This window comes from Mycobacterium sp. (genome assembly GCF_044223235.1).
In the GTDB taxonomy this organism is placed as follows: Bacteria; Actinomycetota; Actinomycetes; order Mycobacteriales; family Mycobacteriaceae; genus Mycobacterium.
This window is the reverse complement of the sequence record NZ_JBGAME010000001.1, coordinates 629,247-673,026: the sequence shown is the minus strand read 5'-3', so window position 1 is coordinate 673,026 and position 43,780 is coordinate 629,247. Positions and strand designations below refer to the sequence as shown.

At 67.8% G+C, this 43,780-nt stretch carries 37 protein-coding genes and 2 pseudogenes (1 of these 39 running past the window's edge); 21 read left to right on the top strand and 18 right to left on the bottom strand.

From position 1 onward, the window contains the following. From ADBZ6K_RS03025 to ADBZ6K_RS03010, 4 genes are all read right to left on the bottom strand, one after another. A partial coding sequence (locus tag ADBZ6K_RS03025) for an alcohol dehydrogenase catalytic domain-containing protein (protein WP_526344312.1) occupies positions 1–185 on the bottom strand: 185 nt, incomplete at its 3' end. Positions 186–232: 47 nt separating this feature from the next. Continuing rightward, entirely contained in the window at positions 233–811 is a 579-nt protein-coding gene (locus ADBZ6K_RS03020; RefSeq protein WP_526344311.1) for a Fic/DOC family protein, read from the bottom strand. 3 nt (positions 812–814) lie between these two features. Next, on the bottom strand, positions 815–2,182 hold the full coding sequence (locus ADBZ6K_RS03015) for an NAD(P)/FAD-dependent oxidoreductase (RefSeq protein WP_526344310.1): 1,368 nt from the start codon (positions 2,180–2,182) through the stop codon (positions 815–817). Next, complete coding sequence (locus tag ADBZ6K_RS03010; RefSeq protein ID WP_526344368.1) at positions 2,179–2,493, bottom strand: bifunctional 3-phenylpropionate/cinnamic acid dioxygenase ferredoxin subunit; 315 nt, start codon at positions 2,491–2,493, stop codon at positions 2,179–2,181. Before ADBZ6K_RS03010 ends, ADBZ6K_RS03015 begins: the two co-directional genes overlap by 4 nt. Before the next feature lie 310 nt (positions 2,494–2,803). Between ADBZ6K_RS03010 and ADBZ6K_RS03005 the strand changes: the two are divergent. The 8 genes and pseudogenes from ADBZ6K_RS03005 to ADBZ6K_RS02970 all read left to right on the top strand — a co-directional run. Then, positions 2,804–2,977 (top strand): annotated as a pseudogene (locus tag ADBZ6K_RS03005) (N-methyl-L-tryptophan oxidase); the annotation flags it as partial. Further along, positions 2,974–4,155, top strand: coding sequence for an aromatic ring-hydroxylating oxygenase subunit alpha (locus ADBZ6K_RS03000; RefSeq protein WP_526344309.1), 1,182 nt, complete (start codon positions 2,974–2,976; stop codon positions 4,153–4,155). The pseudogene ADBZ6K_RS03005 and the gene ADBZ6K_RS03000, both read left to right, overlap by 4 nt. After that, on the top strand, positions 4,152–5,672 hold the full coding sequence (locus ADBZ6K_RS02995; protein WP_526344308.1) for an aldehyde dehydrogenase family protein: 1,521 nt from the start codon (positions 4,152–4,154) through the stop codon (positions 5,670–5,672). The genes ADBZ6K_RS03000 and ADBZ6K_RS02995 overlap by 4 nt, the downstream gene beginning before the upstream one ends. A gap of 71 nt (positions 5,673–5,743) precedes the next feature. Beyond that, positions 5,744–7,270, top strand: coding sequence for an amino acid permease (locus tag ADBZ6K_RS02990; protein WP_526344307.1), 1,527 nt, complete (start codon positions 5,744–5,746; stop codon positions 7,268–7,270). Continuing rightward, positions 7,267–8,553, top strand: a complete 1,287-nt coding sequence (locus ADBZ6K_RS02985; RefSeq protein WP_526344306.1) for a haloacid dehalogenase-like hydrolase — start codon at positions 7,267–7,269, stop codon at positions 8,551–8,553. The genes ADBZ6K_RS02990 and ADBZ6K_RS02985 overlap by 4 nt, the downstream gene beginning before the upstream one ends. Positions 8,554–8,597: 44 nt before the next feature. After that, positions 8,598–10,175, top strand: coding sequence for a GMC family oxidoreductase (locus tag ADBZ6K_RS02980; RefSeq protein ID WP_526344305.1), 1,578 nt, complete (start codon positions 8,598–8,600; stop codon positions 10,173–10,175). Between the two features lie 7 nt (positions 10,176–10,182). Beyond that, entirely contained in the window at positions 10,183–12,027 is a 1,845-nt protein-coding gene (locus ADBZ6K_RS02975) for a putative nucleotidyltransferase substrate binding domain-containing protein (protein ID WP_526344304.1), read from the top strand. A gap of 49 nt (positions 12,028–12,076) precedes the next feature. Continuing rightward, entirely contained in the window at positions 12,077–12,874 is a 798-nt protein-coding gene (locus ADBZ6K_RS02970) for an IclR family transcriptional regulator (protein WP_526344303.1), read from the top strand. A gap of 1 nt (position 12,875) precedes the next feature. Here the strand turns inward: ADBZ6K_RS02970 and ADBZ6K_RS02965 are convergent, their stop codons facing one another. Both ADBZ6K_RS02965 and ADBZ6K_RS02960 read right to left on the bottom strand, forming a co-directional pair. After that, the gene (locus ADBZ6K_RS02965; RefSeq protein ID WP_526344302.1) at positions 12,876–13,502 is read right to left on the bottom strand and encodes an MBL fold metallo-hydrolase; all 627 of its coding nucleotides are present in this window, start codon (positions 13,500–13,502) and stop codon (positions 12,876–12,878) included. After that, entirely contained in the window at positions 13,499–14,584 is a 1,086-nt protein-coding gene (locus ADBZ6K_RS02960) for an S-(hydroxymethyl)mycothiol dehydrogenase (RefSeq protein WP_526344301.1), read from the bottom strand. Before ADBZ6K_RS02960 ends, ADBZ6K_RS02965 begins: the two co-directional genes overlap by 4 nt. Positions 14,585–14,680: 96 nt before the next feature. Between ADBZ6K_RS02960 and ADBZ6K_RS02955 the strand changes: the two genes are divergently transcribed. The 4 genes from ADBZ6K_RS02955 to ADBZ6K_RS02940 all read left to right on the top strand — a co-directional run bounded on the left by ADBZ6K_RS02955 (position 14,681) and on the right by ADBZ6K_RS02940 (position 19,035). Then, complete coding sequence (locus ADBZ6K_RS02955; RefSeq protein ID WP_526344300.1) at positions 14,681–16,315, top strand: LuxR C-terminal-related transcriptional regulator; 1,635 nt, start codon at positions 14,681–14,683, stop codon at positions 16,313–16,315. A 108-nt stretch (positions 16,316–16,423) separates the two neighbouring features. Continuing rightward, a complete protein-coding gene (locus tag ADBZ6K_RS02950) occupies positions 16,424–17,518 on the top strand; it encodes a class I SAM-dependent methyltransferase (RefSeq protein ID WP_526344299.1) in 1,095 nt (364 codons plus the stop codon). Between the two features lie 35 nt (positions 17,519–17,553). Further along, entirely contained in the window at positions 17,554–18,378 is an 825-nt protein-coding gene (locus ADBZ6K_RS02945; protein ID WP_526344298.1) for a serine hydrolase domain-containing protein, read from the top strand. 114 nt (positions 18,379–18,492) lie between these two features. Beyond that, positions 18,493–19,035 (top strand): DUF3145 family protein, encoded by a 543-nt coding sequence (locus ADBZ6K_RS02940; protein WP_526344297.1) that lies wholly within the window; start codon positions 18,493–18,495, stop codon positions 19,033–19,035. Between the two features lie 31 nt (positions 19,036–19,066). On the opposite strand, the gene ADBZ6K_RS02935 is transcribed toward ADBZ6K_RS02940, so the two are convergent. Continuing rightward, positions 19,067–19,975, bottom strand: coding sequence for a diacylglycerol kinase (locus ADBZ6K_RS02935; protein ID WP_526344296.1), 909 nt, complete (start codon positions 19,973–19,975; stop codon positions 19,067–19,069). Between the two features lie 31 nt (positions 19,976–20,006). Then, complete coding sequence (locus ADBZ6K_RS02930) at positions 20,007–21,587, bottom strand: FAD-linked oxidase C-terminal domain-containing protein (RefSeq protein WP_526344367.1); 1,581 nt, start codon at positions 21,585–21,587, stop codon at positions 20,007–20,009. A 26-nt stretch (positions 21,588–21,613) separates the two neighbouring features. Between ADBZ6K_RS02930 and ADBZ6K_RS02925 the strand changes: the two genes are divergently transcribed. Next, on the top strand, positions 21,614–22,189 hold the full coding sequence (locus ADBZ6K_RS02925) for a TetR/AcrR family transcriptional regulator (RefSeq protein ID WP_526344295.1): 576 nt from the start codon (positions 21,614–21,616) through the stop codon (positions 22,187–22,189). Continuing rightward, positions 22,186–23,754, top strand: coding sequence for a glycerol-3-phosphate dehydrogenase/oxidase (locus ADBZ6K_RS02920; RefSeq protein ID WP_526344294.1), 1,569 nt, complete (start codon positions 22,186–22,188; stop codon positions 23,752–23,754). The genes ADBZ6K_RS02925 and ADBZ6K_RS02920 overlap by 4 nt, the downstream gene beginning before the upstream one ends. Before the next feature lie 12 nt (positions 23,755–23,766). On the opposite strand, the gene ADBZ6K_RS02915 is transcribed toward ADBZ6K_RS02920, so the two are convergent. After that, positions 23,767–24,918, bottom strand: a complete 1,152-nt coding sequence (locus ADBZ6K_RS02915; protein ID WP_526344293.1) for a T6SS phospholipase effector Tle1-like catalytic domain-containing protein — start codon at positions 24,916–24,918, stop codon at positions 23,767–23,769. 137 nt (positions 24,919–25,055) lie between these two features. Continuing rightward, a pseudogene (locus ADBZ6K_RS02910) lies at positions 25,056–25,922 on the bottom strand (LysR family transcriptional regulator); the annotation flags it as partial. Between the two features lie 88 nt (positions 25,923–26,010). Here ADBZ6K_RS02910 and ADBZ6K_RS02905 point away from each other — a divergent pair. The 4 genes from ADBZ6K_RS02905 (at position 26,011) to ADBZ6K_RS02890 (ending at position 31,748) form a co-directional block, all read left to right on the top strand. Continuing rightward, the gene (locus ADBZ6K_RS02905) at positions 26,011–26,760 is read left to right on the top strand and encodes an SDR family oxidoreductase (RefSeq protein ID WP_526344292.1); all 750 of its coding nucleotides are present in this window, start codon (positions 26,011–26,013) and stop codon (positions 26,758–26,760) included. A gap of 94 nt (positions 26,761–26,854) precedes the next feature. Further along, on the top strand, positions 26,855–28,678 hold the full coding sequence (locus ADBZ6K_RS02900) for an amino acid permease (RefSeq protein ID WP_526344291.1): 1,824 nt from the start codon (positions 26,855–26,857) through the stop codon (positions 28,676–28,678). Further along, positions 28,675–29,562, top strand: coding sequence for a universal stress protein (locus ADBZ6K_RS02895; RefSeq protein ID WP_526344290.1), 888 nt, complete (start codon positions 28,675–28,677; stop codon positions 29,560–29,562). The genes ADBZ6K_RS02900 and ADBZ6K_RS02895 overlap by 4 nt, the downstream gene beginning before the upstream one ends. Positions 29,563–29,774: 212 nt before the next feature. Next, positions 29,775–31,748 (top strand): S41 family peptidase, encoded by a 1,974-nt coding sequence (locus tag ADBZ6K_RS02890; RefSeq protein WP_526344289.1) that lies wholly within the window; start codon positions 29,775–29,777, stop codon positions 31,746–31,748. Between the two features lie 9 nt (positions 31,749–31,757). Here the strand turns inward: ADBZ6K_RS02890 and ADBZ6K_RS02885 are convergent, their stop codons facing one another. The 8 genes from ADBZ6K_RS02885 to aceE all read right to left on the bottom strand — a co-directional run bounded on the left by ADBZ6K_RS02885 (position 31,758) and on the right by aceE (position 42,377). Further along, positions 31,758–32,639, bottom strand: coding sequence for an EamA family transporter (locus ADBZ6K_RS02885; protein WP_526344288.1), 882 nt, complete (start codon positions 32,637–32,639; stop codon positions 31,758–31,760). A gap of 99 nt (positions 32,640–32,738) precedes the next feature. Continuing rightward, entirely contained in the window at positions 32,739–34,172 is a 1,434-nt protein-coding gene (locus tag ADBZ6K_RS02880) for an acyl-CoA carboxylase subunit beta (protein ID WP_526344287.1), read from the bottom strand. Between the two features lie 55 nt (positions 34,173–34,227). Continuing rightward, the gene (kasB, locus tag ADBZ6K_RS02875; protein ID WP_526344286.1) at positions 34,228–35,481 is read right to left on the bottom strand and encodes a 3-oxoacyl-ACP synthase KasB; all 1,254 of its coding nucleotides are present in this window, start codon (positions 35,479–35,481) and stop codon (positions 34,228–34,230) included. 40 nt (positions 35,482–35,521) lie between these two features. Next, the gene (gene kasA, locus ADBZ6K_RS02870) at positions 35,522–36,772 is read right to left on the bottom strand and encodes a 3-oxoacyl-ACP synthase KasA (protein WP_526344285.1); all 1,251 of its coding nucleotides are present in this window, start codon (positions 36,770–36,772) and stop codon (positions 35,522–35,524) included. Then, positions 36,769–37,065: a meromycolate extension acyl carrier protein AcpM gene (gene acpM, locus ADBZ6K_RS02865; RefSeq protein WP_526344284.1), complete on the bottom strand. Its 297-nt coding sequence runs from the start codon at positions 37,063–37,065 to the stop codon at positions 36,769–36,771. Before acpM ends, kasA begins: the two co-directional genes overlap by 4 nt. Before the next feature lie 123 nt (positions 37,066–37,188). Then, positions 37,189–38,109 carry an ACP S-malonyltransferase gene (locus tag ADBZ6K_RS02860; RefSeq protein ID WP_526344283.1) on the bottom strand — a complete coding sequence of 307 codons (921 nt, stop codon included), beginning with the start codon at positions 38,107–38,109 and terminating at the stop codon, positions 37,189–37,191. 128 nt (positions 38,110–38,237) lie between these two features. Next, complete coding sequence (locus ADBZ6K_RS02855) at positions 38,238–39,524, bottom strand: PucR family transcriptional regulator (protein WP_526344282.1); 1,287 nt, start codon at positions 39,522–39,524, stop codon at positions 38,238–38,240. Positions 39,525–39,587: 63 nt separating this feature from the next. Further along, positions 39,588–42,377, bottom strand: a complete 2,790-nt coding sequence (gene aceE, locus ADBZ6K_RS02850) for a pyruvate dehydrogenase (acetyl-transferring), homodimeric type (protein WP_526344281.1) — start codon at positions 42,375–42,377, stop codon at positions 39,588–39,590. Between the two features lie 251 nt (positions 42,378–42,628). On the opposite strand from aceE, the gene ADBZ6K_RS02845 reads away from it, so the two are divergent. The 3 genes from ADBZ6K_RS02845 to ADBZ6K_RS02835 form a co-directional block, all read left to right on the top strand. Next, entirely contained in the window at positions 42,629–43,129 is a 501-nt protein-coding gene (locus ADBZ6K_RS02845; protein WP_526344366.1) for an Rv2240c family protein, read from the top strand. A gap of 160 nt (positions 43,130–43,289) precedes the next feature. Further along, positions 43,290–43,673, top strand: a complete 384-nt coding sequence (locus ADBZ6K_RS02840; RefSeq protein WP_526344280.1) for a DUF3052 family protein — start codon at positions 43,290–43,292, stop codon at positions 43,671–43,673. 13 nt (positions 43,674–43,686) lie between these two features. Next, positions 43,687–43,780, top strand: the beginning of a protein-coding gene (locus tag ADBZ6K_RS02835) for a peroxiredoxin (protein ID WP_526344279.1). 368 nt of this gene lie beyond the right edge of the window; the window shows 94 of its 462 coding nt (coding positions 1–94); it begins with the start codon at positions 43,687–43,689; the stop codon falls past the right edge of the window.

Below are 43,780 nucleotides of genomic sequence, written 5' to 3'. Positions count from 1 at the left end.
CCCAGTAGGAACGGGAACTCGTCGTTGATGCCGCCCTCGCGGTAGGTCAGGTCGGTATGGCACACCCCGCACGCGATGATGTCGACGACCACCTCACCCGGCCCGGGGTCGGGTATCACCACATCAGTGACCTCGACGGGGGCTTTGGCGCTACGTGCGATGACTCCGCGCACAGTCTGTGGCATGAGGGTCTCCCTGGTTCGTCGTTGGGTTGGGTTGCGAAGTGAATCAGTCAGTCGGTCGAAGTGACCTGGTCGAGCAGCTGGCGGGCCCGATTCAGCGGATCCCGGCATGCGGCGAGAACCTGCGCGCGGGTCGCAAGGGTCCAGTCCAGCCGGTAGCCGGCCTGCACAGCGAGGTCGTGGAGGAACAAGCGCAGCGTGCGGCCATTGCCCCCGCGGAAGGGGTGCAGGTGGTTGATGGCGACAAAGTGCTGGGTCATCCGGTCCACGAAGGTGTCGCGGGCGATGTCGCACAGATAGTTGTCGGCGGCGATGTCGGCGAATATCCGTGCGGCACAGGCGCCGATCAGGCGGGCCGGGACGAAGCGACGGCCGGGATCGTCGACCTTGCTGAGGTCCACCGTGCGGGCTTCGCCCGCGAAGGGGTACACGTCGCTGAACAGGAATCGATGAATGGCTTTGAGGTGGGCCAGGTCGAACGCACCGGCCAACGGACGCTCCCAGAGTTGGATGTGCCGCACGATCACAAGATCGTGTTCCGCGGTGGACAACTCGGCTTCCGTGCGCGCCGACACGAGGTTGATCAGCACGCCAGTGTCGGGGTCGAGGTAGGTAGAGCGTCGAACCACGGCTCAGCAACGGGTTCGGTAGCGCGACACGGTGCGTCGAAGAAGTTCCGTGGAGTCGAGATGTCCCCGTCGATAGCTCCGCAGGTCTTCGCACAACTCGGCGGACGGCCGTCCGGTTTCCAGTGCCGCAGTGTGAACGGCGGCTTCGGCAGCGGCGTCGCGCGCGGTTGCGGTTTCGCGCATCGTGCGCTCGATCTGCTTGCGGTAACGGGTGAACAGCCGGGGATTGTCACGGCTGAACACCCCAACCGTGACGCTGTCGCGCTGGTAGATGGCCACGACGGGACCGCTGCCCAGGTTGCCTTCAACGACGTGGACGGTGTCGGTGGGTTGCCGGTAACCCGCGAACTGGAGCTGATGGCCATATTGGTGCGACCAGAAGTAGGGTACGGCCGGCGCCGTGCGTTCTCCCGTCGCTTCGCTCGCCTTTGCGGGGTCGGTTGCGGTGATGGCAGCGGCCACTGCGCGCGCCTGAGCGGTCGCGTTGGTCCAGTGTTCACCGCGGTGGTGAGCCGCCCGGTGGGGATCGAACGTGTTCGCGCAGTCTCCGACGGCGAAGACACCCGCAACACCCGTGCGGCCGTGGGCATCGGTGCGGAACCCGTTCGTCGAGTCGATCTGGGGGTGCACCAGCCACTCGGTGTTGGGTATGGCGCCGATGCCGACGACGACCGCGTCGGCGGGTAGGCGCGTGCCATCGGTAAGGAGCACTGCTGTGACGCGTGCTTCGCCCACGATCTCGCGAACGCCGACGCCGGTCAGCAGCCGCACCCCATTGGCGGCGTGCAGCGCGGTGCAGCATTCGGCGATCGTGTCTCCAAGCGCCGCCGCCAGGGGTGCCGCGGAAACCTCCACAATCGTGACGTCGACGCCGAGGGCGCGGGCGGTCGAGGCGACCTCGGCGCCGATGAACCCGGCACCCAAGACAACCAGGCGCTGGGCCCGCGCCAGCGAGCCGCGCAGCCGGTGTGCGTCGTCAAGTGTCCGGAGAGTGTGTATCCCGGCCAGATCGGGACAGTTCGGAAGCAGACGGGCGCGAGCACCGGTGGCAAGCACCACGACGTCGGCACTGATCTGGGAGTCACCGAGGAGCACGGCGTGCCGACCGTCGGCATCGGTGCTCAGTCCGGTGGCGGGACGGCCCAAGACCCACTCGGCGCGCAGCGCGGTGATCTCATCGGCTGCGGCGAGGCTTACGTCCACGTCCTGCCCGAGGAACGCCTTCGACAGCGGCGGCCGGTCGTAGGGCATATGCGGCTCGTCGCCGATCAGGGTCAGCGCGCCCGCGTAGCCCGCGCTGCGCAGTTCCCGCGCGGTGGTGATCCCGGCCAGCGAGGCCCCGACGATGGCGACGTGTTCGGGCGTGGTCACGGTGCGCTGACCTCGAGCCAGACCTGGCCGTCCTCGACGCCAACGCTGTGGGTACGGACGGGGTTCTTGGCGGGGGGCCCGGACACGGCGCCGGTGCGCAGGTCGAAGCATGACTCATGCAGCGGGCACTCGACGGTGCAGTCTTCGACCCAGCCGTCGGCCAGCGAAGCATCCTGATGCGTGCAGGTGTCGTCGATGGCGAACAGTCCGTCGTCGGTGTGAAAGATGGAGATCGTCGGTTGGCCGGACAGCCGAACGGTGAAAACCTCACCCGGCGGAATGTCGGCGAGAAGGGCGACGACGGTGCGCATAGTACGAGCGGCCACGTTCTCTCCTCATGTTGCGTATCCGACAACAGATGCGGAATGCGCAACAGTGTGCCGTGGGTCGACCGTCGGGTCAACTCGAGAACGCGTAACGCAGATGCAACCTTCTTCCGGTTGACGGCGGGCTCCCGCTCCAGCAATCTGTTGCTTGATACGCAATTGTTGCGTACAAGGCAACAGGAGCTTCGGATTCATGACTCACCGCGCAGCAGCGCCTATTGACGCGGCCTGCCATCCGGCGCGAAGCGGCCAGCGGGTGCTGGGTCTGGAAAAGTTCAGCGCCGCCTACGAGCGCTTCGTGCTCACCCCGCACCCGGACTGCGCCGATGTCACTGTGGCGTCCGGCTTTTCCGGACACGGGTTCAAGTTCGTCCCGGTTGTCGGTGAGATCGTCGCCGAACTGGCCACCACCGGGACCACCGCCCATCCCATCGGCCTCTTCGACCCGCGACGACTGGTGACATCATGACAACGATCGACAATCCCCGCCTGACAGAGTTCGTACCTCCGGCGGCGGGCGGCTCGCTGATCTCCACACTCGGCGGCGAGTACTACTGCGACGCCGACATCTTCGCCGCAGAGCAGCAACTGATCTTCGAGGACATGTGGTTCTGCGCGGTGCGCAGTGCGGACCTGGCCGCACCGGGGGCGTTCCGCAAGGTGCAGGTCGGCCGCGAGAGCGTGCTGGTCGTGCGCGGTCGTGACGGCGCGCTGCGGGCATTCCTCAACATCTGCCGGCACCGCGGCGCCATGTTGTGCACCGAGGACAGCGGGCAGGTCAAACGCCACCTGCGATGTCCGTATCACGCCTGGACGTACGGCCTGGACGGAAAGCTGGTCGCCGCGCCGAATCTCGGTGCCCTCGTGGACGAAACGGGCAGCGGAATCGACAGGACCGCATACGGGCTGGTCGAGGTCGCGCTTCGGGAATGGCTGGGATACGCCTGGGTGTGCCTGGCCGCCGCGCCCCCGTCGTTCGAACGGGACGTTGTCGGGGCCGTCGCCGAGCGCCTCGGCGCAACAGACGCGGTCGAGAGCTACGGCATCGCCGATCTCGCGCTCGGCCGCCGCGTGGTGTACGACGTCGCGGCCAACTGGAAGCTCATCGTGGAGAACTTCATGGAGTGCTATCACTGCGCCACCATCCACCCGGAACTCACCGAGGTGCTACCAGAATTCGCCGACGGTCTGGCCGCGCAGTACTTCGTGGGCCACGGCGCAAAGTTCGGCGATGGAGTCGAGGGTTTCACGGTTGACGGCAGTGCGGGACTCACCCCGATCCCCGGCGTCACCGCCGAGCAGGACCGCAGATACTTCGCAATCACCGTGCGCCCCACGGTGTTCATCAACCTGGTGCCCGACCACGTCATCTTCCACCGGATGTATCCGGTGGCGGTGGACCGGACCATCGTGGAATGCGACTGGCTCTACACCGAAGACGTTGTCGCGCAAAACCGTGACATCGAGCGGTCGGTCGAACTCTTCCACCGGGTCAACCTGCAGGACTTCGAAGCGTGTGAGCGTACCCAGCCTGCGATGGCATCGCGGGCCTACCGGCGCGGCGGTGTGCTGGTGCCGTCCGAACACCACATCGGCGAGTTCCACGAATGGGCGCTGGGCAAGCTCGGCAGCAGCGGTGACCGATGACCTCCGACATGACCTCCGACATGACCTCCGATATTGACGATTACTGTTCGCCCAACCTCTACATCGACGGCGCGTGGCAGCGCGCCCGGGACGGCGGCACCCGCGACATCGTGAACCCGGCTGACGGCAGCGTCGTGGCGGTCGTCGACGAGGCCGGGCATGCCGATGCGGTCGCGGCGGTGGCGGCGGCCCGCGCGGCGTTCGATTCCTCGCCCTGGCCCCACACCCCGGTGGCCGAAAGGGCTGAACTGCTGGACCGGATCGCCGATCTGCTGATTCGCGACGCCGAACGCATCGCCGTGATCGAGACTCTGGATACCGGAAAGACACTGCGGGAGAGCAGAATCGACATCGCCGATGTCGTCTCGGTGTTCCGCTATTACGCCCGTCTGACCGCCGTGGAATCCGACCGGCTCGTCGACGTCGGGGATCCCTCGATCATCAGCCGCGTGGTTCGTGAGCCGATCGGGGTGTGCGTGCTGATCGCCCCGTGGAACTACCCCCTGTTGCAGATCGCCTGGAAGATTGCGCCCGCGCTGGCCGCGGGCTGCACCATGGTCGCCAAACCCAGCGAGGTGACCCCGCTCAGCACGATCGCGCTGGTCCGCCTGGCCGCGGAGGCCGGCGTCCCCGCCGGGGTGCTCAACCTCATTCAGGGCAGCGGTGCGGCTGTCGGGGCCGCGTTGACCGACACTCCCGACGTCGACTTGATCTCGTTCACCGGAGGCGCGGCGACGGGTGCGGCTATCGCGCGGACCGCGGCACCGCACGTGAGCAGGGTGGCGTTGGAACTCGGCGGCAAGAATCCGCACATCGTCTTCGCCGACGCCGATCTCGACGCCGCTGTCGACGCCGTGCTGACGGGCGTGTTCATGCATTCCGGCCAGGTGTGCTCCGCGGGCACCCGGCTGATCGTCGAGGAGCCGATCGCTGTCGCGTTCGTCGCCGAACTGGCCCGCAGGGCCGGTCGGGTCCGGCTCGGCGACGGCTTTGACCCCGACAGCCAAACCGGGCCCCTGGTGTCGGAGCAACACCGCGCGAAGGTCGAAGCGTTCGTCGCGCTGGCCATCGCCGAAGGCGCTGAACTCATCGCAGGCGGACGGCGGCCCACCGAGGAGCGGCTGGTCCGCGGAAGTTTCTTCCCACCAACGATTTTCGATCACTGCGAACGGTCGATGCGGATTGTGCAGGAAGAGACGTTCGGTCCGATCCTGACCGTGGAGCGTTTCAGCACCGAGAAGCAGGCCGTCGCGCTGGGGAACGACACTGCCTACGGACTGGCGGCCGGCGTGCGCACCAGCGACACGGCGCGCGCCGAACGGGTGGCCCGGGCCCTGCGTCACGGCACCGTGTGGGTCAACGACTTCGGTATCTACACCCCTGCTGCGGAGTGGGGTGGTTTCGGGAAATCCGGCAACGGTCGTGAGCTCGGCCCAACAGGACTGGCCGAATACCAGGAAATCAAGCACATCTGGACGAACACCGCGCCGAAGGAGGTGGGCTGGTTCACCGACTGATCGGCGTCATCGATGCGGAGCCCAACGGCGCACTCCGGTCTATCCACGTGTGAGAAAGCAGATTGTTCGATATGACAACTCAGGCAACACAATCCAGTGACGACAGCGGTTTGGAGGATTTCGGATACAAGGAATCCCTGGACCGCAGTATCGGCAAGTTCGCCAGTTTCGCCGCCGGCGTCAGCTACATCTCCATTCTGACCGGCACCTTCCAATTGTTCTACTTCGGATTCGGCACCGCCGGGCCCGCGTATCTGTGGTCGTGGCCCATGGTGTTCGTCGGTCAGATGGCCGTCGCGCTGTGCTTCATGGAGCTGGCGGCCAAGTATCCGGTCGCCGGATCCGTTTACAACTGGGCCAAGATCCTCGGCAGCCGCCTGGTCGGCTGGTGCTCCGGCTGGCTGATGCTGACCGCGTCGATCGTGACGCTGTCGGCAGTGGTGCTGGCGCTGCAGCTCAATCTGCCGCGGCTGTGGAGCGGATTCCAGCTGATCGGTGACGGCTCCGGTGAGTACGACTTCGCTGCCAACGCAGTCCTTCTCGGCACGATCATGATCGTGATCACCACCGTGATCAACGCCCTGGGCGTGCGGCTGATGGCCATGATCAACAGCGCCGGTGTGTTCATCGAACTCATTGCCGCCGTCCTGATCGCGGTCATCCTGGCCGCGAACATCACCCGCGGACCCAGTGTGTTCTTCTCCACGCACGGCTACGGCGCGGGCGAATCCGGGGGCTACCTCGGGGCTTTCCTGGTCGCGTCGCTGGCGTCGGGCTACGTGATGTACGGATTCGACACCGCCAGTTCCCTGGGCGAGGAGACCGTGGAGCCGCGTCGCACCGCCCCCAAGGCGATCCTGCGGGCGATCCTAGCGTCCTTCGTCATCGGTGGCGCGATCCTGGTGTTCGCGATCATGGCCGCGCCGGACCTCGACGACCCGCTGCTGGCCAGCCCCGAGGGCAGCCTGCAGTACATCGTCGAGCAGGTGATGTGGGGACCGCTGGGCACGATCTTCCTGCTGTGCATCGTGGTCGCTGTCATCGTGTGCTCGTTGGCAGTGCACACCGCTGCGATCCGGCTCACCTTCGCGATGGCCCGTGACAACGCGCTGCCGTTCGGCGAGAAGTTGGCCACCGTTAACCCGAAGACGCAGACCCCGATCGTTCCCGCGGTGACCATCGGCATCATCTCGGTGATCATCCTGGTCATCAACATCGGGCAGCCGAAGATCTTCACCGTGCTGACCTCGATCGCCATCATCATGATCTACCTGGCCTACCTGATGGTCACTGGTCCGTTGCTCAAGAAGCGGTTGCAAGGTCAGTGGCCGCCGGCCGACCTGAAGGAGGGCGGCTACTTCACCATGGGCCGCTGGGGCCTGCCGGTCAACATCTTCGCCGTGCTCTGGGGTGTGGGGATGGCGCTGAACCTGGCATGGCCGCGCGCCGCCGTCTACGGCGCTCCCTGGTACAACACCTGGGGCGCGTTCGTCTACATCGGCGTGATCCTGGGCCTGGGCCTGCTCTGGTATTTGGTGAAGGGCCGCAAGCACATTGGTACCCTTGCATCGCACCAGGCGCCGGCGGTGGAGTCATGAGGCGTATCACCATGTCGCTCGCCCTGTCGGCGATGCTGCTCGGCGGCGTCGTCGCCGGGTGTTCGACGAACCAGTCCCAAACGGCGGAGTCGGTGGCACAGCCGCAATGCCGTCAGCTCGATCCGTCGCTGCCGTGGCACGACGGCGTGCGCGAGTTCCTGCAGAAGGCCATCGACGCCAACAGCACATGTACCGGGACTGCCCGCGGCGCCGAGCGCAAGGTGGCGATCTTCGACTGGGACAACACCGTGGTCAAGAACGATATCGGCTACGGCACCAACTTCTACATGCTCGCCAACGACCTGATTCTGCAGCCGCCGAACCAGGACTGGAAGGCGACCAACCGGTACATGACCGACGCCGCGGCCACGGCGCTGCGCACCGCGTGCGGCACCGACGTCGTGGCCGGCATGCCGTTGCCGACCAGCACGAACACCGCGTGCGCCGACGAGATCCTGGCCATCCTCGACGGCGAAACCACCGGTGGGGAAACAGCGTTCGCCGGATACGACGAACGGCGGATGACCGGCCCGTACTCATGGGGCACCGCGCTGTCGGCCGGCTACACCGCCGACGAGCTCGCCGGCTTCGCGCAGAAGATGAAGGAGCAGAACCTCGCGGCGGAGGTCGGCGCGACCCAGAAGATCGGCACCCAGGACATGGACGGCTACATCCGGGTCTATCCGCAGATCAAGGACCTCATCGGCACCCTGCAGGCGCACGGCGTGGACACCTGGGTGGTGTCGGCGTCGCCGGAGCCGATCGTGAAGGTGTGGGCGTCGGAGGTGGGCATCGGCCCTGACCGGGTGGTCGGTGTGCGCAGTATCTACGACGCGGCGGGCAAGCAGACGACGCATCTGGTCGGCTGCGGCGGCGTCCCGGACGGCGATGACTCGGTGATGACCTACATCGACGGTAAGCGGTGCTGGGCCAACCAGGCCATCTTCGGCGTGCAGGGTCCCGCGGCGTTCGACCAGCTCGCCGCCGATCGCCGTCAGATCCTGGCCGCCGGTGACTCGGTCACCGACGTGACCTTCGTAGGCGACGCCACCGCGGCGTCGTTGGTGATCAACCGCAACAAGCCCGAGCTGATGTGCCGGGCCTATGACGGGCTGTTCAACGACGGTGGCACCTGGGCGGTCAACGAGATGTTCATTGATCCACTGCCCCAACATGATCCGTACACCTGCCCGACGGCGTTCACCAATTCCGACGGGTCCGACGGACCTGTGTTGCGAACTGATGGGAGCCCCATTCCCGATCAGGTCGACAGCGTTCACTGACGCCGGTTCATTTCTCGCCAGCCCACATTCAAGGAGTTGCCATCATGGCGGAAACACCGTCTGAACCACATGTCGCTGTATTCGACTACGTCATCGCCGGCGGCGGCACCGCAGGATGTGTGCTGGCGGCTCGGCTGAGTGAAGACCCGTCGGTCACGGTGTGTCTGATCGAAGCGGGGCCCAGCGACGTCGGCGACGACAACGTCCTGGTGCTCGACCAGTGGATGCACCTGCTGGACTCCGGCTACGACTGGGACTACCCCGTCGAACCGCAGCAGAACGGCAACAGCTTCCTGCGCCACGCCAGGGCGAAGGTTCTCGGTGGTTGCTCCTCCCACAACTCGTGTATCGCCTTCTGGCCGCCGGCCGAGGGGCTCGACGAGTGGGAGGCGATGGGCGCCACGGGTTGGGGCCCCGACGGCCTGCTGCCCTATGTCGCCCGGCTGGAACGCAACGACGCAGAAGGGGACCATCACGGCCGCAGCGGACCCGTGCGGTTGCGGGACATCCCACCCGACGACCCGTGCGGGGCCGCAGTGCTCGAGGCCGCTGCCAGGGTCGGTCTGCCGACGGTGAAGTTCAACCGCGGCGCCACGGTGGTCAACGGTGCGGGCTGGCTTCAGATCAACGCCGACGAGGACGGCATCCGGATGTCGTCGTCGCACGCCTACCTGCACCCAATTCTGGAGAAACGCAAGAACCTCGAGGTTCGTACCGACTCATGGGTCAGCGAGATCCTCTTCGACGAGTCCGGGGCCGCCACCGGGGTGCGGTATCAGCGGCCGGATCTGACCGGGTACGACACCGTGACGGCGCGCCGCGAGGTCGTCATCACGGCCGGAGCCATCGACACCCCGAAGTTGTTGATGCTCTCGGGGATCGGGCCGGCTGACCACCTGGCCGATATCGGCATCCCCGTGCGTGTCGATTCACCGGGCGTGGGGTCCAATCTCGACGACCATGTCGAGGGCCTGGTGTTCTGGGAGGCGAGTCGGCCGATGGTCACCACATCAACGCAGTGGTGGGAGATCGGTGTGTTCGCCGCAACCGAAGAGGGTCTCGTCCAGCCGGACCTGATGATGCATTACGGCAGTGTCCCGTTCGACATGAACACGCTGCGATGGGGCTACCCCACCACCGACAACGGGTTCTGCCTGACCCCCAATGTCACCCTCGGGCGGTCCCGGGGCACAGTTCGATTGCGGTCGAGGGATTTCCGCGACCGCGCCAAGGTCGACCCACGGTACTTCACCGACCCGGACGGCCACGACGAACGTGTGATGCTGGCGGGCATCAAGCTGGCCCGCCGGATCGCCGAGCAGGAACCCCTGCGGTCGTGGATCGCCAGGGAACTCGCACCTGGGCCGGACGCGGTCACCGATGAGGATCTGCTCGACTACATCCACAAGACCCACAACACCGTGTACCACCCGGCGGGAACGGCGCGGATGGGGTCCATCGAGGATCCGATGGCCGTCCTCGATCCGCAGTTGCGCGTGAAGGGTGTCGACCGGCTGCGAGTCGTCGACGCCTCCGCGATGCCGAAACTGCCTGCGGTGAACCCGAATATCACCGTTATGGCGATGGCGGAGAAGTGCGCGGATCTAATGGGTGATATCTGATTGCAGCATGACCGGCGTCGACGACCTGATTGGTTATCTGAGTGATCATGCCCCGTTTCACTCGATGGCGCACGATGCCCTGGCCAACCTCGCCCGGGCAGCGTCCATTCATTCCTTCGACGCCGGTGAACTCATCGTCGACTACGCTGCACACGCGCCCGATGCGATTTGGATGCTTCGCAGCGGCCGAGTGGTACTGCTGGCGGATTCGAAGGAGGACGGCGAGGCCGTCGACACCGTGCGGCCGGGCGGTGTGTTCGGATATCTTCCACTGCTCAGCGACGGCCGGGTGACGTTCAGCGCCCGGACAACCGAACCAAGCACACTGCTTCGGCTGCCGGGCGCCGAGGTCCGTTCGGTGTTCGCCAAACCCGCCGGGCTTTCGTACCTGGCGGCATCGGCGTGGGACACCATATCGGCACGCAAACGCGCTCAGCGGCCGTCGCTGACGGCGGTGGGTGATCTCGTCAGCGACGAACCGGTGTTCACCTCGGCCGATACTTCGGTACGTGACGCCGTCCGGTACATGACCGAGCGACGCGCGTCATACGCGCTGATTCCGTTGCCCGGTGGGGAACTGGGCATCTTCACCGATCGGGACCTGCGCACCCGGGTGGTAGCTGCCGGGGCCGGGCTCGACGTCTCGATCGGGCAGGTCATGAGCGCGCCGGCGCGCACGGTTACCGCCGACCGGGTCGCCGCCACCGTCCTGCTGGACATGCTGGAGAGCGGGCTGCGGCATATGCCCGTGCTCAACCACCGCGGTCAGGTTCTCGGTGTGGTGGAGGAAAGCGACCTGGCCGCGTCCTCGACCCGTCAGAGCTTCTTGCTGCGCCGATCGATCGCACTCGCCGCCGATCCGATGGAGTTGAAGGCCGCCACGCGCCGGATCGCCGACCTCGTCGTCGACCTATTTCGAAGCGGCACCGACGCCGCGGGCACGAGCGCGGTGCTGTCGGTCGTGATCGACGCGGTGGTCCGGCGGGCCCTGGATCTCGAACTCGCCGACCAGGTCGGGCAGTGGCGTGACCGGTTCGCCTGGCTCACGTTGGGCAGCGTCGCCCGCCGTGAGGCGATGCCGTCATCGGATGTCGACAGCGCGCTGTCATGGGCAGACGACATGACCGCCGAGAGGGGTAGGTTGCGGCGGCTGGCTACCGCCGTTCACGCGACGCTGGATCTGTGCGGGCTGCCTGCCGACAGCAACGGTGCAGTGGCGTTCAAGCCGCGCTTTGCGCGGTCGAGCGCGCAGTGGATCGATGCGGCAATGGGATGGCTCGACGATCCGATGCAGGACCGGGGAATCGTGATGTCGTCGCTGCTGCTCGACGCCCGTGCGGTGTGGGGAGACGCCGCGCTGCACACCGCGCCGGCCGCGTTCGGCCGGATGCCCGTCGAGCATCCGAATGCGCTTCGCCTGCAATTGCTTGACGCGCTGTCGGGCAAACCACGAACTCGTTCGCTGCGCGACGTGGTGGCCCGCCGGGGCGGTACGTTCGACCTGAAAAGTCACGCGCTGACACCCATCGTCAACCTGGCTCGGTGGGGTGGCTTGACCGTGGGGATGGTGTCCGGGTCGACTCCGGCACGGCTGGAGGCAGCGGCCGGCAACGGCCTGCTTTCGGAGAGCGACGCGTCCACCCTGCGTGAAGTTTTCGGCCTGTTACAGCGCCTCCGGATGGCCCACCAAATCGATCAGATGTCGGCCGGTGTTCCGCCCGGCGACATCATCACGATGTCGGCGTTGTCGCCGCTGAGCCGCAGCCTGCTCTACGACGGGGTACGAGAGGTCGCCGCCGTGCAACGCCGGGTCCGCAATCTCGCGTTGACGACGGCCGGCCACAGAGTCTGACCCAGGGACAGCCCATGCCGTCACGGGCACGCTCTACACTGCACTGGAGATGACCGAGCGCGCCGAGGACCAAACCCCGCAACGGGACAAAACGGTCGCCGCGGTGCAGTCGGTGGACCGGGCGCTGACCGTCCTGCAGATCCTCGGCAAACTCGGCAGTGCCGGGGTCACCGAGATCGCCACCGAGCTCGGAGTCCACAAATCGACGGTGTCACGGCTGATCGCGGTCCTGGAATCACGCGGATTCGTCGAGCAGGTGTCCGACCGGGGCAAGTACCGCCTGGGTTTCTTGATCGTGCGGCTCGCGGGATCCACCAGCGCGCGTACGGATCTGGCGAAGCAGGGCCAGAGTGTCTGCGACGACTTGGCCGAAGTGACCGGCGAGACGACCAACGTGGCGATCCTCGACGGTGTGCGGGTCGTCAACCTCGTCGAAGCCATCGGCCCCGCAGAGATCGCCTTGCGCAGCTGGGTCGGCCAAACGTGTCCGGTTCATGCGACCTCCAGCGGTAAGGCACTGCTGGCAGGGTTGCCACCGGAGCGTGTCCACAAGCTGCTGGGCAAGCGCCTCGACGCGTACACCCCGGATACCATCGTCGAATGGCCGGCTCTCGATGCCGAACTCGAGCTGGCCCGTTGCAGGGGATGGGCAAGTGTCCGTGAGGAACTGGAGGTCGGCCTCAACGCGATCGCCGCTCCTGTGCGGGACGGCGACGGACAGGTCATCGCGGCCCTGAGCGTTTCTGGGCCGGCGTACCGGTTGAAACCGGAACGTTTCGAAGAGGTTGCGGAGCTGACGATGGCCGCCGCCCACCGAATCAGCAGGCGCCTGGGCTATCTCGGTTGAGTCAGTGTCCGCGGGCGGCCCATTCGTCGTAGTGGACGATTTCGTCGCCGATGGTGGTGGTGTCGCCGTGTCCGGTGTAGACGATGGTTTCGGGTGGCAGGCTGCCCAGGCGGGTGGAGATTGAGTCCAGGATGGTTGGGAAGTCGGAGTAGGAGCGGCCGGTGGCGCCGGGGCCGCCTTCGAACAGGGTGTCACCGGAGAACACTGCGTGCAGGTCGGGTGCATACCAGCACATTGAGCCGGGGGAGTGGCCCGGGGTGTGCAGGGCGCGCAGTTCCAGGTTGCCCGCGCGTAGTGTTTGGCGGTCCTCGACGTTGTGGAAGTCTTTGTCTGGGTGTGTGATCCGCCAGAGCATGTTGTCGGCGGGATGCAGCAGTACCGGGGCGTCGAGCGCGGCTGCCAGTTCGGGGGCGACGGTGATGTGGTCGTTGTGGCCGTGGGTGCATACCACGGCGATTACGTTGCGCCCGGCGACGGCGTCGATGATGGGCGCCGCGGAGTGCGCGGCGTCGAAGATCACGACGTCTGCATGTTCCCCGTCGTCGCCGACCAGCCAGATGTTGTTGTCGACTTCCCAGCTGCCTCCGTCGAGTTCGAAGGTGCCGTGGGTGACCACCCGCTGGATCACAGCATCACCACCGAGCGCAGTACCTGGCCGGCGTGCATTTTGTGGAAGGCGTTCTCGATGTCGTCGAGGGCGATGCGTTCGGAGACGAACTTGTCCAGTGGTAGCCGGCCCTGGAGGTACAGGCTGATCAGGGTGGGGAAGTCGCGTTCGGGTAGGCAGTCGCCGTACCAGGCGGATTTCAGCGATCCGCCGCGGGAGAAGAAGTCGATGAGCGGCATGTCGAGGGTCATGGTCGGGGTGGGCACGCCGACGAGGACGACGGTTCCGGCCAGGTCGCGGGCGTAGAAGGCTTGTTTCCAGGTTTCTGGGCGGCCGACGGCGTCGATGACGACGTCGGCGCCGTTGCCGTCGGTGAGGTCCTGGATGGTTTCGACGACGTCGAGTTCGCGGGCGTTGATGGTGTGGGTGGCGCCGAAGTCTCGGGCCCAGTTCAGCTTGGTGTGGTCGGTGTCGACGGCGATGATCTGTTTGGCGCCTACCAGTGCGGCGCCGGCGATCGCGGCGTCGCCGACGCCGCCGCAGCCGATCACTGCGACGGTGTCGTCGCGGGTTACCGCGCCGGTGTTGATCGCGGCGCCGATGCCTGCCATCACCCCGCAGCCCAGCAGCCCGGCCACGGCGGGGTCGGCCTCGGGGTCGACCTTGGTGCACTGGCCCTGGTGTACCAGTGTCTTCTCTGCGAACGCACCGATGCCCAGCGCGGGGGTCAGTTCGGTGCCGTCGGTGAGGGTCATTTTCTGGGTGGCGTTGAAGGTGGAGAAGCAGTACCACGGTCGGCCCCGCTTGCAGGCGCGGCACTGTCCGCACACCGCACGCCAGTTCAGGATCACGAAATCGCCGGGCTCGACGGCGGTGACGCCGGGGCCCACCGATTCGACGGTGCCCGCGGCTTCGTGGCCCAGTAGGAACGGGAACTCGTCGTTGATGCCGCCCTCGCGGTAGGTCAGGTCGGTATGGCACACCCCGCACGCGATGATGTCGACGACCACCTCACCCGGCCCGGGGTCGGGTATCACCACATCAGTGACCTCGACGGGCTCGCCCTTCTTACGTGAAATCACACCGCGCACAGTCTGAGGCATGGGTACAACCTAGCCTCCGCCCCGCGGGCCACGGAACCGTCTGCGCGTGCGAGTGCCACACGCCGCGCCCGCACAGTAACGTTGACCCCGATCGTTATGAACACCTTTGTCGAAACCCAGGCCGAGCTCCTCGGCGCTGCCCGCGAGGCGTACCGCAACGGCGACTGGCGGGCCGCCTACGCGGGATTCGAGCGCGCCGGTGGGCTCGGCCCGCTGCCCACCGACGACCTCGACGCGCTGGCTACGGCTGCGTGGCGACTGGGCAACGTCAAGGAGACGGTGCGGATCGCCGAGCTCGTGTTCACCCGGCTGGCACGGACCGATCCGGCCGCGGCGGCGATGAAGGCGACCGAGCTGTCGCTGGCCTGGCTGACTCGCGGCGACGTCAACATCGGCCTCGGCTGGATGAACCGCGCCCGCAGGCTGTTGGGCGGCGCGACCGAGGGCCCGGCGCACGGCTATCTGGCGTATCTCGAAGCCATCCACGCGGTGATGGAGCGGGACCGGCAGGCGCTGGCGCCGCGGGTGGCCGCGCTGCGCGAGATCGGCGGCAGGCTCGACGTACCCGCGATCACCGCGCTCAGCCTGCTGACCGAGGGGCTGGCCGCCATACTCGATGCCCGCACCGCCGAGGGATATGGCCTTATCGACGAGGCGATGCTTCCGGTGCTCGCCGACCAGGTGCCGATCGAATGGGCAGGCGACATCTACTGCGTCGTATTGCACCACTGCCACCTGCTCGGCGACCTCCCGCGGATGCGGGCGTGGACGCAGGCGATGGAGCAGTGGTCCGATCTGTCGGGTTCGGTGACCTACGGCGGCATCTGCTACGTGCACCGGCTGCAGCTGCAGGCCGCCTGCAACGACCAGTGCGACTACCGCCAGCTCGAGGACCGGCTGCTGACCGCCAGTCAGGCGCTGGCCGACGTCAACGGGTGGACGGCGGCCGAGGGGTTCTATCAGCTCGGGGAGGTGCGCCGCAGGCTCGGCGATCCGGAGGGAGCGCTGGCCGCGTTCGCAAGGGCCCGTTCGCTGGGCATGGATCCGCAGCCCGGGGAGGCACTGCTGCGCTGCGGCCTCGGCGACAAGCAGGCGGCGTGGACCGCACTGCGGGTGGCGCTGATGGGCCAGGACGGGATCGACAGGATGAGGATGCTGCGTGCCGCGGTCGACGTCGCGTTGGCGCACGAGAATCTCGACGAGGCGGACCGGCACTGCCGCGAACTCGAAGACGGCGCAGCGGCGTTCGGCACGCCCGGCTTCAAGGCGTGGGCCGCCCACGCCCGCGGTGCGGTGCTGGTGCGGCGGGATCGCCACGCCGAGGCGATCGGTCAACTCGGGGCGGCCTTGCGTGAGTACCGGCACCTGCAGGCGCGTTATGAGACCGCCGAGGTCTACGAGTGGATGGCGCTGGCGCATCGCGGTCTCGGCGACGAGACGACCGCGGCCGCAGACAGCGCCACCGCGGCGGCCATCTACGACCAGCTCGGCGTCGAACCCGGAGGGATCTGCGGCACCGCTCCGCCGGGCGGGTTGACCAAACGCGAAATCGACGTGCTGAGGCGGATCGCCGCGGGTGCCACCAACCGGCAGGTGGCCGCGCAGCTGTACCTGAGCGAGAAGACCGTCGGGCGCCACCTGGCCAATATCTACACCAAGCTCGGGGTGTCGTCCCGGACCGCCGCGGCGAACTGGGCGTTCCAGAACAAGCTGCTGCAGCCGCCGGACTGAACTACATCGTCTGCACCACGCCGGGATCGTCTGCACCATGCCGGGCCGCCCGGCGCCCCATCGATCGCCCGATGCGGCCGCGGCGGCCGCCGCCCTAGCGTCATCGGCATGACAGCAATCGAGGAATCAGCCAGCCACGCCATCGATTCGGCCGCCGATCCGGCCGCCGACTTTGCCGCCCGCATGATCGGCGTCGTCAACGACGCGGCCACGGCGCTGCTGGTCAGCATCGGTCATCAGACCGGGTTGTTCGACACCCTGGCCGATCTGCCCGCGGCCACCAGCGCCCAGATCGCCGACGCCGCGGGATTGGACGAACGCTACGTCCGGGAGTGGTTGGGCGGCATTGTCAGCGCTGGGATTGTCGACTATCACCCCGCGTCGGCGACATACGCCCTGCCGCGCCACCATGCGCCCGCGCTGACCAGCGCAGGCGGTCCGGACAACGTCGCCAAACTCGCCCAGTACATCGGGATCTTCGGTGAGGTCGAGCAGAAGATCATCGGGTGCTTCCGCCACGGTGGTGGGCTGCCCTACACCGAGTTCCCCCGCTTCCACGCCGTCATGGCCGAGGAGAGCGGTGGGGTGTACGACGTCGCGCTCGTCGACGGCATTCTCCCGCTGGTCGACGGTCTGCCCGCGCGGCTGCGCACCGGCATCGACGTCGCCGACATCGGCTGCGGCAGTGGGCACGCCGTGAACCTGATGGCCCAGGCGTTTCCGGCCAGCCGGTTCACCGGTTACGACTTCTCCGCAGCGGCGCTGGAGGCCGCGAGTGCCGAGGCCGACGACCTCGGCCTGCGCAACGCGACATTCGTCCGCCAGGATGTGGCCACCCTCGATGCCATCGAAACATTCGACGCCATAACGGCTTTCGACGCGATACACGACCAGGTGGACCCGGCGCGGGTGCTGGCCAACATCCATCGGGCGCTGCGGCCGGGCGGAGTGCTGCTGATGGTCGACATCAAGGCGTCGAGCAACCTGGAGGACAACACCGAGATTCCATGGGCGACGCTGTTCTACACGATTTCGACGATGCACTGCATGACGGTGTCCCTGTCGGCGGGCGGCGCCGGCCTCGGCACCATGTGGGGGGAGCAGCTGGCCACCGCGATGCTCACCCAGGCCGGATTCGGCCAGGTCCAGGTGTGCGAGGTCGAAACCGATCCGTTCAATACCTATTACGTGGCGCGCAAGTAGTCCGTCGGCGCGACGGGCAAGTAGGCTCCACCGCGATGAGCGCGCTCGATATTCTCGCCGACTGGCCAGTCCCGACGGCAGCCGCCGCCGTGTTCGACGGGTCGGAGATCCTGGCCTCATACGGCCACGCCGACCGTCCCTTCCGGCTGGCCTCGGTGACCAAACTGCTGGTCGCCCGCGCGGCGCAGGTCGCCGTCGAGGAGGGTGTGGTCGGACTCGACACCGAGGCGGGTCCGCCGGGGTCCACGGTGCGCCACCTGCTCGCGCATACGTCGGGATACGCGATGACATCGTCCGAGGTGATCTCCAAGCCGGGCGCCCGGCGGGTGTATTCCAACTACGGATTCCAGGTGCTCGCAGAGACCGTGCAGGCCGAATCGGAGATCGAGTTCGGCAGGTACCTGTCCGAAGCGGTGTTCGGACCGCTCGGGATGACGGCCAGCACCCTGGAGGGCGGAGTGGCGGCGGCCGGCTATGGTGTCACATCCACGGTCGCCGACCTCGTCGCGTTCGCCGGCGAACTGCTCTCGCCGGCGCTGGTGTCACCTCAGATGCACACCGAGGCGACCACCGTCCAGTTTCCCGGCGTGCTCGGGGTGTTGCCGGGGTATGGGGTCCAGCGCCCCAACGACTGGGGGCTGGGGTTCGAACTGCGTGACCACAAGTCGCCGCACTGGACCGGGGCAACGAACTCGCCGCGGACCTTCGGGCATTTCGGCCAGACGGGTACCTTCCTGTGGGTCGATCCCGATGCCGGCCTGGCGCTGGTGGTGCTGACCGACCGTGACTTCGGTGATTGGGCGCATCCGCTGTGGCCCGTCGTCTCTGATGGAGTACTGAGAGAATTCCGACCGGACTAGCGCAACACACGTCCCACGGGGCACAATAGACACGTTCGCCACAACTTTATCTCGCTCTGCCGTTTCACCAGGTCGTTGGGGAAGACGTCCCTTGTGGAACCGAAGGAGCAGCTGATGCGTGCGTCGAACCAGTTCGCCGACGCGACCTCGGGCGTGGTTTACATCCATGCCTCGCCCGCGGCGGTGTGCCCACATGTCGAGTGGGCGTTGTCGTCGACCCTCGAGCCGCATTGCCGCCGATACCCCGGCGGGGCGGCGAGGGCGAATCTCAAGTGGACCCCGCAACCGGCCATGCCCGGTCAGCTGCGTGCCGTGACCAACTGGGTGGGACCGGTCGGCACCGGGGCGCAGCTGGCAAACGCGCTGCGGTCGTGGTCGGTGCTGCGGTTCGAGGTGACCGAGGATCCCAGCGCCGGTGTCGACGGGCACCGCTGGTGCCACACCCCGCAGCTGGGGCTGTGGAGCGGGGCGATGAGCGCCAATGGCGACGTGCTGGTGGGGGAGTTGCGGTTGCGGACGCTGATGGCGTCGGGGGCCGACGTGCTGGCCGCCGAGCTCGATTCGGTGCTCGGCACCGCGTGGGATGAGGCGCTGGAGCCGTTCCGTGACGGCGGGGATACCGCCGAGCTGAGTTGGCTCAGCCGCGGCGTGGGATAAGGCGCTCCCGCTTTCTCTGCGCGCGGACGGGTCAGGCGAAGCGGGGGAGCAGGATCTTCAGCGCGGCGGGCACCGCCGTCACCTCGACCGGCAGCCGGAACGCGAGTTCGCCGTCGGCATAGGCGTTGATGCCCGGCGACTGCACATGCACCGTCCGCGCTCGCGCGGTGGTGACCAGGTCCAGGTGGACGTGGGTGCCCTTGAACACCGTCGGGAACAGCCGGATCAGCCGCGTCCGTGACGTGGCGTGCACCATCGTGACGTCGAGCAGGCCGTCTGTGGGGTCCGCGCCCGGGCAGATGCGCATACCACCGCCGTAGCTGCGGGTGTTGCCGAATGCCGCCAGCGTCAGGTCCGCCACCGTCTCGGGGCCGCCGTCGAACGACAGCCGGAACGGCAGCGGCCGCAGCCTGGACAGTTCGGCGACCATCGCCAGGTTGTACCGGAACCGACCGTGCGGCCAGCGCATCCGGTTGGTGCGGTCGCTGACCAGCGAATCGAACCCGGCGGCCATCACCGTGCCGAACCAGGTCTGAGCGCCGTCGGAGGCGGTGATCCGGCCGAGGTCGACGGTCTCGACGACGCCGTCGACGATCGCGTCGGCCGCCGCCTCGGGATTCCCGGTGGGCAGCCCGAACGCGCGGGCGTGATCGTTGCCGGTGCCCGCGGGCACGATGCCGAGCGGCACGTCGCCGAGCGCCAGGGCCTGCAACGCCAGCGAGACGACACCGTCACCGCCCGTGACGACCAGCGCGTCGGTACCCGCCGCCAGCGCGTCGTCGACGAGTTCGCGCGCGTGTGCCGGGTCGGACCCGACGATCTCGCAGACGTCGACGCCCCGCTGCTGAAACCGTGCGATCGCCCGTTCGGCCGCGTGCGGGGCGTTGCCGTGCCCCGACATCGGGTTGGTCAGCAGTGTGACACGGCCGATGGTGCTCACGCGCGATCCGCCTCCGGCGTACCGCTGGTGCTCACGGAATGAGCTTGCCCGGGTTGAGGATCCCGGCCGGATCGAGCGTCGCCTTGACCGCCCGCAGCACCTGCACACCGAGGTCGCCGACCTCGTCGCGCATCCACGGTCGATGGTCGGTGCCCACGGCGTGGTGATGGGTGATGGTCGCCCCGGACCGCACCATCGCCTCGGAGGCGGCGTCCTTGGCCCTGCGCCATTGGTCGATCGGGTTGCCGCGCTGTCCGGCGACGACGGTGAAGTACAGCGACGCGCCGGTGGGGTACACGTGCGAAATGTGGCACAACACCAGCGCCGGTGTGCCGGTTTCGGTGAGGGCGCGGGTCAGCGCCTCTGTCACCGCCGTCTTCACCGCGACGAGATTCGACCAGCTGGTGGCGGTCTCCAACGTCTCGCACAACGCACCCGCCGACAGCAGCGCGTCGCGCAGGTAGGGGGCGGCGAACCGGCCCCGCTCCCAGGCGCGGGCCGGCTCCTCACCCAGCGAGGTGCCGCCACGGGCCTCCAGCAGCGCCCGCGTCTCGGCGTGCCTGCAGGCCGTGTGCTCGGCCGTGCCCTCGAAGACCGTGATCGCCATGCATCCGCCGGTGACGCGCTGCTCGCCGATGCTCTCGGTGGTGGCGAGGTTGACGCCGGTCTCGGCCTCGTCGGACAACCGGATGACCGTCGGTCCCGTCGCGGTCTGGGTGACCGCGCGCAGCGCCTCGGCACCGGTGGCGAAGTCGGGGAACGACCACGCCTCGTAGCGGGTGGATTGCGGGATCGGATGCACCCGCGCCCGCACCCGGGTGATGACCCCGAAAACCCCCTCCGAGCCGACCACCAGCTCACGCAGGTCGGGGCCGGCCGCGGATGCCGGCGCCCGGCCCAGGTCGAGGGTGCCGGCGGGCGTCACCGCGCGTACCCCGCGGACCATGTCGTTGAACCGGCCGTAGCCCGCCGAATCCTGACCCGACGAACGCGTGGCGGCGAATCCGCCGATGGTGGCGAACTGAAAGCTCTGCGGGAAGTGACCAAGCGAGAAGCCCCGTTCGCCGAGCAGGCGCTCGGCCTGCGGCCCCGTGAGCCCCGCGCCGAGTTCGGCCTCGCCGGAAACCTCGTCGAGGGAATGCAATTGGTCCAGCCGCCGCAGGTCCAGGGACACCACGGCGCGGAAGTCGCCGCGGATCGGGTCGAGACCGCCCACTACGCTGGTGCCGCCTCCGAACGGGACTATCGCGATGCCGCGCCCGGCGCAGACCCGCATGATCGCGGCGATCTCGTCGTCGCCGCCCGGTGCCAGCACCGCGTCGGGGGCGTCCTGGATTCCGGTTTGCTTGCGGCGCAACAGGTCCAACGTGGACTTCCCGCCTGCGTGCAGCAGCCGCAGCCGGTCGTCGACCCCGCAGTGTTCCGCGCCGACGACGGCGGCGAACGCGTCCAGGTCGGCGGCGGACAGCGCTGACGGGCGAAGCCTCACCTGGTCCTCTGTCAGCTCGTCGGCAAGCGAATCATCAACGCCGAGAGCCTGTTTGAGCAGTGCACGGATTCCGTCGGACAGCGGCTTGGCGGCCTCGGGATCGCCCCAGGCATTCCACTTCATCGAGGACATGCATTACAGTGTTACATATGCTGTCAATCAGTAACGAGGCTGAAACGGTGGAGGCCAGAGTCCTCGACGCCGCCGCCAGCTGCGTCGTCGCCTACGGCGTGGACAGGGTGACGCTGGCCGAGATCGCCCGCCGGGCCGGGGTCAGCAGGCCCACGGTCTACCGCCGCTGGCCCGACACCCGCTCGATCCTCGCCGCCCTCCTGACCGCCAGGGTGATCGGCGTGCTCGATGCGGTGCCCGGCCGCGGAGTGGGCCGGGAAGCCTTGGTGCAGCGAGTGATTGCGGTGGCAGAGCGACTACGCGCCGATGAGGTGATCACCTCGGTGTTGCACGCCCCCGAACTGGCGATGGTCTATATCACCGAGCGGCTCGGCACCAGTCAGCAGATCCTCATCGACGCCGTCGCAAGCGAGCTGGCCCGCGCCCAGGACGAGGGCAGCGTGCGGCCCGGTGACCCCGCCCAGCTCGCCGCCATGTGCCTGCTCATCACGCAATCGGCGATCCAGTCCGCGCAGATGGTGGAACCCATCCTCGACGCGGACGCGCTGGATGTCGAACTGTCCCGTGCGCTGAACGGATACCTGCGGCCATGACCGGTTCCACGGCGCTCAACGCCGCCCGGCGCACCGCCGAACTGGCCCGGCTGGGCGACGGAGAGCGGCTCGACGTACTTGTCATCGGCGGCGGGATCACCGGCGCCGGAATCGCTTTGGACGCCGCCACCCGGGGCCTGTCGGTCGCGCTGGTGGAGAAACACGACCTGGCCTTCGGCACCAGCCGCTGGAGTTCCAAACTGATCCACGGCGGGTTGCGCTACCTGGCGACCGGCAATGTCGGCATCGCACGGCGCAGCGCCGTCGAGCGGGGGATTCTGATGACCCGCAATGCCCCACATCTGGTGACCGCGATGCCCCAACTGGTCCCCCTCTTGCCCGCCATGGGTAGTGCGAAGCGGGCGCTGGTGCGGGCCGGATTCCTGGCCGGCGACGGATTGCGCAGGCTGGCGGGCACCCCCGCGGCGGTGTTACCCCGGTCGCGGCGCGTCACCGCGGACCGGGCGATCGAGCTGGTGCCCGCTGTATGCCGGGACGGCCTGGCCGGGGGTCTGCTGGCCTTCGACGGGCAGGTGATCGACGACGCGCGGCTGGTCACCGCGATCGCGCGTACCGCCGCTCAGCACGGCGCGCGCATTCTGACCCGGGTGGGCGCCGCGCACCCGACGGGGACCTCGGCCACTCTCACCGACGAGCTCTCGGGTGACGCGTTCGACGTGTCGGCGCGGGCGGTGATCAACGCCACCGGGGTGTGGGCGGCCCAACTGGACCCGGCTATCGGCCTGCGGCCCAGCCGCGGCACGCATCTCGTCCTGCCCGCCGACGCTTTCGGCAAACCCGTTGCCGCACTGACGATTCCGATACCAGGCGAACTCAACCGGTTCGTGTTCGCGATGCCCGAGCAGCTCGGGCGGGTGTATGTCGGACTCACCGACGAGGACGCGCCCGGGCCGATACCCGATGTGCCACAACCGGCCCCGCACGAGATCGCGTTCCTGCTCGACACGGTGAACACCGCGCTCGCCGTCGCGCTGACGCCGGGTGACGTGATCGGTGCCTTTGCCGGGCTGCGGCCGCTCATCAGCACTGCGCACGCGAGGAGCAAGAAAGACACCGCAGTCACCGGGCACACCGCCGACATCTCCCGCGAGCACGCTGTCGTCGAATCGGCGTCGGGCATGCTCAGCGTGATCGGCGGCAAGCTCACCGAATACCGTTATATGGCAGAGGATGTGCTGGACCGGGCGGTCGCGCTGCATGGCCTGCGTGCGTCGGCGTGCCGGACCCGCAACCTGCCGCTGGTAGGCGCCCCCGCCAACCCGGTGGCCACATTGCGGACGCCCGTGGTGCTGCCCGGATCGCTGGTGGCGCGCTACGGGGCGGAGGCGCCGAACGTCATCGCCCGCGCCACGTGTGCGCGCCCGACGGCACCCGTCGCCGACGGTATCGATGTCACGCGTGCGGAGTTCGAGTACGCGGTCAGCCATGAGGGGGCCCTGACGGCCGACGACATCCTCGACCGGCGCACCCGCATCGGTCTCGTCGAGTCCGATCGGGCCCGGGCAGCCGCGGTCGCCGCCGAATTCGTGTCGCGGGTGGGTTAGCCGCCGGCGAGGTCAGGCCATGCCGGCCGCGTACCGCGGATCGTCCCTCTGCCGTTCGGCGTTGACGGGATTGTGCCGCTCGGCGCTGACCGGCTGCCATGTGGCCAGCGGGGCTAGCGGCGGAATGGGCTCCACCCGGGCGGCCAGGTCATCCATCCAGCCTGCCCACCAGCCGATGTTCGGTGCCTGCTGCCGGCGCGCGTCGGTGTCGTCGCGCCAGCGGTCGAAGGCCGATTCGGAGATCCACAGTGTGCCGGTCACCTCGGGATCGCCTTGGCCCGCCAGGATGCGACGGTCGCCCTGGAAACGTTTGAGCTCTCTTTTCGGTCGCAGCGGACGTGCCAGCCTCTTGACGGCATTGATCACCCGGTAGGGCGGTTTCATCGAGTCGTGCGGCGACAACGGCTGATCATTGAGTCCCGGGAACAGGTCGAAATCGAACACCAAGCCGCAGCGTTGCGCCTCACCGACCATCCAGCGCAGGGTGAGATCTGCCGGTGCGGTGTCCGGGTAGCCGCCGCCGATGTCGGAGTGCGCCCCTTCGAACCACACCTGTTTGACGTCGGTGACCGTGTTGTCCCTGGTGTTCCACAGGCACGGAGCGAAGGTGAGTCGGCGTTCGTCGATCGCCAAAGCCTGGCGGGCGCATTCGATCTGGGTGGTGAGCTCCACGTTGTGGAACTTGTAGCGCTTCCTGGTGAGTCCGGGCGCACCCAGTGCGCCGACGGTGTCGAAGACGCCCAGCAGGCGGATCTTCGGCGTCACTTCATTCCGGTAGGTATCGGCCCGGAATCGCTCGATGTCGATGTTCGTGCCCTCGCGCGGGCGGTTCCGGTAGATCCGCAGTGCCGATTCGAGGCGATTCCTCGCGACCCCCTGGGGTGTGAGCAGCCCAATGGTGGCGATCATGCCGACCAGGCTTCGAGCGGTGTAGGCGCCTCGGCTGAAGCCGAACACGTAGATCTGGTCACCGGGCTGGTAATTCAGCGCCAGGAACCGGTATGCCCCGATGATGTCGTCGTTGAGGCCCGCGCCGAAGGCTCCCCCGATGAGGCGATCGAGGAATCCGCGGGTTCCGACGCCGTTGGTGGAGAACACCAACTGGTTTGTGCCGTGCGCCGTTACCGGCCGGATGGCCCGGGCGATCTTTTCGATGTTCGACACGCGCTGGTCGTCGGATCGCTTCCAGGTACCGTCGCAGCACACGACGAGTCGTCGCATCTCATCCCTTTCTCCAGTTTCCAGCTCCCAGCCTCGCGCGCATACGCCCCGGCGGTCATGCGTAGTGCACTACCTGAATCGAGCACCACGTCCCGGATCGCCGATGCGGTGTGGCGCTGCCACAGCGCCTGCACCGGGCTGAGCAACTCGGGTTCGAGGGCGATCACCGCGACGCGACCGTCCATGGCCGGGCCGGCCGGGTGGGTGACGAACGCGATCGCGCCGGTGGTCAGGGGTGCGGCGAGCGTGGTCGCGCCCTGGACGCGGCTGATGATGTAGTCCGGCTCGAATCCGGCGCGTCGGCAGGCCCCCAGCAGCAGGTCGCTGTAGTAGGACATACCGGGCGGTGACCACAGCGCGATCACCTCACCGGCGAGATCGCCGATGTCGACACGCGAGCGGCCGGCCAGTCGATGGCCGGCGGGCACCGCCAACCGGATCCGGTGGTAGCCGACCACCGCACCGGCGAGGTCGCCGGGCGGAACCACACCGCGGCGCATACCGAGCTGCACCGAACCGTCCAGCACCGCGGCGACGAGCTGATCGGGAAACATCTGGCGAAGCGTGAACGAGGCGTCGGCGAACGAGTCGACCGCCGGCTCCAGCAGCGTGTACACCTCGGCCGTGCTCAGCGCCGGGGTGTGGCCGACGACGAAGTGCTCGCGCCCGCCGGCAGCGGTGCGCCGGACATGGTCGGCGACGGTATGCGCCGCCGCCAGCAGTGTCCGCCCCTCGCCGAACAACAGCCTGCCCGCCCGGGTCAGCGAGACCCGCCGGCCCTCGCGAACGAAAAGCTGAGCGCCCAAAGACTTCTCGAGCTGACGCACCGAGCTGCTCAGCGCCTGCTGGCTGAGGTGCATACGTTCGGCGGCGTGGGTGAAGCTGCCCGCCTCGGCGACGGCGATGAACTGGCGCAGGCGGTGCAGGTCGGGATAGCCGGGGTCCACCCGGATCAGACTAACCACAAACAGGACTTGTAGAAACCGCGAAAAGATTCGTTTCTTATTTGTCAGTCTTCGCACTACGGTCGGCGCCATGGGTAACCTCACGGGCAGATCCGCAGTCGTCGCTGCGGGTGCGAAGAATCTGGGCGGACTGATCAGCACGACCCTGGGCGAACGGGGTGTCAACGTCGCGGTGCACTACAACAGCGCAGCCACCGAGGCCGACGCCGACAAGACCGTCGCACAAATCGAACAGTCGGGCGCCAAGGCGATCAAGGTCCAGGGTGACCTCACCGTGCCCGCCAACGTCGAACAGCTCTTCGACGCGGCCATCGACGCCTTCGGCTCCGTCGATATCGCGGTGAACACCGTCGGCAAGGTGCTGCGCAAGCCGATCGTCGAAACCACTGAGGCCGAATACGATTCGATGTTCGACATCAACTCCAAGGCCGCCTACTTCTTCCTGCAGGAGGCGGGCCGCAAGCTGGCCGACGGCGGATCGGTGAGCACGATCGTCACCTCGCTGCTGGCGGCATTCACCGACGGCTACTCCACCTACGCAGGCGCCAAAAGCCCGGTCGAACATTTCGCCCGCGCGGCCGCCAAGGAGTTCGCGGCGCGCGGAATCAACGTCAACAACGTCGGACCCGGCCCGATGGACACCCCGTTCTTCTACGGCCAGGAAACACCCGAGCGCGTCGCGTTCCACAAGTCGCAGGCGATGGGCAACCGTTTGACCGACATCACCGACATCGCGCCGTTGGTGGTCTTCCTGGCCGACGAGGGGCACTGGATCACCGGGCAGACGATTTTCGCAAACGGCGGGTACACCACCCGCTAACAGCGGAGGGTAATGCGAGGGTAACGTTCGGCTGAAACCGCCACGAAAGCCCGCCGAAGTGTTCATGATCTCCGAATAGACGATCGGAGGCGCGATGAGCGGGACACCGGTACTCCAGAAGGCACTCAGCCAGCGACAGCTGCGGATGATCGCGATCGGCGGCGTGATCGGCGCCGGCCTGTTCGTCGGCTCGGGGGTCGTCATCGGTGCGACGGGCCCCGGCGCCTTCCTCACCTACGCCATGGCGGGCGTCCTGATCATCATGGTGATGCGGATGCTGGCCGAGATGGCCGTCGCCAACCCATCGACCGGGTCGTTCGCCGACTACGCTCGCAATGCGCTGGGCAACTGGGCGGGCTTCTCCGTCGGCTGGCTGTACTGGTACTTCTGGGTCATCGTCGTCGGCTTCGAGGCCATCGCGGGCGCCAAGATCATCCAGTACTGGGTCGACGTACCCCTATGGATATCCGCGCTCATCTTCATGGTGCTGATGACCGGCACCAACCTGTTCTCGGTGTCGTCCTTCGGCGAGTTCGAGTTCTGGTTCGCCGGCGTCAAGGTGGCGGCGATCTGTGCGTTCATCGCACTCGGGTTGCTGTTCGTAGTCGGCCTGTGGCCGAACAAGTCGCCGGACTTCTCCAACCTGACCTCCCACGGCGGATTTCTGCCGATGGGCTTCAGCGTGATCACGGTCGGGATCGTCACGGTGATCTTCTCGATGGTGGGCGCCGAGATCGCGACGATCGCCGCCGCCGAATCGGAGGATCCGGAGACCGCGGTGGCGAAGGCCGCCAACTCGGTGATCGTGCGGATCCTGGTGTTCTACGTGGGCGCGGTCCTGCTGCTGGTCATGATCGTGCCGTGGAACGACGAGGGACTGGCGGCATCGCCGTTCGTCTCGGCGTTCACCCGGATGGGGATCCCGTACGCCGATGACGTGATGAACGCGGTGGTGCTGACCGCGGTGCTGAGCTGCCTGAACTCGGGTATGTACACGGCATCGCGGATGCTGTTCGTCCTTGCCGCCCGGCGCGAGGCACCGGCACAGTTGGTGCAGGTGACGAAACGCGGTGTGCCCGCCAACGCGATCCTGGCGTCCTCGGTCGTCGGTTTCCTCTGCGTCATCGCCGCGGCCGTCTCGCCCGACACCATCTTCGCGTTCCTGCTCAACTCCAGCGGCGCCATCATCCTGTTCGTCTACCTGCTGATCTGCATCTCGCAGATCGTGCTGCGCTACCGCTCCGACCCGTCCACGCTGAAGGTCAAGATGTGGCTGTTCCCGGTGCTGTCCATCCTGACCGCGGTGGGGATCGTGCTGATCCTGGTGCAGATGTTCCTGGACGAGTCGCTGCGCCCCCAGCTGATCCTGAGCCTGCTGTCCTGGGCGGCGGTGATGGCGCTGTACTTCGCGAACAAGGCCTACCTCAACCGCAGGCCGGAGGCCGAGCAACCAGCCGCGGCGACCGCACCGCACCGGGTGCTGGTGATGGCCAACGAAACGGCCAACTCCGCCGAACTCATCGACGAGTTGCGCCGGATCGGCGCCGACAAGGACGCCAAGTACCACGTCGTCGTCCCGGCCAGCGCCGTCGAGACGGGCACCGCGGCCACCCACGGACCGCTCGACCTCTGGGAGGCCACCCAGGCGGCCGCCCAGCGGCGCCTGGACCACACCCTGAACACGCTGCGCTCCGACAACCTCGACGCCGACGGTGAACTCGGCGACCAACGGCCGCTGCGCGCGCTGGCCAAGGGCGTCGAAACCTTCCAACCGGACCAGATCGTCATTGCGACACTGCCGCCCGAATACTCGGTCTGGCACCGGTTCGACGTGGTCGACCGCGCCAGAGCCGCCTATGACGTGCCGGTGACCCACATCGTCGCCCAGCCGGCCGTGATCGCATCGAGTACCTCATGACCATCATCGCCGGGTTCAGCTGGGCGGGCCAGAGCGCCGCCCCACTGAAGCTGGCGGCCAGGATCGCGCGGTGCACGGGGGAGAAGATCGTGGCCACCGCGATCGTGGAACGGCAGTGGCAACCCAGTGCGGGTTCGGTGGAGGACGAATTCATCGACTACGTCAGCTCGGGGGCCAAACGATGCCTTGAGGAGGAGGTGGCGAAGCTGCCCGCCGACCTGGACAGCTGGGTGGTCGTCCACCAGTCATCCTCGGTACCAACGGGATTGACCGAGTTGGCGACCGAACTGGACGCCACCATCGTGGTGGTCGGATCCTCGTCGTCGGGTCTGCTGGGCAGGGTTGCGCTGGGCAGCGTCACTTCCCGGCTCGTGCACACCGCGTCGGTTCCGGTTGCCATCGCCCCGCGCGGCTACCCGCTGGACCCCGGGCCGATCGACCGGTTGACCGTCTCGTACGGCGGTCAGGCCGACGCCGTCCGCCTGATCGCCGCGAGCGCCGAACTGGCCACCCGGTGGAAGGCGCGGTTGCGGATAGTGTCGTTCACCGTGCGTCCGGCCAGGTTGTTCGGGGGCGTCGTCGACACGTCGGCGGAGGGTCTGGTGATCGAGCAGTGGGTGCGCAGGACGGTCGCGGAAGTCACCAAACAGCTCAACGAGGTTCGCACCACGATTGCGCTGCCTGATGTCGAGGTCGTGATCGGCTCGGGCACCGACTGGGGTGCCGCGGTCGACGACGTGCCGTGGGAGTCCGGCGATCTGCTGTTGCTCGGTTCCGGTGCGGCCGGTCAGTCGACCCATGTTTTCCTCGGTTCGGCGGCATCGAAGATCATCAGGAACGCCCCCGTGCCGGTGATGATCCTGCCGCGACACGGCTCCGGGTAGGACACGATCAGGCCGGTGGTCATCGAAATCGACGCCAGCGCGAGGAAGTGCGACTGCAGCGCGCGCTCACGTCGATCTCGGTGAAGGGTCTGAGCCGAGAACATATGAGTAGCCGACTACTCAGGTCATGCGCGGCCGGCCGACTTACCGTGTGAGTCACGGGCCCTGTCGACACGGCAGGGTTCTCGGGGGCGCACGGGAAGGGGTCGGATATGGGCAAGAGCGGTCAGGCGGTGGCAGAGAAGCGGCGCGCAACAGCCAAGGCCACGCCGCGGCGGGCCCGGGCCACCGCCGAGCAGGGCGCGACGGTGCCGCTGCCGGACTTCCTCTCCGGCGCAGGCAATCTCACTCTCAACCAGCGCAAGCTACTGGTCGATCAGGCGATCCTGCTGCTCGAGCAGAACTTCGTGCACCTGCCCCTGAAGGTGGCGATGCACGCGGTCAACCCCGTGCAGCGGCTGCGGGTGATGCGCGCCAGGATAGAGCGCCAGACCCCTGCGACGATGGAGCCGGAGTGGCAGTTCCACCGCGCCATGTCCAGCGTCTTTCACTCCGTGCGTGACCTGCATACCAACTACCTACTGCCTGCGCCGTTCGCCGGGAAGATCGCCTTCCTGCCGTTCGGCATCGAAAGGTGTTGGGACGGTTCCGACGAGCTGTATCTGGTGACCAGCGTCGTGACCGGTTTCGCCGCGCCGCAGTTCGGCCCCGGCGTCGAGGTGACCCACTGGAACGGAATGCCGATCGCGCGTGCCGTCGCGCTCAATGGTAGTCAGTTCGCCGGAAGCAATGAGGCGGCCAACCTCGCCCGCGGGCTGGATTCGCTCACGCTGCGCCCCTTGATCATCCAGTCACCACCGGACGAGGACTGGGTCACCCTGAGCTACATCGGCCTGGACGGATCGACGCAGGAGCTACGCGAACCGTGGAAGGTGACCGACAACCTTCCGCCGATGACCGACCTCGACGCGATCAGCACCGCCGCGGCCTCGATGGGACTGGACCTGGACTCCGACGAGAAGGGTCGGGCCAGGAAGCTGCTGTTCATCCCCGAGGTCGTCCGGCTGGAGCGGGGTCTCAGTTCGGCGCAGCTCGACGAGCCGGTGGCGGTGCGCGGTGCCGATCTGCCCACCACGATGCCGGGCGTATTCCGGGCGCGGCAGGTCGACACCGCACACGGAACGTTCGGGCACATCCGCATTTTCACGTTCAGCGTCAACGATCCGGTGGCCTTTCGGGACGAGTTCGTCCGGTTGGCGGCGGCGCTGCCCCAGAACGGCTTGATCCTCGACGTCCGCGACAACGGCGGCGGCCACATCTACGCAGGCGAGTTCATCCTGCAAACCATGACGCCGCACCGGATCTCGCCCGAGCCGGTGCAATTCATCAGCACACCGCTGAACCTGCGCATCTGCCGCCGCCACCGCGACAATCCGGTCGGCATCGACCTGGGGCCATGGGTCGAGTCGTTGGACCTGGCGACCGAGATCGGCGCCGCCTTCTCCGCGGCCAGACCGATCACGCCCGAGGACGGCGCCAACAACCTGGGCCAGACCTACCACGGGCCGGTGGTGTTGGTCACCGACGCCCGGTGCTACTCCGCGACGGACATCTTCGCCGCCGGGTTCGCCGACCACGGCGTCGGCACGATCCTCGGCGTCGACGACAACACCGGCGCGGGCGGCGCCAACGTGTGGACCCACGGGCTGTTGTCACAGCTGCTCCAGCAGCCGCCGCCCGCCGACAGCGTCTCGCCGTACCGGGCGCTGCCCAACAATGCCAACATGCGGGTGGCGATCCGGCGCACGCTGCGGGTCGGTGCGCAGTCCGGGACGCCGGTCGAGGACCTCGGCGTGCGCCCCGACGAGCTGCACAAGTTGACCCGCAACGACCTGCTGGCCGGCAACACCGACCTGCTCGACGCCGCCGGTGAGCTGCTCGCGGCCATGCCGGTACGCCGGCTGGATCTGGACACGTCCATCGACGGCGGGGCGGTGACGGTGAGTATCGACGCGGACGGGATCGACCGGGCGGATCTGATGCTGGATGGCAGGCCCCGCGGCTCGTACGACGTCGGCGCCGACCCGGTGACCGCCGAGATCTCCGGCGCGGCCGCCGGTCAGCTGCTGCGGGTCGACGGCTACTCCGGCGGTGAGCTGGTGGCCTCGCGCCGGGTCACGATCTGACCCGGGTGGTCAGGACGGTGCGGGCGCCTGGTCCTTGTCCCGGTCGCTGATGATCACGCCCGCGACGACCAGCGCGATGCCCACCAGCTCCGGGCCGGTGGGCACCTGCCCGAGCGCCGCGAAGCCCACCAGCACCGCCGACACCGGCAACAGCGCCAGCAGCAGGGCGAAGCGCGCCCGGCCGACCATCCGCAGCATCATCTGATCCAGTGCGTAGGGGATGACGCTGGACAGCACCGCAAGGCCTAGGACCAATGCGGGGACCAGCCACACCACCCGCCCCAACCCGTCGGGGGAGTGCCAGCCCCGCACGATCACGATCGCCAACGGCGCGGTCACCACGGCACTGATCGCCCAGCCGACGGCCAGCGAGTCCAACGAATTGCCGCTTTGCGCAACGACTTTGCCGAGCACGACGTAGCCCGCCCAGAACGCCGCCGCCGCGAGCGCGAAGGCGATACCGAGGGGCTGCGAGGCGAATTGGACGTCGGCGATGAGGACGACGCCCGCCAGCGCCGCGAGCAGCGACACCCATCCGCGCGCCGAGCGGGACTCGGCAGCCACCACCGCGATGGGACCGAGGAATTCGATCGCGACTGCGGTGCCCAGCGGCAGCCGGGCGATCGCTTCGTAGAAGCTGATGTTCATCAGCGCAGTGACGATCCCGAACATCCCCGCCAGCACCATCGGCCGTCCGGTCCATGCCTGCCGGCCGGGGCGGATCAGGGCGACCAGGATCAGTGCGCTGGCCGCGACCCGCAGCCACGCAACCCCGGCGGGCGGGATGTACTCGAACAGCAGGACCCCGAGCGACGCGCCGACGTACATGGTGCAGCCGCTGAGCACCATCAGGGCTGGGGCCGCCAGCGGGTGCGACTTCAACGACGGCACCCCGACCCCTCACCTTCCTGGCCGAGCAGACGCAAACTGCCCGAATTCCGGCGGAAAATGGGGCAGTTTGCGTCTGCTCGCGCGGGAAGGGGGCAGGGATCAGAGCGGGATGTTCTTGTGGCGACCGCGGCGGGCGGGCGCCTCCGCCAGCGCCTGGGTCAGCTTGCTGCGGGTGTGCGCCGGGTCGATCTTCTCGTCGACCACACCGATGTCGATGGCACTGTCCACGCCGCCTGCGATCCGCTCGTGCTCGGCGGCCAGCTCGTCGTGCAGCGCTTCGCGCTCGTGGTCAGCCGCCGCGGCGAGCCTGCGCTTGTGCAGAATTCCCACCGCCGCCTTGGCGCCCATCACCGCCACCTCGGCGTCCGGCCAGGCGAACACCTTGGTGGCGTTGAGCGACCGCGCATTCATCGCAATGTAGGCCCCGCCGTAGATCTTTCGGGTGACCAGCGTGACGCGGGGGACGGTGGCCTCCCCGAACGCGTGCAGCAGTTTCGCGCCGCGGCGCACCACCCCGCCCCATTCCTGATCCACGCCGGGCAGATAGCCGGGCACGTCGACGACCACGACCAGCGGGATGCCGAACGCGTTGCACAGCCGCACGAAACGCGCGGCCTTCTCGGCGCTTTCGGAGTTCAGGCAACCGCCGAGCCGCAGCGGGTTGTTGGCCAGCACGCCCACCGTGCGGCCGGCGAGCCTGCCGAGGCCCACGACCATCGACGGCGCCCACCTGGCCTGGAACTCTTCGAAGGACGAGGCTCCGTCCGGTTCCCCATCCAGCAGCGCCTGCACGATCGGGTGCACGTCGTAGGCGCGCCGCGCCGATGCGGGCAGCAGCGCGTGTAGGTCGAGGTCGCCCGCCTCGGCCTTGGCCCGATCGAAGTGGCCCTGCTGGCAGAAGTAGCCGACCAGCCTGCGGGCGCGCGTGTAGGCGTCCAGTTCGTCGTCGGCGACGATATGGCACACGCCGGACTTCTTGTGGTGGGTGTCGGGGCCGCCGAGTGAGGCCATGTCGACGTTCTCGCCGGTGACACTTCGCACCACGTCGGGTCCGGTGACGAACACCCGGCCCTCGGGTGCCATCACGACGACATCGGTGAGCGCCGGTCCGTAGGCGGCGCCGCCCGCGGCGAATCCGACCACCACGGAGATCTGCGGGACATAGCCCGACGCGCGGATCATCGCCTCGAACACCAGACCGACGGCGTGCAGGGCCTTGACGCCCTCGGCCAGCCGGGCGCCGCCGGAGTGCCAGATACCCACGATCGGGCACTGCTCCTCGATGGCGGTGTCGTAGGCGTCGACGATGTGGGCGCAGCCCTCGACGCCCATCGCGCCGCCCATGACGGTGCCGTCGGTGCAGAACGCGATCGTCCGCACACCATTGACGGTCCCCGCGACCGCGAGCACACCTGAGCGGTCCCGCTCGTGCAGCAGCTCTACGCTGCCGTCGTCGAGGAACGTGCTCAGCCGCAGCAGCGGATCGCGGGGATCCAGCGATTCGCCGATGGGCTGGGGTGCCGTGATGGTCATCGAAACCTCCTGTGCGCGGGGGTCGCTGCGCGATATTGCCGAAAAGTACTGCTGCTCAGTACTTTCCGAACACAATCGACACGTTGTGCCCACCGAATCCGAACGAGTTGTTAACCGCGTACTGGTAGTTGCCCGGCCGCGGCTCGCCCGCGACCACGTCCAGATCGATCTCCGGATCGAGGTTCTCGAGGTTCAGCGTCGGCGGAATGATGCCGTCCCGCAGCGCGAACACCGTCAGGATGGACTCCACCGCACCGACCGCGCCGACCGAATGGCCCAACGCCGACTTCGGTGCGTACACCGCGGGCCGGTGTGCGCCCATCGCGTTGTTGATGGCCTTGCCCTCGGCCACGTCGCCGACCGTGGTGCCGGTCGCGTGGGCGTTGACATGGTCGACGTCGGTGGGCTGCAGACCCGCGAGCTGGATGGCCCGCGTCATCGCGTATCCGGCCTGCTCACCGTTGGGATCGGGCGCCACGATGTGGAAGCCGTCCGACGTGACGCTGGCCCCCATGATGCGCGCCAGCGGTGTGGCGCCGCGGGCCTTGGCGTGCTCCTCGGTCTCGATCACCAACAGCGCGCCGCCCTCACCGAAGACGAACCCGTTGCGGTCCCGGTCGAACGGGCGGCAGGCGCCGGCGGGGTTGTCGTTGGTGGTGGACAGCACGATGCGCATCTGGGCGAACCCGGCGATCGGCACCGCCTCGATCTTGGTCTCGACACCGCCGCAGATCGCGACGTCGGCCTCGCCGAGCACGATGTTGCGCCAGGCGTTGGCGATCCCCTCGGAGCCGGAAGCGCAGGCCGAGACCGGGGTGCTGACCCCAGCCCTGGCCTGGCGTTCCAGACCCACGGCGGCTGCCGCGGCGTTGGGCATGTACATCTGCACGGCCAGCGGCGACACCGCCCGCAAACCCTTCGCCTTCAATGCTTCGTAGGCGAAGAGCAGTTCCTCGCTCGAACCCATCCCCGTGCCGATGGAGACCATCAGCCTGCGGGGATCGACCTCGGGCGAACCGGCGTTCTGCCATACCCGCCGGCTCAACACCGTCGACATCTTCTGCAGGTACGACAGGCGGCGCAGTTCGACCCTGGTCAGTTCGTGGTCGAAATCCTCCCGGAGGTGCCCCCCGATGCGGACGGGCAGGTCGTACTGCTCGACGAACGGATCCTCGAGCTTGCGGATTCCGCTTTTCCCGTCGAGCAGTTCCTTCCAGGTGGTGTCCGCATCGGATGCCAGGGCAGTTGTCATGGCAACACCCGTGACAACCACGTTGGGGAAGCCGTTCCCCGTGCTCAACCCGGCCATTACTACTCCGACAGTTCCTCTCTACGCATGAACGGCTACCTCAGTACCGCCCGAACGCCAGGGCGACATTGTGTCCACCGAATCCGAACGAGTTGTTGATGGCGTACTGGTAGTCGCCATATCGAGGCTCGCCCGCAACCACATCGAGATCGATCTCGGGGTCCGGTGTCTCGTAGTTCAGCGTCGGCGGGATGACGCCGTCACGCAGCGCCAGCACCGTCAGCGCCGACTCAAGGGCGCCGACCGCACCGATGGAGTGACCCAGCGCCGACTTCGGCGCGTACACCGCGGCGTGCTCGACTCCGGCGACGCGGATGGCGTTGGCCTCCGCGGTGTCGCCGATCGGGGTGGCCGTGGCGTGGGCGTTGACGTGGTGAATGTCCTTGGGGGACAACCCGGCCGTCTCCATCGCCCGCTTCATCGCCTGACCGGCCCGCAAGCCGTCAGGTGCCGGAGCCACCATGTGATAGGCGTCGGACGTGATGCCCGCACCCATCAGCCGGGCCAGCGGCGTGGCGCCGCGAGCCAGGGCGTGCTCCTCGGTCTCGATGATCATCAGCGCACCGGCCTCGCCGAACACGAAGCCGTCCCGGTCCTTGTCGAAAGGACGCGAGGCCGCCGCGGGATCGTCGTTGCGGGTGGACATGGCACGCATCATCGAGAACGCCGCGATCGGCAACGCCTCGATGCCGCCCTCCACACCGCCGACAACGGCGAAGTCGGCGTCACCCATGACGACCTGACGCCAGCCGTGGGCGATGGCCTCCGAGCCCGACGAGCAGGCCGACACCGGGGTGATGACCCCGGCGCGCGCGCCCAGCTCCAGGCCGGCGACCGCCGCCGCGCCGTTCGGCATGATCATCTGAACGGCGAGCGGGGATACCTTGCGGGGCCCGCCCTCGTTCATCGCGTCGTAGGTCTCGACGATCTTCTCGCCGCCACCGAGGCCGGTGCCGATGATGACCGCGAACCGGTCCGGGTCGACCTCGGGCTTGCCCGCGTTCGCCCAGAGCCGCGTGGCCAGCAGCTTGGACATGCGCTGCACGTAGGACATGCGGCGCAGGTCGATGCGAGACATGTGATCGTCGACGTTGTCGACGAGGTGGCCGCCGATGCGCACCGGCAGGTCCCACTTGGTGACGAAATCGTCCTCGAGGACGCGGATGCCGCTTTCGCCGGCCAGCAGGCCCTTCCACGTGCTCTCGATATCGGCGGCAAGCGCGGTGGTGGCCTCGACAGCGGTCACCACCACACTCGGGAAGCCGCCGTTAGCAGTGGAAGGTCTGGTCATTCGCCCGCAAACTTCTCGCGCAGGGCGGCAGCGGCCTCGGGGTTCTCTTCCTCGAGCTTCTGGATGTAGCCGACGACGTCACCGACGGTGCGCAGACCGGCCAGATCCTCGTCGGGGATCTTCACGCCGTACTTGTCCTCGGTCTGCACGGCGATCTCGACCATCGACAGCGAGTCGATGTCCAGGTCGTCGACGAACGACTTCTCGGGGGTGACCTCGGAGGGCTCGATACCGGTGACCTCTTCGATGATCTCGGCGAGGCCGGCGATGATCTCTTCCTGAGTGGCGGGCACAGTGGCTCCTTCTACTTGTCCTGTCGACTGTTGGATGCGTCGAACGGGTGGTTTGTCGCCGCTCCGGGCTTGGAGCGATCGTCCTGGTGGGTCGATATGTGTCGATATGTGGTTGTGGGCCGGCTAAAGCTCTTTCAGCCCGTCCAGGTCAGCGGGGGATTTGACGGCGTGCGTCGGCACCCCCCGAAGCTCACGTTTGGCGATACCGGCGAGGGCTCCCGCCGGCGGGAACTCGACGAGCGCGCCGACCGCATGTTCGCCAAGCGTCTTGGTGCACAGATCCCAGCGCACCGGGCGGGTCAGCTGCGCCACCAGCTTGGTCATGGCGTCGGCGGCCGAGGTGACCGGCAGACCGTCGGCGTTGGACAGCAGCGTCGTCGTGGGCTCGGAGGTGGCGACCCCCTGGGCAGCTGCGGCGTAGCCGTCGAGTGCTGCCGCCATGAACTCGGTGTGGAACGCACCCGCGGTGGCCAGCTGTCGCACCCGGGCCTTGGCGGGCGGGTCGGCGGCCAGCTCGTCCAGGTCCTCCTGCCGCCCGGCGGCCACGATCTGACCGGCGGCGTTGCGGTTGGCGGGCACCAGGCCGAGCTCGTCGAGCCGGGCCAGCACCTCGGCCTCGTCGCCGCCCAGCACCGCCGACATGCCGGTGGCCTCGGCCGCGCAGGCCTTGGCCATCTCGGCGCCGCGGGTGGCGGCCAGCGCGACGGCGTCATCGGCGGAGATGACGCCCGCGATCGCGTAGGCGGCGATCTCACCGACGGAATGGCCCGCGACGATCGTCTCGGCGTCGGCGAGCAGCCCGCGGTTGGTCAGTTCCTCGTACGCCAGCAGGGTTGCCGCCACGACGAGCGGCTGGGTCACTGCGGTGTCGGTGATCTCATCGGCGGTCGCGGTGGTGCCCAAACGGGTGAGGTCCAGTCCGGAGACCGCCGACCAGGCGGCGAGCCGGTCGGGCGCGCCGGGGACTTCGAGCCACGGGGCGAGCATCCCGGGGGTCTGAGACCCTTGTCCGGGCGCGAGCAATCCAACGGGGGTTTGAGGCACGTCTTTAAGAAAACATTGTGAAGACGGATTTGTGCGGTGTAAGAGATTATGAACCTTGTCTTATGTTTTTGTAGGGAGTCCACAAAACCGCATGTGATGCGACTGCATCGATACCGTCCCGAAACCTGTTACATTCCGCGAAATGCTGTCGCGCCGGCCGGACGCACCGCAGGCACTCCCATCAGTCGGCCGTTTGGCGGGCTGGTCTGTTGCGCCTGCCTGTGTAATCTGCCCACCGTCGCGGCCACCCGCAGCACGTAGGCGTCTCTGGGCAGCGTGGGGTCGCGGCCGGTGAAGTCCGTGATCCGTTTCAGCCGGTAGCGCACGGTATTTGGATGAACGAACAATTTGCGCGCACAGGCCTCGATCGCCCCGCCGGAGTCCAGGTAGGCATCGAGGGTCTCGGTGAGCGCCGGACCCGCATCGCCCAGTGGCCGCATCACCTCCGTTTCCAGCGCGGCGATGGCCGTCGCGTCGCCCAAAAGCGCCCGCTCCGGCAGCAGTTCACGCGCCGACACCGGCCGGGGCGCCCCGCTCCACCCCGCGACGGCGTTCATCCCCGTGATGGCCTCGGTGGCGCTGCGGTGGGCTGCGGTCAGGGTCGGCGCGGTCGGCCCGATGACCACCGGGCCGTCGGCGAACACCTGCAGCAGTTCGGACAGGAACCGGTCGGTCGGTGAGAGCGGGCCCGACACGATCGCCACCAGCCAGGTGCCGTGCACGTCGGAGAGCGCGGCCCGGTCGTTGCGGTTGACGACGTCGCGAACGTCGTCGCTGGCCAGGTCGATGCGGTCGGGTTGGGGCAGCCCGACGATCACCGTGGCCGGCGCGGTGGCATCCCAGTTCAGGGCGGCGGCCTGGGACTGCAGTTCGGGTCCGACGTCGCCGCGCACCACCGCGTCGACGACGTTGGCCTCCATCCGGGTGTCCCAGGCGCCGCGCGCCTCGGCGGCGTCCGCGTAGGCCGTCGCCGCCGCGAACGCCAGATCACGGCTGTAGCGCAGGATCCCCGCCGTCAGCGCGGTGACCTGTTCGTCGGACCGCGCGAGCAGGGGCACCGCCTCTTCGAAGAACTCCATGGTGGTGCGCACCATCTCGACGGTCTGACGCAGCGCGATGCGCCGGGTCAGATCCTGCGGCACCACCTCGAACGCCTGCACCGTGTAGCTGACGTTGCTGGTCGGGTTGCGCATCCATTCGACGAAGTTGACGACCGCCGTCTGCACCACCAGATGCACGCTGGCACGCTGGGAGGCCTCCAGCCCGGCGAAGAACGGCAGCCGTTCCTCCATCGCGTGCACGGCCTGGGTGGCCAGCCGCCCCGAGTACTGCTGCAGCCGTCGCAGGACGGAGTCGGGGACGTTCTGCAGCACCTCGAGCGTGGATGCCGGCGGGATGAACCGGTTGTCGGGCATCCCTAAAATCTACGCCAGGAAACTGGCGAAACCCTCTAAACGGTGCGGATGCTGCCGGGGGGCTCAGGCGCTGCCGGTGTCCTTATAGGAGACCTCGGCGGCGAACACGTCGTCGATCCGGTACTTGCGTGCGGCCTCGACCGCGACAGACTTGTCGATGTTGCCGTCGCGGGCCAGCCCCTCGAGCACCCCGACCACCACCGACTCGGCGTCGATGTTGAAGTAGCGCCGAGCTGCAGGCCGGGTGTCGGAGAACCCGAACCCGTCGGCGCCCAGGGTGACGTAGGTGCCCGGCACCCACGGCCGGATCAGTTCGGGCACCGCCCGCATCCAGTCCGACACCGCGACCACCGGCCCCTGCGCCTCGGCCAGGGCCTTGGTGACATACGGCGTGCCCGCGGGGCGCTCGGGATGGCGCAGCTGTTCCTTCTCGACCGCAACACCGTCGCGGTTGAGCTCACCCCAGCTGGTCACCGACCATACGTCGGCCGCGACGTCCCACTCCGCGGCCAACAGGTCGGCCGCGCGCAGCGCCTCCGGCATCGACACGCCCGAGGTGAGGATCTGGGCGACGTTGCCGCGGCTCTCGGGCGCTTTGCGGTAGCGGTAGATGCCGCGCAGCACACCCTCGACGTCGAGCCCTTCCGGTTCCGCGGGCTGCACGTAGGGCTCGTTGTAGATGGTGATGTAGTAGAAGACGTTCTCCGGGTTCTCCCCGTACATCCGCGCCAGACCGTCCTCGACGATGTAGGCGATCTCGTAGGCGAACGCCGGATCGTAGGCGACGACCGCCGGGTTGGTGGAGGCGAGCAGCAGCGAGTGCCCGTCGGCGTGCTGCAGGCCCTCACCGGTCAGCGTGGTGCGCCCGGCGGTGGCGCCCAGCACGAACCCGCGGGCCATCTGGTCGGCGGCGGCCCAGAACCCGTCGCCGGTGCGCTGGAACCCGAACATCGAATAGAAGATGTACAGCGGGATCATCGGCTCGTTGTGCGTCGAGTACGACGTGCCCACTGCGGTGAACGACGACGTCGACCCGGCCTCGTTGATGCCCTCGTGCAGGATCTGGCCGGTTTCGCTCTCCTTGTAGGCCAGCATCAGCTCGGCGTCGACGGCCGTGTAGAGCTGGCCGTTGCGGTTGTAGATCTTGAGGGTCGGGAACCACGAGTCCATGCCGAACGTCCGCGCTTCGTCGGGAATGATCGGCACGATGCGCTTGCCAATGTTCTTGTCGCGCAGCAGTTCCTTGAACGTGCGCACGGTCGCCATGGTGGTGGCGACCTCCTGGTTGCCCGATCCCTTCTTCAGCGCCTTGTAAGTATCGCGGCTCGGCAGGGTCAGTGCCTTGGTCTTCGTGCGTCGTTCGGGCAGGAATCCGCCGAGCGCGCGGCGGCGGTCCAGCATGTAGCTGATCTCCGGGGAGTCGGGGCCCGGGTGGTAGTACGGCGGCAGGTAGGGGTTGGCTTCCAGCTGCTCGTCGCTGACCGGGATCCGCTCGCGGTCGCGGAAGTCCTTGAGATCTTCGAGCGCAAGCTTCTTCATCTGGTGGGTGGCGTTGCGGCCCTCGAAATGCTTACCCAGCGTGTAGCCCTTGATGGTCTTGGCCAAGATCACCGTGGGCTGACCCTTGTGCTCGGTCGCGGCCCGGTACGCGGCGTAGACCTTGCGATAGTCGTGGCCGCCGCGCTTGAGGTTCCAGATCTCCTGGTCGGTCATCGGGTCGACGAGGGCCTTGGTGCGCGGGTCGCGTCCGAAGAAGTGTTCGCGCACGTACCCGCCGTCGTTGGCCTTGTAGGTCTGGTAGTCGCCGTCGGCGGTGCTGTTCATCAGGTTGACCAGTGCGCCGTCGCGGTCGGCGTGCAGCAGGGCGTCCCACTCGCGGCCCCACACCACCTTGATGACGTTCCAGCCGGCCCCACGGTAGAAGGACTCCAGTTCCTGGATGATCTTGCCGTTGCCGCGCACCGGACCGTCGAGGCGCTGCAGGTTGCAGTTGATGACGAAGGTCAGGTTGTCCAGCCCCTCCAGGGCCGCCACGTGCGCCAGGCCGCGGCTCTCGGGCTCGTCGCACTCTCCGTCGCCGAGGAACGCCCACACGTGTTGGTTGGAGGTGTCCTTGATGCCGCGGTCGTGCAGGTAGTGGTTGAACCGGGCCTGATAGATGGCGTTCATCGGGCCGAGGCCCATCGACACCGTCGGGAACTCCCAGAAGTCGGGCATCAGCCGCGGGTGCGGGTAGGACGGGATGCCGCCACCCGGATGGCTGTGCTCCTGGCGGAAGCCATCGAGCTGGTCGGCGGTCAGCCTGCCCTCGAGGAAGGCGCGTGCGTAGATGCCGGGGGAGGCGTGGCCCTGGATGAAGATCTGGTCGCCGCCGCCGGGATGGGACTTGCCGCGGAAGAAGTGGTTGAAGCCGACCTCGTACAGCGCCGCCGACGAGGCGTACGTCGAAATGTGGCCGCCCACACCGACTCCCGGGCGTTGCGCCCGGTGCACCATGATCGCGGCGTTCCACCGGATCCAGGCGCGGTAGCGCCGCTCGACGTCCTCATCACCGGGGAACCAGGGTTCGAGGTCGGTCGGGATCGTGTTGACGTAGTCGGTGGAGGTCAGCGACGGGATGGCGACGCGCTGCTCGCCCGCGCGTTCCAGCAGCCTCAGCATCAGGTAGCGAGCCCGTGCGGGGCCGGACCGGTCGAGCAGATCATCGAACGACTCGAGCCATTCGGTGGTCTCCTCGGGATCGATGTCGGGTAGATAGGACGCGACACCCTCCCGGATAACCCGAACGCGATCACCCTCGGATGTGGGGGTGGAGTTTTTGGCCAGGTCTTGGCGCACGAACTCGGTGGTCAACTTCCGCTCCTAGGTAGGCGGTGTCAGTGGCGGTGCGAACTCTTTGTGCTTGTGGCGTGTTTGTGCTTGTGGCGTGCTCTATCGTCTACCCATCGTGCCGCATCGGCGACGTCGGGTGTGGCGAGTGCAATGAACGGGCACGTACCAACATCAACCGGTAACGTCTGCAGACCGTGCTGACGGGTTCGCGGTGCTGGATACGGCGGCTGCGGATCGTCGCTGCGGTGGTCGGTGGGCTCGCCGCACTCGCGATGGTCATCGTCGGATGCACGTCCGTGACCAGCGGAACGGCGCAGATCGACAAGGGCGACGCCCCCGCGTACCGGACTTCGGTGTCGTCGTCGGTCGAGGCGTCGGCGTCGCGTTCCAGCGCGCGTGAGTCGCAGCGCCAGGAGTCGCTGACCACCGAGGCGATCCACACCGTGTGCGAGGACCTGAGCTCCTCGAGCGTCGACGCGATCGTCGCGGTCAACGCCTACGTCGGCGCCTTCAACGACGACGCCGCCGATGTGACGGCCAAGGCGGGGCCCGCCATCGACGCCCTCAACCGCAGTGCCGATCTGGTGGCTGCGGGTATCTCCGACACGCTGCCCGGTGAACTGCGGGATGGGCTTACCGCGTGGGTCGACGCGGCCCGCGCGGTGGCGGTCGCCGTTCGCGACGACTACGGCCCCGACGATTTCAACACCGCTATCAACCGGCTCAACGACTCGAGGGACACCGCTCTGAATCTGTGTGATGCCGCATATTGACAAACCTCGGATGCCAGCCGTTCGCAGCGAGACCGTGCGTGCGACGATTAGTTCTCTACAACGCGAGTGGGGTGAAGGAGGCCAGACGGTGGTCGCGGCGAGCGGCGGCGGGCAGGAGCGGAGTGACGGGGGGAAGGCAGCCCCGGGGTACGCCCAACGATTGGGCGTAACGAAGGATCAGGTCGTCCAGGAACTGGGCTGGGACGAGGACAGCGACGACGACATCCGGGCCGACATCGAGGAGGCGTGCGGCGCCGAGCTGCTCGACGAGGACGCCGACGAGGTCGTCGACGTCGTGTTGTTGTGGTGGCGAGACGACGACGGCGATCTGGTGGACCGGCTGATGGACGCGATCACCCCGCTGGCCGAGGACGGCGTGATCTGGGTGGTCACCCCCAAGACGGGTAAACCGGGGCACGTGCAACCGGCCGAGATCGCCGAATCGGCGCCCACGGCGGGCCTGATGCAGACCTCGTCGGCCAATCTCGGGAACTGGATCGCAAGCCGGCTGGTGCAGCCCAAGTCGCGGGCGGGGAAGCGATAGGTGCTGGTTCGCAGTGCTTGGTAACGGAGTCGAGGCTCCCGACTTCACGCTGAAGGACCAGAACGGCCGGCCGGTCAGCCTGGGCGCGATGCGCGACAAGAACGTGC

What these genes read in the sequence shown, in the direction of transcription:
- ADBZ6K_RS02890 (WP_526344289.1), top strand. Translation starts at nt 29,775, where the DNA reads ATGGGCAAGAGCGGTCAGGCGGTGGCAGAGAAGCGGCGCGCAACAGCC.
- kasB (WP_526344286.1), bottom strand. Translation starts at nt 35,481, where the DNA reads ATGGCCGGGTTGAGCACGGGGAACGGCTTCCCCAACGTGGTTGTCACG.
- ADBZ6K_RS03000 (WP_526344309.1), top strand. Translation starts at nt 2,974, where the DNA reads ATGACAACGATCGACAATCCCCGCCTGACAGAGTTCGTACCTCCGGCG.
- ADBZ6K_RS02995 (WP_526344308.1), top strand. Translation starts at nt 4,152, where the DNA reads ATGACCTCCGACATGACCTCCGACATGACCTCCGATATTGACGATTAC.
- ADBZ6K_RS02975 (WP_526344304.1), top strand. Translation starts at nt 10,183, where the DNA reads ATGACCGGCGTCGACGACCTGATTGGTTATCTGAGTGATCATGCCCCG.
- ADBZ6K_RS02905 (WP_526344292.1), top strand. Translation starts at nt 26,011, where the DNA reads ATGGGTAACCTCACGGGCAGATCCGCAGTCGTCGCTGCGGGTGCGAAG.
- ADBZ6K_RS02950 (WP_526344299.1), top strand. Translation starts at nt 16,424, where the DNA reads ATGACAGCAATCGAGGAATCAGCCAGCCACGCCATCGATTCGGCCGCC.
- ADBZ6K_RS02895 (WP_526344290.1), top strand. Translation starts at nt 28,675, where the DNA reads ATGACCATCATCGCCGGGTTCAGCTGGGCGGGCCAGAGCGCCGCCCCA.
- ADBZ6K_RS02985 (WP_526344306.1), top strand. Translation starts at nt 7,267, where the DNA reads ATGAGGCGTATCACCATGTCGCTCGCCCTGTCGGCGATGCTGCTCGGC.
- ADBZ6K_RS02960 (WP_526344301.1), bottom strand. Translation starts at nt 14,584, where the DNA reads ATGCCTCAGACTGTGCGCGGTGTGATTTCACGTAAGAAGGGCGAGCCC.
- ADBZ6K_RS02855 (WP_526344282.1), bottom strand. Translation starts at nt 39,524, where the DNA reads ATGCCCGACAACCGGTTCATCCCGCCGGCATCCACGCTCGAGGTGCTG.
- ADBZ6K_RS02945 (WP_526344298.1), top strand. Translation starts at nt 17,554, where the DNA reads ATGAGCGCGCTCGATATTCTCGCCGACTGGCCAGTCCCGACGGCAGCC.
- ADBZ6K_RS03010 (WP_526344368.1), bottom strand. Translation starts at nt 2,493, where the DNA reads ATGCGCACCGTCGTCGCCCTTCTCGCCGACATTCCGCCGGGTGAGGTT.
- ADBZ6K_RS02925 (WP_526344295.1), top strand. Translation starts at nt 21,614, where the DNA reads ATGCTGTCAATCAGTAACGAGGCTGAAACGGTGGAGGCCAGAGTCCTC.
- ADBZ6K_RS02970 (WP_526344303.1), top strand. Translation starts at nt 12,077, where the DNA reads ATGACCGAGCGCGCCGAGGACCAAACCCCGCAACGGGACAAAACGGTC.
- ADBZ6K_RS02845 (WP_526344366.1), top strand. Translation starts at nt 42,629, where the DNA reads ATGGTCATCGTCGGATGCACGTCCGTGACCAGCGGAACGGCGCAGATC.
- ADBZ6K_RS02930 (WP_526344367.1), bottom strand. Translation starts at nt 21,587, where the DNA reads ATGAAGTGGAATGCCTGGGGCGATCCCGAGGCCGCCAAGCCGCTGTCC.
- ADBZ6K_RS02980 (WP_526344305.1), top strand. Translation starts at nt 8,598, where the DNA reads ATGGCGGAAACACCGTCTGAACCACATGTCGCTGTATTCGACTACGTC.
- ADBZ6K_RS02920 (WP_526344294.1), top strand. Translation starts at nt 22,186, where the DNA reads ATGACCGGTTCCACGGCGCTCAACGCCGCCCGGCGCACCGCCGAACTG.
- ADBZ6K_RS02955 (WP_526344300.1), top strand. Translation starts at nt 14,681, where the DNA reads ATGAACACCTTTGTCGAAACCCAGGCCGAGCTCCTCGGCGCTGCCCGC.
- ADBZ6K_RS02880 (WP_526344287.1), bottom strand. Translation starts at nt 34,172, where the DNA reads ATGACCATCACGGCACCCCAGCCCATCGGCGAATCGCTGGATCCCCGC.
- ADBZ6K_RS02900 (WP_526344291.1), top strand. Translation starts at nt 26,855, where the DNA reads ATGAGCGGGACACCGGTACTCCAGAAGGCACTCAGCCAGCGACAGCTG.
- ADBZ6K_RS02990 (WP_526344307.1), top strand. Translation starts at nt 5,744, where the DNA reads ATGACAACTCAGGCAACACAATCCAGTGACGACAGCGGTTTGGAGGAT.
- ADBZ6K_RS02940 (WP_526344297.1), top strand. Translation starts at nt 18,493, where the DNA reads ATGCGTGCGTCGAACCAGTTCGCCGACGCGACCTCGGGCGTGGTTTAC.
- kasA (WP_526344285.1), bottom strand. Translation starts at nt 36,772, where the DNA reads ATGACCAGACCTTCCACTGCTAACGGCGGCTTCCCGAGTGTGGTGGTG.